The organism is Streptomyces doebereineriae (assembly GCF_031845645.1).
Taxonomy (GTDB): domain Bacteria; phylum Actinomycetota; class Actinomycetes; order Streptomycetales; family Streptomycetaceae; genus Streptomyces; species Streptomyces canus.
In genome coordinates this window covers 1-56,170 of sequence record NZ_JAVREZ010000002.1, presented here as the reverse complement: position 1 = coordinate 56,170, position 56,170 = coordinate 1, and the positions used below count along the sequence as shown (strand labels likewise).

Below are 56,170 nucleotides of genomic sequence, written 5' to 3'. Positions count from 1 at the left end.
GGACAGGAAGACCAGCAGACCCCGCCAGGCGCGCAGGACCGGGCCCGCGCCGATCTTCTCGCCGCGCGCGAGTGCCGCGCGGAACATCGCGAAGTTGAGCGACACGCGCGTGATGTCGAGCTTCGGGGCGGCCTGGAGGGCGGCCACGATCAGCAGTTCGTTCATGCCGGGGTCCGCCGAGCGGTCCCGCCGCATCAGGTCCAGGGAGACGCCGTCCGTGCCCCACGGTACGAAGTGCAGGATCGCCTTGAGATCGCCGTAGGGGCCGGGCTGGTCGTCGGCCTTGTGGGCGGTGGCGATGAGGCAGTCGCCGTCGGCCAGGTCGCCGATGCGGCCCAGGGCCATGGAGAAGCCGCGCTCGGTGTCGGTGCCGCGCCAGTCCTCGGCGGCCTGCCGGATCCGCTCCAGTTCGGTCTCCCCGACGTCACGGACGCGCCGCACCCGGGTCTCGTAACCGGCCCGCTCGATGCGCTTGACCATCTGTCGCACATTGCGCATCGCGCGGCCGGCGAGCGAGAAATCCGCGACGTCCACCACCGCCTCGTCGCCCAGTTCGAGGGCGTCCAGGCCGGTCTCGCGGGTCCACACCTCGCCGCCGGTCTCCGAACAGCCCATGACGGCGGGTGTCCAGGAGTGCGCCTGGGCCTCGTCCATGAAGCGCTCGATGGCGCCCGGCCAGGCCTCGACGTCGCCGATCGGGTCGCCGCTGGCGAGCATCACGCCCGAGACGACGCGGTAGGTCACGGCCGCCTTGCCGCTGGGGGAGAAGACGACGGCCTTGTCGCGGCGCAGCGCGAAGTGGCCGAGGGAGTCGCGGCCGCCGTGCTTGGCCAGCAGGGCCCGCAGCCGGCTCTCGTCCTCTTCAGTGAGGTGGGCGGCCGGGTGCTCGGGGCGGAAGGCGAGGTAGATCGTGGTGATCGCCGTGAGCAGGCCCAGGGCGCCCAGGGAGGCGCCGACGGTCCATGAGGTGTCGCCCTGGTAGTCGACGGGGCCCTCGAAGCCGAACAGCCCGTACAGGACGTGCGTGATGCGATCGGCCAGGCTCGGGTTTCCGACCATGCGGTTCGGGTGGGCGCTGACGATGATCAGCCCGAGCGCGAGGGAACCGGCGCCCATGAGGACGAAGTTGGCGAGTGCGCGCCAGCGGCTGCGCGGGTCGGGCAGCGCCCTGAACTGGTCGCGGTGGCGCAGCAGCGGCGCGAGCAGGGCGAGCGAGATGGCCGCCCCGACGAGTGAGTGACGGTACGTGAACTGCGCCAGTGCGCCCGCCGGCAGCAGTGCCACGGCCGCCCGCCAGGCCCGGCGCTTGCGGCGCCTGAGGCCGTGGGCGAGCAGCAGCAACAGCACGCCGGTGCTGAGCGAGAGCGCGGCCGCGAACGGGCCGAGCGCGCCGGGCAGTACCTCGGCCATGGTGTGCATACGACTGTGCCGGAAGCGCGGAAAGACGCCGGCGGCGATGTCCAGAAGACCTACGAGGGCGCAGGCTCTGGCGACGAGGACGGGGACGGCCTCGGGGCGCGGCCCGTGCAGTGCACGCCGCAGCCGTGTTGATCGGATCGGAACCCCGCCCGACATTTCCTCATCTGTCCTGACAGACATCGCATCCCATGGTTCTGCGAGTGACTCTGGATCCGGAGCCCCGATTCGGGCATCCGGCGACATTGCGCCCTCTAGGACGGTGTCTCGTGAGGAGAGGTTCACTCATCTCCTCAAAGCCGTTTCAAAGGCCGAGGAAAGCGAAAGCAAGCAATGGGTCTCACGAGCAACAACACGCTGGTGCTGGCGGTCCTGGCCGCCGTGGCGCTGTTCGCCGCCACGGTGTGGTTCTGGCCGCGTCTGGCGCGGCGCGGCTGGCGGCCCGTCGGCGGCCGGATCGGGCTGCTGCTCGCGACACAGCTCTCGCTCTTCGTGTCGGTGGGGCTCGCCGCCAACCACGCCTACGGGTTCTACGCCTCCTGGACCGACCTGTTCGGCCGGGAGACCGACCAGGGCGTGGTGGTCGACCACACCTCGGGCGACCGCTCGCGTGGGCCCCTGAGGGTGACCGAGATCGGGGACGTGCCCGGAAGGGGCGGCTTTCGGCCGTCGTCGGTCGGGCAGGTTCAGAAGGTCGACATCGTCGGCCCCACGTCACACATCGCCAGCCCCGCGTACGTCTATCTGCCGCCGGAGTATTTCCAGGAGCGCTATCGCGCGCGTACCTTCCCCGCGGCCGTCGTGCTGACCGGTTATCCGGGCACCGCGCGAGCTCTGGTGGACAAACTCCACTATCCGCGCACGGCGCTGGAACTGACCAAGGACGGCCGTATGCGGCCGATGATCCTGGTGATGATGCGGCCGACGGTGGCACCGCCGCGGGACACCGAGTGCGCGGACGTTCCGGATGGTCCGCAGACCGAGTCGTTCTTCGCGAAGGACCTGCCGGAAGCGGTGACCGCGCACTACCGGGTGGGCAGGGAACCGGGGAGTTGGGGGATCATCGGCGACTCCACAGGCGGCTACTGCGCGCTGAAGCTCGCCATGCACCATCCCAAGGTGTACGCCGCGGGGGCGGGGCTCTCCCCGTACTACAACGCTCCCGTCGACCCCACCACGGGCGATCTCTTCCAGGGCGACAAGGCGCTGCGCGACCGCGCGAACCTGTGGTGGTGCCTCAAACACCTGCCCGCGCCCGACACCTCACTGCTCGTCAGCAGCAGCAAGGTGGGCGAGACGAACTACAAGGACACGCTGAAGTTCATAGAGCGGGTGAAGGCCACGGAAACGACGCGGATCTCGTCGATCATCCTGGAAAGCGGCGGGCACAACTTCAACACCTGGCGACGGGAGATCCCGGCGACCTTGCAGTGGGTCAGCGAGCGGCTGAGTGATCGATGAGTGATCAATACGCCGAATTCGGCGGCCGTTCCGATTCTGATGTCGTGTGAAGGCAACGGGGTGGCTGTGTTTTTACGGGGCGGGGCACCACGATTCGCCTACGCGCGGTAAGTTTCTGGCCATGCCACGTGGACGTCACCGCCATTCCCCGCCCTTGCACAGGCTGCTGCCTCCGTCGGCGATCGCTGGCGTCTCCCTCGTCTGTGCCTTCGGCCCCTGGGTGTTCTCGCAAGAGGCCGTGCTGCGCGTGATAGCCGCGTTCGCCGCGGCGGTCGCGGTCGTGGGGGCGGCCGTCATGCGCCGTTGGGACGCGCAGGCGGGCAAGCAGGTCGCGGACCTCACGCGCGCGCGTGCCAGCGACGAGTGGCGGCACGAGGAGCGGGTCGCCGAACTCGAGACCGATCTCGAGGAGTCGCGCGAGCTGCGCGTCAAGCTGGAGCAGCGGCTGCGGGCGAAGCGCGCGGAGCTGGCGGGGCTGCGCAACGAACACGCGGCACTGCTGCGGCGGTACGCCACGGCGGAGACCGAGCGGGCGAGCGCCCTGGAGGGCCGCCGGCTGCTGGAGATAGAGGCCGCCCCGGCGCGGGCACTGCCGGCGGCGCAGGCCGACGCGGAGGCCGTGGCGGTGGCTGCCGAGGACGAGCCCGCGGTCGAGGCGGAGACAGAGGTCTCCGAGGCTTCGGAGACGGCGGAGACGGCCTCGGAGACTTCGGGGACTTCGGAGGCCTCGGAGGAGACTCCGGAGCGGCCCGCGATCTTCTCCCCGGAGGGGTCGCGGCTGTTCCTGCGGGCGAACGCGGCGCTGAAGCGGCTCGACGAGGATGCCGCCGGGGCCACCAGGACGAAGGCCGAGCCAGAGGACGAGCCGGAGCCCAAGGCCGGGGCCAAGGCCGGGATCAAGGCCAAGGCCGAGCCCAAGGTTGCCGCGAAGAGCGAGCCCCAGGCCGATCCCAAGGTCAAGGCCGACTCCAAGGGGCAGCCGGTGAACGCGGCTTCCGGCGCGGCGGACGCCGTCGGCACCGAGGCGGAGGCCGCGCAGGAGGACGAGGCGCGGGGGAAGCCCGAGGCGGTCGACGGGCATGAGCGCGCGGCCGCCACCACCACGGGCAGAGTCGCCCAGCCGCAGCAGCAGCCCGCCGGGCACTTCATCGCGCCGACCGCGGTCGCGGTCGTGCCCGCGGCTCCCGCGCGGCGCCCGCGGATCGAGGGCGGGTTCGACTTCTTCGGCACGAAGGCGGGTACCTCGCGGGACGCCCTGGAGGCCGTGCAGAACGAGGACCTCGCCGACGTCGTCGGCCAGGAGGCCCTCGCCCTGCACAAGGCCGAGTCGGAGGCGGAGTTCAAGCCGGCCGACGAGGAGTCGCGGGGCGTCGGCCAGGTCATCGACCTGACGGCCCACGACGAGACGGAACAGATCGACCTGAAGGGACTGCGCAGCGCGGTCTCCTGACGGACGCACAGGTGCTCACCAGGGGCACGGTCAGACCATCCAGCGGTCGGGCCGTGCCCCTTTCCGTCCCGTCCGCGACCTCTCCGCCTGCGCCTTGAGCAGCTCCGCGGCCTCCTGGGCGTCCCTCAGGCGGGCCGTGACGGTCTTGTTCGCTCCCGTGTCCACATGGACGTCGGCGACCCGCCACAGCCGCTCCCAGGGCCCTTGCGCGAGCCGTACGCTCTGGACCTTGGCGTGTGGGACGAGCGCCAGGCTCCGCCGCAGCAGCCCCTGCCGCGCCGCGAACACCGAGTCGGTGACGGTGAGTCCGTAGCCGCGCCACCACACGGGCACGCATCGGCCGGCCCGCCGCGGGGGCCGCGACAGTGCCGACAGCGGTGGCACGGTCACGCCGGGCAGCACGCGCGCGACGACCGCCTCGGCGACCTCGCGGGGAGCGACCGGCACCAGCACGGAGTTGGACGAACCGGCCACGTCCAGCTCGACCCGGACCCAGCCGCGCCGCCGCCACAGCAGCGGCTCCACGATCCGTACGGTCTGCACCCGCCCCGGCGGCACCGTCTCGTGGGTGCGGTCCAGGAGCCCGTGGTCGATGCGCAGCCCGTCCGGGGACTCGCCGACCGTCCAGTCGTACTCGGTGACGAACCGCCCCACGCTGCTCGCCCCCGCCGCGCCGAGCAGCGGCAGAGCGGTCGCGAGGACCGTCCAGACGCTGTCAGTGGCCATCCACAGCAGCGGCGGTACGACGAGGGCGGCGACCAGGCTGCCCCAGGTGGCGCCTGTCAGCATGAGGGAGAGCGCGAGATCGCGCGGGGGCGTGTGCAGCAGCTCGCGCGCCGGCGCCTCGCCCACCTCGTGCGCGGTCTCGGGAGCGAACCCGGCGGCACGCGCGAGGAGTTCCGCGCGCAGGGACCGCGCCTCGCGCTCCCCGAGGAAGGCCAGTTCGTCCTTCTTGTCGGTGCCCACGACATCGAGCCTGAGCTTCGCGACGCCCGCCACGCGCGCGAGGAGCGGCTGTGTCACGTCGATCGCCTGGATCCGCTCGAGCCGGATGTGCGCGGTACGCCGGAACAACAGACCGGTCCGGATGCGCAGTTCCGAGTCGGTCACCGCGAAGTGGGTGAACCACCAGGTGAGAAAGCCGTACAGGGCGGCGGCCGGGACGATGACGGCGAGCGCGATCAGCAACGTGGTGGTCGTCAGCCGGGTCAGCTGGCGCTGCGTCTGGTCGGGGTCGTGCACGGCCCACCCGATGACGACGGCGACCGGCGCCCACGCCCGCCTGAGGGGCGTTATGGGATGCAGCCGCCGCTCGGTGACGGGTTCCTTCTCCGGCTTCTCCTCCACGGCGTCGTCGACGCCCTGCGCGGTCACAGGCCCGCCGATCGGGCCTCGCCGAGTTCGGTGAGCCGGTCGCGCAGCCGTTCCGCCTCGGCCGGGTCGAGGCCGGGGATGGTCGCGTCGGTCGCCGCGGCCGCCGTGTGCAGCTGGACGCTGGCCAGCCCGAAGTGCCGTTCCACGGGCCCGGAGGTGACCTCGACCAGCTGCATGCGGCCGTACGGCACGACGGTCTCCTCGCGCCACAGCACACCCCGGCTGATCAGCAGGTCGTCGGCGCGCTCGGCGTAGCGCCAGGAGCGCCAGTTGCGGCCGATCATCACCCAGCCCCAGCCGATGAGGGCGAGCGGCAGCAGCGCGAAGGCCGCCCACTCCGGCCCGCACAGCAGCCCGAGCAGCAGCCCCAGGGCCACGGCGAGCAGTCCCAGCCACACCACCAGCAACAGCCGTCGCATCCGCAGCAGCCCCGGCGGCAGCCCGGTCCACACCGGTTCGTCGCCGGCGACCTCAGTGTTCTGCCCGCTCCCCGTCTCCATGGGGCCAGCGTACGTAGGAGAGACTGTGTCCATGACTCCTACGACGGAGACCACGGTCGGCATCGGCGGCGCCGCGGAGAGCACCGACATGGTGCTCAACATCGGACCGCAGCACCCGTCCACCCATGGTGTGCTGCGCCTGAGGCTCGTCCTGGACGGCGAGCGCATCATGAGCGCGGAGCCGGTGATCGGCTATATGCACCGCGGCGCGGAGAAGCTCTTCGAGGCGCGCGACTACCGCCAGATCATCATGCTCGCCAACCGCCACGACTGGCTGTCGGCCTTCTCCAACGAGCTGGGCGTGGTCCTCGCCGTGGAGCGGATGCTCGGCATGGAGGTCCCCACGCGCGCGGTGTGGACGCGCACGCTGCTCGCGGAGCTCAACCGGGTGCTGAACCACCTGATGTTCCTGGGCTCGTATCCGCTGGAGCTCGGCGGCATCACCCCGGTCTTCTACGCGTTCCGGGAGCGGGAGGTCCTCCAGAACGTCATGGAGGAGGTCTCCGGCGGCCGGATGCACTACATGTTCAACCGCGTCGGCGGCCTCAAGGAGGACCTGCCGGCCGGCTGGTCCACGCGCGCGCGTGCCGCCGTCTTTGCCGTGCGCTCGCGCATGGACCGCTTCGACGACCTGGTCCTCGGCAACGAGATCTTCCGGGGCCGTACCCGGGACGTGGGCGTCCTCGCGCCCCAGGCCGTCCACGCGTACGGCGTCAGCGGCCCCGTCGCGCGTGCGTCGGGCGTCGACTTCGACCTGCGCCGCGACGAGCCGTACCTCGGCTACGGAGAGCTCCAGGACACGCTGAAGGTGGTCACGCGCGAGGAGGGCGACTGCCTCGCCCGCTTCGAGGTCCTCCTGGAGCAGACCCACAACGCCCTCGACCTCGCCGACGCGTGCCTGGACCGGCTCGCCGAGCTGCCGCCCGGACCGATCAACCAGCGGCTCCCCAAGGTCCTGAAGGCGCCCGAGGGGCACACGTACGCGTGGACCGAGAACCCGCTCGGCATCAACGGCTACTACCTCGTCAGCAAGGGCGAGAAGACCCCGTACCGGCTGAAGCTGCGCTCGGCCTCGTACAACAACATCCAGGCCCTGGTCGAGCTGCTGCCGGGCACGCTGGTCGCGGACATGGTGGCGATCCTGGGGTCACTGTTCTTCGTGGTCGGGGACATCGACAAGTAGGTCGGCGAGCGGCCCGTCGAGGGGCTCGTCCGGAATTCCGACGGACAGGCCCACGGGCTGGAGCAGCCAGCCGAAGTCGCCGAGGCCGCCCGCCGCGGTGAGCTCGGCGGCCTCACCGGCACGCGCGAGGGCGCGTACGTACTCCGCGGGCCGCGTGGACGCAAGCGTGAGCGGGGGGCGTCCGCCCGCGATGCCCAGGGCGCGCAGCGCATCGCGTTGGGTCAGCACGCGCCCTCCGGGGAGCGCGCACGCGTCCAGCGCCACATGGGCCGTGAGGTCGCACGACCCGTCCGGCACGGGTGCCGTCCCGCGTCCCTCACGGAAACCGGTGAGCGTCCCGAACAGGGGGCGTGAGGATGTCGTGTGGGCGTAGTCGACGGCGACCGCGAGCCCCCGCTCCAGCGTGGCTACCACCGACGCCCACGCCTCGTCCCGGGGCAGACCGATCTCGGCCCGCAGCCCCTCCTCGGGCGGCAGCGGCCACCACCGGTCCAGCCACTCGGCCTCCGCCCCGGCGACCGGTTCCCCGAGACGCTCGCGACCGTCCCGTCGTACGAGCACCTGTCGTGGGACGCCCGAGGCGTCCGTCTCGGCGATCTCCACGGGTACGTTGTCCAGCCATTCGTTGGCGAACAGCAGGCCGGTGATGTTCTTCGGTGGCCCGGTCAGCCACTCGATCCGGTGATCGAGGGCCTCGGGGCGGTCGGCGACCTCGACGGCGTACGCGCGCGTGCGGGCGGCCACGTCGGCGGGCAGGGCGGTGAGGACGCCGGTGGCCAACTCGCCCCGCCCCGCGGCCATGTCGACGAAGTCGAGCCGTGCGGGCAGCCCCAGTGCCTCGTCGACGCGGCACAGCAGCCGGGCCACGGCCTCGGCGAACAACGGCGAGGCGTGCACGGACGTACGGAAGTGCCCGGCCGGGCCCTCCGGCCTGCGGTAGAAGCCGTCGGGGCCGTAGAGGGCGGCCTCGGCGGCGGCCCGCCAGCCGGTCCAGTCGCCCGCCGGCCCGGCCGTCGTGTCATCGGTCACGCCGTCAGGCTAGGCGCACAGGGGAAGGGGGCCTCCACCTTGGGGAGTACGCGCGGGCGGTACGGATCGGTCCTCCGGTTGACCCCTGCACACATCACGCTTCCCTACGCTGGGTTACGTGCAACGCCTCTATGACTTCCTCCGCAGGCACCCGACAGGGGTCGACGTCTTCTGGGCCGTCTTCCTGTTCGGGATCTCGCTCGCGAGCGAAACCGCCCGTGGGGAGTCCCAGGGGACCGAGTCCCCGTTGGCGATCGTTCCGATCGTCCTGCTGTTGTGCCTGGTGATAGCGCTGCGCAGGCGCATGCCGGAGCGCATGCTGCTGCTGGCCATCGGGCTCGGCGTGGTGCAGCTCGCACTGGACGTGGAGACCACGAGCGCCGACTTCGCCTTCCTGGTGATCGTCTACACGGTGGCCGCCACGGGCACTCGCTGGGCCTCCCGGCTGGCGCTGACGATCGGCCTGTGCGCGGCCCCCGTTGCGCAGCTGCGCTGGCCGAACGAGAATTCCGGCGTCCTCGGCAATGTCGCGATCATGATCTTCCAGACCGTGCCGTTCGCCCTGGCCTGGGTCCTCGGCGACTCGATCCGCACCCGCCGCGCCTACTTCGCGCAGCTCGAGGAGCGCAACGCCCGCCTGGAGAAGGAGCGCGAGGCGCAGGCGAAGGTCGCCGTCGCCGCCGAGCGCGCCCGGATCGCCCGCGAGCTGCACGATGTCGTCGCCCACAACGTGTCCGTCATGGTCGTCCAGGCCGACGGTGCCGCCTATGTCCTCGACGCCGCGCCCGACCAGGCCAAGAAGGCGCTGGAGACCATCTCCTCCACCGGCCGCCAGGCCCTCGCCGAGATGCGCCGCCTGCTGGGCGTGCTGCGCACCGGCGAGCACCAGGAGGGCGGCGAGTACGTCCCGCAGCCCGACGTCGAGCAGATCGAGGACCTCGTCGAGCAGTGCCGCGGCTCCGGCCTCCCCGTCGACTTCAAGATCGAGGGCACCCCGCGCCCGCTGCCCAGCGGCGTCGAGCTCACGGCGTACCGCATTGTGCAGGAGGCGCTCACCAACACGCGCAAGCACGGCGGCCCGAACGCGGGCGCGAGTGTGCGCCTGGTCTACTTCGACGACGGCCTCGGCCTGCTCGTCGAGGACGACGGCAAGGGCGCTCCGCACGAGCTGTACGAGGAGGGCGGCGCCGACGGCGCGGGCCACGGCCTGATCGGTATGCGCGAGCGCGTCGGCATGGTCGGCGGCACCCTGGACGCGGGTCCCCGCCCCGGCGGAGGATTCCGCATCAGTGCGCTGCTGCCGCTCAAACCAGCGCATTGACGCCGACGCACGCCCCCTGTTGACACCTGTCACGCCCCCTGGCGACCTGCCGTACGAACCCGAGGAAACGGAAGAGGCCCGATGACGATCCGCGTGATGCTCGTCGATGACCAGGTGCTGCTGCGCACCGGGTTCCGGATGGTGCTCGCAGCCCAGCCGGACATGGAGGTCGTCGCGGAGGCGGGGGACGGCGTGGAGGCACTCCAGGTGCTGCGCTCGACCGCCGTCGACGTCGTCCTGATGGACGTCCGCATGCCGAAGCTCGACGGTGTGGAGGCCACGCGCCGCATCTGCTCGGAGCCCGAACCGCCGAAGGTGCTGATCCTGACCACCTTCGACCTGGACGAATACGCCTTCTCCGGGCTGAAAGCGGGGGCCTCCGGCTTCATGCTCAAGGACGTGCCGCCCGGCGAACTGCTCACCGCGATCCGCTCCGTGCACAGCGGCGACGCCGTGGTCGCCCCCTCGACGACCCGGCGCCTGCTCGACCGGTTCGCGCCCATGCTGCCGGCCACCGGCAAGGAGCCCCAGCACAAGGAGCTGGAGCGGCTCACCGGCCGCGAGCGCGAGGTCATGGTGCTGGTCGCACAAGGACTCTCCAACGGCGAGATCGCGGCCCGGCTGGTGCTGTCCGAGGCGACGGTGAAGACCCATGTCGGCCGCATCCTGACCAAGCTGGGCCTCAGGGACCGGGTGCAGGTGGTGGTCCTCGCCTACGAGACGGGGCTGGTGCGCGCGGGCGGGCACGGCTGAGCCACGAACCGGCCGGGGGCTACCTCAATACCCCCTCCAGGAAGTCGCTGCCGAGCCGCGCCACCACGGTGACGTCCAGCTGGTGCAGCCGACGGGGTAGTGCAGACCGCCCTCCGTGGCGCTGTGTCCGGGCCCTGGCGGAGCGGCCGGCCCGGGGGCGGATACGGCACGCCTCGCACCCCCCGCCCCAGCTCGCGACCCGCTAGCCGCTGACCTCCCTCAGCCGGGCGACGAAGTCCGCGGCCGCCGTCTTCACGTCCGCCGCCGTCCACTCCAGGGCCGCGCCGCGGACGTAGACCTCGGTCATGGACAGGCCGGGGCCCTTCTCGTCCCAGGGATTGATGAACAGGGCCGTCCCCGTCTCCTCCGACTGCCGGATCGCCGCCTCGGAGAGCTCGTCGACGCCGTACGGCAGCCAGACCTGGAAGTCGAAGGTGTGCGGCACCTCGGGGTGGACCCGCGCCCATGGCACACCGGCCTCCGCGAGCCCCTCGCGCAGCGCGGCGGCCACCACGCGCGCGTGTGTGACGTACTCGGGCAGCCTGGGCAGTTCCCGCTCCAGTCCGTCCAGGGCCGACAGGACGGTCGGGAACTGCTGGAAGACCGCGCCGCCGTACCGGTGCCGCCAGGTCTTCGCCTCGTCGATCAGGGTTTTCGGGCCGGCGAGTGCGGCCCCGCCGAAGGCCTGGAAAGACTTGTAGAACGACACGTACACGCTGTCCGCGAGGTCCGCGATCTCGGCCAGGGGGCGGCCGAAGTGGACGGTGGTCTCCCACAGGCGCGCCCCGTCGAAGTGCACCACGGCGTCGCGCTCGCGAGCCGCCTCCACGACCTCGGTGAGCTCCTCCCAGGTGGGCAGCACGAAACCGGCGTCCCTGAGGGGCAGTTCCAGCATCAGCGCCCCGAAGGGCTCCTCGAAGCCGCGTATCTCGTCGGCCGTGGGCTGCCGCGGCTCGCTCGTCACATGGACCGGGCGCAGACCGGAGACCTCCCGGAAGGCGTCGCGCTCGTGCACCTCGGGATGGGCCAGGGCGTGCAGGGCGACGGTGGGATTGCCGGTGCGGCCCGCCCAGCAGCGCAGCCCCACCTGCTGGGCCATCGTGCCGGTCGGGAAGAAGGCGGCGGCCTCCTTGCCGAGGAGCCCGGCGACCTTCTCCTCCAGGGCCTCGACGATGCCGTTCCCGTAGAGGTCGGACGGCTCGTCCAGGTCGTACAGCGTGTCCGCCCCGTCGAGCAGCGACAGGCGCTCGCGGAGAGGTGCGAGCAACCCCAGACGCGCCAGGGTGCGCGTCGCGTTCCGGTACGCGCTGATGCGCCGTGCGCGGCGGCGCAGAAGCCGTTCCGCCTCCGTGAGTTGCTCCGGTCGTGCCTCGTCCGCCGCCTGGCCCGCGCTCTGCTCCGCTGTGTCACTCATGCCCGGATCATCTCGTGACGCCCCGGGCGCGGGCACACGGATTTCCGCACTCCCCGCCCACATGGAAACCCACAGCCTGTGGACAACCGGACGCCCCTCGAACCGATCGCGTTAACATGACGAGAAATCGTCCGGTACCCAGATGCGGACTGGAACGGGAAGGCCGCCGTCGCGTGAGTACAGTCCAACAGCCAGACAACAAGGACCGCCCCGCGCGGCTCACCGTCGGTGTCGTCGGCGCCGGCCGGGTCGGGCCGACGCTCGCCGCGTCCCTCCAACTCGCCGGGCACCGGCCGGTGGCCGTCTCCGGGGTCTCCGACGCCTCCCGGCGGCGGGCCGCGCTGATGCTCCCGGACGTCCCGCTCGTCACCCCCGAAGATGTCCTGCAACGTGCCGACCTGGTGCTGCTGACCGTCCCCGACGACACCCTGCCCGGTCTCGTCGAGGGACTCGCCGAGACCGGTGCCGTGCGGCCGGGGCAGCTGCTCGTGCACACCTCCGGGCGGTACGGCGCGAAGGTCCTGGACCCCGCCCTGCGCGCGGGCGCGCTGCCGCTGGCCCTGCACCCGGCGATGACCTTCACCGGCACCCCCGTGGACGTCCAGCGCCTGGCCGGCTGCTCCTTCGGCGTCACCGCCCCCGAGGAGCTGCGGCTGGCCGCCGAGGCCCTCGTCATCGAGATGGGCGGCGAACCCGAGTGGATCGAGGAGGAGAAGCGGCCGCTGTACCACGCGGCCCTCGCCCTGGGCGCCAACCACCTGGTCACGCTGGTCGCCCAGGCCATGGAGCTGCTGCGCTCGGCCGGTGTCGCGGCCCCGGACCGGATGCTCGGCCCGCTGCTCGGCGCTGCCCTCGACAACGCCCTGCGCTCCGGGGACGCGGCCCTCACCGGACCCGTCGCGCGCGGGGACGCCGGCACGGTCGCCGCACACGTCACGGAGCTGCGCAGGCACGCCCCGCAGACCGTCGCGGGCTATCTCGCGATGGCCCGCGCGACCGCCGACCGGGCTCTCGCCCACGGACTGCTGAAGCCGGAGCTCGCCGAGGACCTCCTCGGGGTACTCGCCACGGGCACCAACGGCTCCGAGGGAGACGCCCGATGACCACGACCCTGCTGCGCACCGCCGGTGAACTGCACGCACGCGCGCGCGTGGGCCGCCGGGCCGTCGTGATGACCATGGGCGCCCTGCACGAGGGCCACGCCACCCTCATCCGCACCGCGCGCGAGATCGCCGGACCCGACGGCGAGGTCGTCGTCACCGTTTTCGTGAACCCCCTCCAGTTCGGCGCGGGCGAGGACCTCGACCGCTACCCGCGCACCCTGGACGCCGATCTCAAGATCGCCGAGGACGCCGGCGCGGACGCCGTCTTCGCACCCTCCGTCGACGAGGTCTACCCGGGCGGCGAGCCCCAGGTGCGCATCAGCGCGGGCCCGATGGGAGAGCGCCTGGAGGGCGCCTCGCGTCCCGGTCACTTCGACGGCATGCTCACCGTCGTCGCCAAGCTGCTGCACCTCACCCGCCCCGACATCGCCCTCTACGGCCAGAAGGACGCCCAGCAGCTCGCTCTGATCCGCCGGATGGTGCGCGACCTGAACTTCGGCGTCGAGATCGTCGGCGTGCCCACCGTGCGCGAGGACGACGGCCTGGCCCTGTCCAGCCGCAACCGCTACCTCAAGCCGCAGGAGCGGCGCACTGCGCTCGCCCTCTCGCGAGCGCTGTTCGCGGGCCGCGACCGGCACGCGGCACAGGAGGCGCTGCGCGCGCGGGCCCGCGAAGTGCCCGCCACGCACGCGCGTGCCGAGGCACTGAGCGCCCTCGGCGAGTCCCGCGCCGCCGCCGACGCGCACGCCGTCGCCAAAGCCCTTCCCGGTGCGCCCTCGGCCGTCCGCGCGGCCTCCCGCCTGATCCTGGACGACGCCGCGCGCCAGGACCCGCCGCTCGCCCTGGACTACCTCGCGCTCGTCGACCCGTCCGACTTCAGCGAGATCGACGACGACTTCACCGGCGAGGCCGTCCTCGCCGTCGCAGCCCGGGTGGGGACGACCCGGCTGATCGACAACCTCCCCCTGACCTTCGGAGCCGCCTCGTGACCAGCACAGGCATACGACTGCACGCGCCCGCGCCCGGGTGGTCCATCGAAGCGGACGTCGTGGTCGTCGGCTCCGGGGTCGCGGGCCTGACCGCGGCCCTGCGCTGCGAGGCCGAGGGCCTGAGGACCGTCGTCGTCACCAAGGCCCGCCTCGACGACGGCTCCACCCGCTGGGCGCAGGGCGGCATCGCCGCGGCCCTCGGCGAGGGCGACACCCCCGAACAGCACCTGGACGACACGCTGGTGGCGGGCGCGGGCCTGTGCGACGAGGAGGCCGTACGGATCCTTGTCACCGAGGGACCCGAAGCCGTACGCCGCCTGATCGCGACCGGTGCGCACTTCGACGAGTCCGAAGAGGGCGACCTGGAGCTCACCCGGGAGGGCGGCCACCACCGCCGCCGGATCGCGCATGCGGGCGGTGACGCCACCGGCGCGGAGATCTCCCGGGCGCTCGTCGAGGCCGTACGTGCGCGTGGACTGCGCACGATCGAGAACGCGCTCGTGCTCGACCTGCTGACGGACGCACACGGCCGGACGGCGGGCGTCACCCTGCACGTCATGGGCGAGGGCCAGCACGACGGCGTGGGCGCGGTGCACGCCCCCGCGGTCGTCCTCGCGACCGGCGGCATGGGCCAGGTCTTCTCGGCGACCACCAACCCGTCCGTGTCCACGGGCGACGGCGTGGCGCTCGCCCTGCGGGCCGGTGCGGAGGTCTCGGACCTCGAATTCGTGCAGTTCCACCCGACGGTGCTGTTCCTGGGTGCGGACGCGGAGGGTCAGCAGCCCCTGGTCTCCGAGGCGGTACGCGGCGAGGGCGCCCACCTGGTCGACGCGGACGGCGTGCGCTTCATGGTCGGGCAGCACGAACTCGCCGAACTCGCGCCCCGCGACATCGTCGCCAAGGGCATCACGCGGCGCATGCAGGAGCAGGACGCCGAGCACATGTTCCTGGACGCCCGGCACTTCGGCGCCGACATGTGGGAGCACCGCTTCCCGACGATCCTCGCCGCCTGCCGCGCCCATGGCATCGACCCGATCACCGAGCCCATCCCGATCGCGCCGGCCGCCCACTACGCCTCCGGTGGCGTGCGCACCGACTCCCAGGGGCGTACGACCGTCCCGGGCCTGTACGCGTGCGGCGAGGTCGCCTGCACCGGAGTGCACGGAGCGAACCGGCTCGCCTCCAACTCCCTCCTGGAGGGACTGGTCTACGCCGAGCGCATCGCCGCCGACATCGTGGCGAGCCGTGCCGGGCTCCACGCGCGCGTGCCCGCACCCGTCGAGCGGACCGAGCGGCCCGCGCATCCCCTGCTCGCGCCCGAGGCGCGGTTCGCGATCCAGCGGATCATGACGCAGGGCGCGGGAGTGCTGCGCTCGGCCGGGTCCCTGTCCAAGGCCGCCGGCCTTCTGCAGCAGCTGCATTCCGACGCCCGCGACGCCCTCGCCGAGAACGGCAAGACGGCCGAGCCCGGCGTCGACACCTGGGAGGCCACCAACCTCCTGTGCGTGGCCCGTGTCCTGGTCGCCGCCGCCCTGCAGCGCGAGGAGACGCGAGGCTGCCACTGGCGCGAGGACGAGCCCGACCGGGACGACACGGCATGGCGCCGCCACATCGTCGTACGGCTCAATCCCGACCGGACCCTCGCCGTACACACCACCGATACCGCAGACTTCCCCCCGACCCGGCAGCCCCTTCAGGAGCAGTGACAGCAGTGAGCACCGACGACCTTCCCCTCGCCTCCTCCGGCGGCTGCGGCGACGGCTGCGCCTGTGGCGCCGCCTCCGACGGTCCCGACGAGGAATATCTGGAGTGCGGGCTCGACCCCGCGCTCGCGCAGCTCCTGGCCGACGCCGGACTCGACCCGGTGGAGGTCGAGGACATCGCCAACGTCGCCATCCAGGAGGACCTCGACCACGGCGTGGACGTGACGACCGTCGCGACCATCCCCGAGGACGCCGTCGCCACCGCCGACTTCGTCGCGCGGGAGGCGGGCGTCGTGGCCGGCCTGCGGGTCGCCGAGGCGGTCGTCTCGGTGGTCTGCGAGGACGAGTTCGAGGTCGAGCGGCACGTGGAGGACGGCGACCGGGTGGAGGCCGGACAGAAGCTCCTGTCGGTCACCACACGCACGCGTGACCTCCTCACCGCCGAGCGCAGCGCGCTCAACCTGCTGTGCCGGCTCTCGGGCATCGCGACCGCCACGCGCGCGTGGGCGGACGCACTGGAGGGCACCAAGGCACGCGTGCGTGACACCCGGAAGACGACTCCGGGGCTCAGGTCGCTGGAGAAGTTCGCCGTGCGGTGCGGGGGCGGGGTCAACCACCGGATGTCGCTGTCCGACGCGGCGCTGGTGAAGGACAACCACGTGGTCGCCGCCGGTGGCGTCGCACCGGCCTTCAAGGCCGTACGGGAGGCCTTCCCGGACGTGCCGATCGAGGTAGAGGTCGACACCCTGCACCAGCTGCGGGAGGTCGTGGACGCGGGCGCCGATCTGATCCTGCTGGACAACTTCACGCCCGGGGAGTGCGAGGAGGCGGTCGCGGCCGTGCACGGGCGGGCCGCGCTGGAGGCCTCCGGGCGGCTGACGCTGGACAACGCGCGCGCTTACGCCGAGACCGGGGTCGACTACCTCGCTGTCGGGGCGCTCACCCACTCCTCGCCGATCCTCGACATCGGCCTCGATCTGCGCGAGGCGGAGTAGTCGCGATGCTCCTCACGATCGACGTAGGCAACACGCACACCGTCCTCGGTCTGTTCGACGGCGAGGACATCGTCGAGCACTGGCGGATCTCCACGGACGCGCGCCGGACGGCGGACGAGCTGGCGGTACTGCTGCAGGGGCTGATGGGCATGCATCCGCTCCTCGGCGACGAACTGGGCGACGGGATCGACGGGATCGCGATCTGCGCGACCGTGCCGTCCGTGCTGCACGAGCTGCGTGAGGTGACGCGGCGGTACTACGGCGACGTGCCGGCCGTGCTGGTCGAGCCCGGGGTGAAGACGGGGGTGCCGATCCTCACCGACAACCCCAAAGAGGTCGGAGCGGACCGGATCATCAACGCGGTGGCCGCCGTCGAGCTGTTCGGCGGACCGGCGATCGTCGTGGACTTCGGTACGGCGACGACGTTCGACGCGGTGTCCGCGCGCGGGGAGTACGTCGGCGGAGTCATCGCGCCCGGTATCGAGATCTCCGTGGAGGCGCTCGGCGTGAAGGGCGCGCAGCTGCGGAAGATCGAGGTGGCCCGGCCCCGGAGCGTGATCGGCAAGAACACGGTCGAGGCGATGCAGTCCGGGATCGTGTACGGCTTCGCCGGACAGGTCGACGGGGTCGTGAGCCGGATGGCCCGGGAGCTCGCGGACGATCCGGAAGAGGTGACGGTGATCGCCACGGGTGGACTGGCGCCGATGGTGCTGGGGGAGTCGTCGGTGATCGACGAGCATGAGCCCTGGCTGACGCTGGTGGGGCTGCGGCTGGTGTACGAGCGGAACGTGTCACGGATGTGACGTCGCCGTCGGCGACCAGGCCACCCGGCCCACCCGGTATCCGGCCGCGCGTCCGCGTGGGTGGCCTGCTCACGCCACACCCGTCCCCTATGACGATATTTGTCTGATTAGCGCGTACTGTCGCCGCATGCCCACGCCATACGGATCCCGCGGCGGCATGGCGTTCGGCGTGGAGGAGCTGCGCGTGCTCCGCCGCGCTCTCGCCCTCGCCCTTCACCCCGCCCCCGCCTCGGCCGAGGACATCAAGGACTGCCATCGCCTCGCCGAGTCCCTCGACGAGGCGGTACGTGAGGGTGCCCGGCTGCGCGCCTTCCTGGTGGCCGACCTCGCCCGGTACCGCGCCGCGCTACCCGGCACCGCCGCCGGTTACCTCACCTTGCTGGAGGAGGCGCTGGGTGCCGGGTACCGGCCCGAGCCCGACGATCTCGCCGCGCTGAGGGCGCTGCGCGGCAACCCCGCCGCGGCAGCACTGCTGAGCCGCTGCCAGGTGCTGGCCGAACGGGACGTACGGGCCCGTCTGGCGGGCTCCACGGCCGGCCGGCGTGCCCGGGTCGCCCCTGTGGTCCCCGCCTCCCGTACCCGCCTCCTGGCGCTGCCCGGGGGTCTTTCCGGAGGTGTTTTCGGGCGTCCTTCCGAGTCCGCCCGGGGCGGTCCCGCGGACCAGGACGCCAAGGAGCCGGCGAAGCGTCCGGCCCAGCCGCCGGCGAAACCCGCGGAGAAACCCGCCCCCGCCCCCCAGCCCTCCCGGCGGCCCATCCCCACCCCGGGCGAGGTCTTCCCCCGTCGTAAACCGACCCCGCCCCCGGCGAACCCGCCGCAGCACCTGGCCGCGGGCTGACGCGGCAGACCGCACCCCGCCCGAGTTGTCCCCGTGCGCCTGGCTACTCTGGACGCATGGACTACGTCTCCGCCCTCGTACCCCCGGTCGTCATGGCCGTGTTCTTCATCGGCCTGATCCGGGTGATCGTGAAGACCCAGGGCGGGGCCAACAAGGCCAAGGAGGACGCGGCCGTCGACGCGGCGCTCGCGCGCGCGGAGGGGGCCAAGCAGGCCTCCGGGTCCGCGGGCGACGCCTGAGCGATCCACGGCGCCCTCGTCGGCGTACGACTCTCCGAGCCACCGCGCTTTCCGAGTCGTACGCCCTTTTTGTTGCTGTTTGGTGTTGAAAGGGCCGTCCGTCACGCCGATAGCCGGATCTCCCACTATTGTGCGAGCTGTGCCTCGCCCATTGGGAGAACTCGAAGACGCGGTCATGACGCGGGTGTGGAAGTGGAACCGCCCGGTCACCGTTCGGGAAGTCCTGGAAGACCTTCAGCAGGAACGGTCCATCGCCTACACCACGGTGATGACCGTTTTGGACAATCTCCATCAGAAGGGCTGGGTGCGGCGTGAGGCGGAAGGCCGGGCCTATCGATATGAGGCGGTCTCCACACGGGCCGCCTACGCCGCCGCACTGATGAACGACGCCTGGTCCCAGAGTGACAACCCCGCCGCCGCTCTCGTCGCCTTCTTCGGCATGATGAGCGAGGAACAGCGACTGGCACTCCAGGACGCCGTGCGGATGGTCCAGGGGCCGCCCGCGGAGAACCCCGACTCGGCATCGCGGGGCGGCGGGCGATAGCGTCCGCTCATGTCCGCGAAGAGCCCCTCCGCCGAGAACCCCGAAGTCACCGCAAAAGCCATCACCGTCCGGCGGGCCCGTACCAGCGATGTCGCCGGCATCCGTCGGCTCCTCGACTCCTACGTCCACGACCGCATCCTGCTCGACAAAGCGACCGTGACGCTTTACGAGGACATCCAGGAGTTCTGGGTCGCCGAGCGCGACGACAACGCCGAGCTGGTCGGCTTCGGCGCCCTGCATGTGATGTGGGAAGACCTCGCGGAAGTGCGCACTCTCGCCGTGAAGCCCGGACTGAAGGGTGCCGGGGTCGGCCATCAGTTGCTGGAGAAGTTGTTGCAGACGGCCCGCTGGCTCGGTGTTCGTCGCGTTTTCTGTCTCACCTTCGAAGTGGACTTCTTCGGCAAGCACGGCTTCGTCGAGATCGGTGAGACACCCGTTGACACCGATGTCTACGCAGAGCTACTGCGTTCCTATGACGAAGGCGTGGCGGAGTTCCTCGGTCTCGAACGAGTGAAACCGAACACCCTGGGCAACAGCCGGATGCTTCTGCATCTGTGATCGCCAGGATTCTGGCGCTCGGCCCTGCCCAGGTTCCCTATGTCCGAAACGCGCACGTTTCCGGACGAGGAGAGCCCTGTCGGTCTCTCCCTGGGGTTTGTGTTTTCCCAGCAAAAGCGGTTTGCTTTCCGACGTACTGCAGTACTGCATATAACAGGGGACGGCGAAACGGCGGACGCCGCAGGACCCCCGGCCCTCAAGTATTGGATGAAAGGAAATCCGGTGGCACAGAAGGTTCAGGTCCTTCTTGTCGATGACATCGACGGCGGCGAGGCGGACGAGACCGTCACGTTCGCGTTGGACGGCAAGACGTACGAGATCGATCTCACGACCGCCAATGCGGACAAGCTCCGTGGCCTTCTCGACCCTTACGTGAAGGGCGGTCGCCGTACCGGAGGCCGAGCCGCGGGCGGGCGCGGAAAGGCGCGGGCCGCTTCCGGTGGCAGCCAGGACACCGCTCAGATCCGCGCCTGGGCAAAGGAGAACGGTTACGAGGTCAATGACCGCGGCCGAGTTCCGGCGAGCATTCGCGAGGCTTACGAGAAGGCCAACGCCTGATCGAAAGGTCCACGGCGGCCGGGGCCTGCGAAAGCTTATTGCCGAGTGCGCCGCAGCCTCAGCCGGTGGCAGTGCGTTGCCACCGTGTTCACGACGCGTACGAGATCGGGGGCGCCCCCATCGCCCCCCAGTGCCGACAATGTCGGCAGCGAGGCCTCGACCTCGCACCCAGGCTCGGGGGGCCGCAGCCACACGGCGGCCCCCTGCAGGGCGCCCGGTTCCGGACGCCCCGGCAGGGCGAGGGATTCGTCCTCGCCGGGCCCCGAAGGCCGCCCCGACGGCACCTCCCCGAGTCCGCTCACCGCGGGCGCCGGCGGACGCGGTGCCTGCACCACGCCGCCCGTGCCGATCGCCCGTAGGTCGAGCGCCAGGGTGCCCCACTCCAGCCAGTCCAGCAGGCCCGGCAACTCCTCCGTACTGCCCGCGGCCACCAGGAACCCCATGCGGTCGTTCCGCATCGCCACCGGAGAGGGCCCCGCGAGATGGCGCAGGGCCGCGCGACCGGCCTCGGCCGGAACGTCCAGGACGTCGAAGCGCAGCCCCAGGCGCAGTCGTAGGGGAGATTCCGCGGTGCTCGCGGGCACCGTGGGCCAGCCCAGTTCGTTCTCGTACCAGCGGCGGACCGGATCGTCGCCGAAGGCGGCCGGGTCGAGCGGCCGGCGGGGGAGCGGGACCGCGGTGAGATCCGTGGTGAGAGAGGGGAGGCTGCCGGACATGCCAAGTGCAACCGCCGAAGGACGCAAGAGTTACGTTGGGTGCACCGGCGTGTGCGAAGAGTGGCCGCAGAGGGGGCGTGCGGGGGTGCGGGGTGGTGCAAGGTTGTTCGCCCATAGCGGAGGGACAGGGGGCGTGCGGCATGGAGTGTCGGTCCGCGCGGGTAAGACATCCCTAGTGGGAGGGGGCGACACGCAGGAAAGGCCGTCTCACGTTCGCCATCGGCGTACTGGCGACTGGGGTAACTGCCTGGCCTGCGGGAACATCGTCTCGCACCATCGGGTTGGAGCAGATGTCGGCGTTCGGGGTCAGGAGGCCAAGAACGGTGTCGGCAGTTGGAATGAGCGGTCCCCGCTTGCGGGACTAAGCTGCGGAAGGACAGGGAGGGGAAGTTCCCCCCACTGCCTGACCGCTCTGAGGAGCGATTAACGATGTTCGAGAGGTTCACCGACCGCGCGCGGCGGGTTGTCGTCCTGGCTCAGGAAGAAGCCCGGATGCTCAACCACAACTACATCGGCACCGAGCACATCCTCCTGGGCCTGATCCACGAGGGTGAGGGTGTCGCCGCCAAGGCCCTTGAGAGCCTCGGGATTTCGCTCGAGGCGGTCCGCCAGCAGGTGGAGGAGATCATCGGCCAGGGCCAGCAGGCCCCGTCCGGGCACATCCCCTTCACCCCCCGTGCCAAGAAGGTCCTGGAGCTGTCGCTCCGCGAGGCCCTTCAGCTGGGCCACAACTACATCGGCACGGAGCACATCCTGCTCGGCCTGATCCGTGAGGGCGAGGGCGTCGCCGCCCAGGTCCTGGTCAAGCTGGGCGCCGATCTCAACCGGGTGCGGCAGCAGGTCATCCAGCTGCTCTCCGGTTACCAGGGCAAGGAGACCGCCACCGCCGGCGGGCCTGCCGAGGGCACCCCCTCGACGTCCCTGGTCCTCGACCAGTTCGGCCGGAACCTCACCCAGGCCGCTCGTGAGTCCAAGCTCGACCCGGTCATCGGGCGCGAGAAGGAGATCGAGCGGGTCATGCAGGTGCTGTCCCGCCGTACCAAGAACAACCCAGTCCTGATCGGTGAGCCCGGCGTCGGCAAGACCGCCGTCGTCGAGGGCCTCGCCCAGGCCATCGTCAAGGGCGAGGTGCCCGAGACGCTGAAGGACAAGCACCTCTACACGCTTGACCTCGGCGCCCTGGTCGCCGGCTCCCGCTACCGCGGTGACTTCGAGGAGCGCCTGAAGAAGGTGCTCAAGGAGATCCGCACCCGCGGCGACATCATCCTGTTCATCGACGAGCTGCACACGCTGGTCGGTGCGGGTGCCGCCGAGGGCGCCATCGACGCCGCTTCGATCCTGAAGCCGATGCTGGCCCGCGGTGAGCTCCAGACCATCGGTGCGACCACGCTCGACGAGTACCGCAAGCACCTGGAGAAGGACGCGGCCCTCGAGCGCCGCTTCCAGCCCATCCAGGTCGCGGAGCCGTCCCTGCCGCACACGATCGAGATCCTCAAGGGTCTGCGCGACCGGTACGAGGCGCACCACCGTGTCTCCATCACGGACGAGGCGCTGGTCCAGGCCGCCACCCTGGCCGACCGGTACATCTCGGACCGCTTCCTGCCGGACAAGGCGATCGACCTGATCGACGAGGCCGGTTCCCGGATGCGTATCCGCCGGATGACCGCGCCGCCGGACCTGCGCGAGTTCGACGAGAAGATCGCCGGCGTGCGCCGCGACAAGGAGTCCGCGATCGACTCGCAGGACTTCGAGAAGGCCGCCTCCCTCCGCGACAAGGAGAAGCAGCTCCTGGCTGCCAAGGCCAAGCGGGAGAAGGAGTGGAAGGCCGGCGACATGGACGTCGTCGCCGAGGTCGACGGCGAGCTGATCGCCGAGGTCCTCGCCACCGCCACCGGCATCCCGGTCTTCAAGCTGACCGAGGAGGAGTCCTCGCGTCTGCTGCGCATGGAGGACGAGCTCCACAAGCGGGTCATCGGCCAGGTCGACGCCGTCAAGGCGCTGTCGAAGGCGATCCGTCGTACGCGTGCAGGTCTGAAGGACCCGAAGCGTCCCGGTGGTTCGTTCATCTTCGCCGGCCCGTCCGGTGTCGGTAAGACCGAGCTGTCCAAGGCCCTCGCGGAGTTCCTCTTCGGTGACGAGGACGCGCTGATCTCCCTCGACATGTCGGAGTTCAGTGAGAAGCACACGGTCTCGCGGCTCTTCGGTTCGCCCCCCGGCTACGTGGGCTACGAAGAGGGCGGCCAGCTGACGGAGAAGGTGCGGCGCAAGCCGTTCTCGGTGGTCCTCTTCGACGAGGTCGAGAAGGCCCACCCGGACATCTTCAACTCGCTGCTGCAGATCCTGGAGGACGGTCGCCTGACCGACTCCCAGGGCCGGGTCGTGGACTTCAAGAACACGGTCATCATCATGACGACCAACCTCGGCACCCGGGACATCTCCAAGGGCTTCAACCTGGGCTTCGCGGCCTCGGGTGACAAGAAGACCAACTACGAGCGCATGAAGAACAAGGTCTCGGACGAGCTCAAGCAGCACTTCCGGCCCGAGTTCCTCAACCGCGTCGACGACGTGGTCGTCTTCCCGCAGCTGACCCAGGCCGACATCCTCCAGATCGTCGACCTGATGATCGGCAAGGTGGACGAGCGCCTCAAGGACCGGGACATGGGCATCGAGCTCTCCCAGTCCGCCAAGGAGCTGCTGTCCACGAAGGGTTACGACCAGGTGCTGGGCGCGCGGCCGCTGCGTCGCACGATCCAGCGCGAGATCGAGGACACGCTGTCGGAGAAGATCCTCTTCGGCGAGCTGCGTCCCGGTCACATCGTGGTCGTCGACACGGAGGGCGAGGGCGAGACCCAGACCTTCACCTTCCGCGGCGAGGAGAAGGCGGCGCTGCCCGACGTCCCGCCGATCGAGCAGGCGGCCGGCGGTGCCGGGCCGAACCTGAGCAAGGAGGCGTAAGCCTCAGGGCGACGCCAGAAGGGGCCGGTGCTTTTCGAAGCACCGGCCCTTTCTCTGTGCTCGACTCCGGGGAGGTGCCTGGCCAAGCGGGCGAGCGAGACGGAGAACCCCCGCACGCCCAGCAGCGTCACCGAGCGCAGGCGCCGGGGCGATGACGCCCTGCGTCCTTCAAGGGCGCCTTCGCAGACCCGTGTGGTTCGTACTCAGCCCACCCAGGGAGAGCCGTTCCAGCGGGGCGAGCCTGTCGGGGCCGTACGCCGGGAAGGGCAGCTCGCCCCGCGAGGAGACGAGGGCGGAGAGCCGGACGGGTTTGTCCACCACGCCGGAGCCGGGACCGTCCGGCCGGGAGAGTTTCCTCACCGGTCGGCCGACCAGGCCGGCTCCATCCGCCGCCCCTGTGTGCGCTGCGGCGGATGGAGCCCAGCCGGACGTCAGGACAACTGGCCGTCGTAATCCGGGAGTTTGAAGGTCTTCTCGGCGTGGCCGCCCGACAGGTCGGTGGCGCTGTTGCCGATGTTCGCGATGATCGTGTAGCCCTTGCTCTCGATGGCGACGCGCTGGGCGGTCTTGTAGGCGGCGACGTCCTTGAAGAGGTCGATGAAGTTGCGGACGTAGAGGCCGCTGACCTGGTAGCCGACGTGCTTGAGGTTGTAGTCGGTCACCGAGGCGATGATGTCGGGGCGGGCGGTCACGAAGAACAGGGATACGCCGTGTTCCTGGGCATACTTCGCGACGTCCAGGACGGGCTTGTTGGCCGGCGCGGGATAGCTGAAGCCGAAGTCCGTCTCCAGGGTGGTGTTGTCGATGTCGAAGACGATCGCCTGCTTCTCGCCGGGCCTGGGGGCGGCGATACGTGTCTTCAGGTAGGGGAGGGCCTGGCCCATCACGGCCTGGCAGTCGGTCTGCCAGGTGGCGTAGTCGACGTCTTCGGCGGCGGCTGTCGCGGTCGGGGAAGCGCTGGTGGTCGTCGTCGCGGCCTCGGCGGGGACGGCCAGGGCGACGAGTGCGGCTGCGGAGACGGTGCTCACGGCTATGCGGTGCGCCCAGGGGCGTCGGCTTGTCACGGTGGTGGGGGTCCTCTCACGTCCGGAAACGCTGCAGTTGTCGCGTGCATGTTTGTTGGTGAGGGTGGCGCGAGGGGAACCGTAGGGTTACTGGTTGGTAGGAAGCCAGAGGCGTGCATCACATGGCATGGCTTTTGCATTCGGGTCACCGGTGACTTGCCGCACAGGCGATTTGTCCGTTACTAGACGGAATAGTGGATAGATTCGGGGAGGAACAGGACTTCTTGCACGACTCGGCGAGGCCGATTACTACAGTCCGTCGTAGATGTGCTGTTTGGGGGTTTTTGACCCCCGGGGGTACCAAGGGTTGTCCCATCCGGCCGCCGCTGTGCGCCGGATGGTTTTCCTGTCCCCCACCTTCATGAGGTTCTGATGTTCCAGCGCGCCTTCAACCGCTCTTCCCGTACGTCCCTGCTCCGCACCCGTGTGGCCGTCGTGGCCGCGTCCGTCGGGACGACGGTGGCGCTGGGGGCCGGAGTCGCCTCGGCCGCGTCCTCCTCGGCCTCCTGGGTCGACCCGGTGAAGAAGTACACGCTGAGCGCGAGCTACGCGCAGGCCGGGAGCATGTGGCACTCCACCCACAGCGGGCAGGACTTCGCCGTGCCGAGCGGTACGTCCGTCGTCGCCGCGCACGGCGGGACCGTCGTCAAGGCGGGCCCGAGGGGTGCCGGTGACGGTTCCGCCTACGGCAACGCCATCGTGATCAAGCACGGCAAGGGGAAGTACTCGCAGTACGCCCACCTCTCCCGGATCAAGGTCAAGGTCGGCCAGGTCGTCAAGACCGGCCAGCGCATCGCCCTGTCCGGCAACACCGGCAACTCCAGCGGCCCGCACCTGCACTTCGAGATCCGCACGACCGCCAACTACGGCTCTGCGATAGACCCGGTCGCCTTCCTGCGGGCCAAGGGCGTCAAGGTCTGAGCGGGCTGACCGCCTACGCGTTCGCGCTGCCCCGGTGGGCCTGGGTGACCAGGTCCGTCGCCACCTCCAGGACCGCCTTGCGCTTGGCCTCCGGGTCGGCGGTGATGTCCTGGAGGAAGAACATCCCGGCGTGCATGGTGAAGATCGCGCTGACGCAGCGGACCTGGTCGGTCAGGTCCGCATCCGGATCGATGATGATCTCGCGCAGCCCCTGCATGCGCTCCTTGAAGGTCTCGCCGACGCGCAGTTCGCGGACCGCCGCCTGGTTCTCCTGCATGAAGCGGAACAGCGGTGCCGCGCCGGCCAGGGTCTCGCTGTAGCGCCGTACGATCTCCTGCTTGGTCTCCAGCGTGTGCGGCTGCTTCCTGCCCCACTCGATCAGGTCGAGGATCGGCTGCGTCAGATCGTCGAAGATGCTGACGAGGATCTCTTCCTTGGTCTTGAAGTGGTAGTAGAGCGCCGCCTTGGTGACGTCCAGGTGCTCGGCGATCTCCCGCAGGGACGTCTTCTCATAGCCCTGCTCCGCGAAGAGTCCGAGGGCCACGTCCTGGATGCGCTGGCGCGTGTTGCCGCGCCTGTGCTGCTTCGTGACGTCCATGGTGCCGCCCATCCTGGTGCTCCTCGGCTTTCCATAAAACTTACTTGACGCCCGGCTAGTTAGGCCTCTACCTTCCCCAGTGTAGACAACTAGCCGGGCGGCAAGTAAGTGCCCCGGCGGGGGCAGTACCGCAGGACCTCAGGGGAGTGGGAACGATGGCGGACACACAGACGGTCGAGACGGAGCCGGAAAAGAAACAGCGCAGCGTGCGGGTCGTCCTGCTCGCGCTGATGATCACCATGATGCTCGCAATGCTCGACAACATGATCGTGGGCACCGCGATGCCGACGATCGTGGGCGAGCTCGGCGGGCTCGAACACCTCTCGTGGGTCGTGACGGCCTACACACTGGCCACCGCGGCCGCCACCCCGCTCTGGGGCAAGCTCGGCGACATGTACGGCCGCAAGGGCGTCTTCATGACGTCGATCGTCCTCTTCCTGATCGGCTCCGCGCTCAGCGGTATGGCCCAGGACATGGGACAGCTCATCGGTTTCCGGGCCGTGCAGGGCCTTGGCGCCGGCGGTCTGATGGTCGGCGTCATGGCGATCATCGGTGACCTGATCCCGCCCCGGGAACGCGGTAAGTACCAGGGCATGATGGCCGGCGTCATGGCGCTCGCGATGATCGGCGGTCCGCTGGTCGGCGGCACCATCACCGACAACTGGGGCTGGCGCTGGTCCTTCTACATCAACCTGCCGCTCGGCGTGGTGGCGCTCGGCCTCATCAGCGTCGTACTGCACCTGCCGGCGAAGCGCGCGCAGGCGCGGATCGACTATCTCGGCGCCGCGCTGCTGACCGTCGGCATCACCTCCATCGTGCTCGTCACCACCTGGGGCGGCACGGAGTACGCCTGGACGTCCGCGCGGATCATGGAGCTGATCGGGATCGGTGTCGCCGCGCTCGTCGGGTTCGTGTTCTGGCAGACCAAGGCGGCCGAGCCGGTTCTGCCGCTCCACATCTTCCGCAGCCGCAACTTCACGCTGATGTCGATCATCGGCTTCATCACCGGCTTCGTGATGTTCGGCGCCACCCTCTTCCTGCCGCTGTACCAGCAGTCCGTGCAGGGCGCCTCCGCCACCAACTCCGGGCTGCTGCTCCTGCCGATGCTCGGCGCGATGCTGGTGACCTCGATGGTCGCGGGACGGGTGACCACCAACAGCGGGCGGTACTACGTCTTCCCGGTCCTCGGCAGTGTCCTGATGGTCGTCGGGCTGTACCTGCTGTCGACGATGGACACGGGGACCTCGCGGTTCACCTCCGGTGTCTTCATGGCCGTCGTCGGTCTCGGCATGGGCTGCCTGATGCAGATCACCATGCTGGTCGCCCAGAACAGCGTGGAGATGAAGGACATGGGCGTCGCGTCCTCGTCCACCACCCTGTTCCGTACGCTCGGCTCCTCCTTCGGTGTCGCCATCATGGGCGCGCTGTTCAACCACCGGGTCCAGGACACCATGGCCGAGCGGGGCGGGGAGCTGGGTTCCAAGGTGACCGAGCAGTCCGCGCAGCTGGACGCGAAGAGCCTGGAGAAGCTGCCGGACGCGGTGCGCGAGGCCTACCAGTACGCGGTGTCGGCCGGCACGCACTCGGCGTTCCTGCTCGGATCGATCGTCGCCGTGGTCGCGCTGGTGGCGGCGGTGTTCGTCAAGGAGGTGCCGCTGAAGGGCGCGGGACCGCAGAAGTCGGCGGACGACGCGGCGCCGGCTCCGCTGGTCGAGGTCTGAGCCGACCCCGCTGAACCGAAGGCCCCCGGACGGTGTCCGCCCCGGGGGCCTTCTTCGTGCGCGCTCGCGGGGTCGATGTCAGTGCCGCGTGCCACCATCGGGCTCATGGACAAGGTGCGGCAGATCCGGCTCGCCAAGGACGCCATGGACCGCGACTGGGCCGATCCGGACCTGGACCTGGACGCCGTCGCCGCGCATGCCGGGTACTCGCGGTATCACTTCCTCCGGGCCTTCAAGGAGGCGTACGGCGAGACGCCCGGGCAGTACCTCACGCACCGGCGGATCGAGCGGGCCGAGGAGATGCTGAGGGGGGCCGATCTGAGCGTGACCGAGATCTGCCACCTGGTCGGCTTCAGCAGCCTCGGCACCTTCTCCGCCCGCTTCAAGGCGCGGACCGGGCTCACCCCGAGCGAGTACCGCACCAAGCACGTGGGCCGCGGCGCCTCCCTGATCCCCGGGTGCTACGCCATGCTCTGGGCCGGCGGATTCCCCACCGCGAGAACCGCGAAGAGGACCGCAACTTTGAAGAAGCGGCCCGGTCCCGGCCCTGCCTACGGTGACGGAGAAGGACCCCCGCACGACAGGAGAGAGCCATGATCCAGGGACTGGGCATCGCCACCGTATGGACCTTCGACCAGCAACGCACGAAGGCCTTCTTCACCGAGAAGCTCGACTTCGAGGTGCGCAGCGAGGTCTCGATGGGCGAGATGACATGGGTCACCGTCAGCGCCAAGGAGCAGCAGGGCGGCGTCGAGCTGACGCTGATGAGCCTCGACGGCCCCGGTCTGGACCCCGAGTCCGCCGAGGCGCTGAAGAAGCTGGTCGGCAAGGGCGTGATGGGCGCCGGAGCGTTCCGTACGGACGACTGCCGCGGTGACTACGAGACGTTCCGGGCGCGCGGGGTGGAGTTCATCCAGGAACCGCAGGAGCGGCCGTACGGCATCGAGGCGATCTTCCGCGACGACAACGGCAACTGGTACTCGCTGACCCAGCGCCGCGAGGAGCTCGACTTCTCGAAGGACTGGGCGTGACGGACACCGGGGAGGAACTGGCCGCCGCGGACCACACGGCCGTGCGGGTCGCCCTCTGGCGGGCCCTGCACGTCCGTGCGGATCCGCCGCCGCATGTCCTGGAGGACGAGATCGGGCTGCGGCTCGCGGACCCGGACGACGGCTGGCGCGAGCGCCCCGACATGGACGTGGACGCCACGCGCCGCACCCGTGCGTCGATCGTGGCCCGGGCCCGGTTCGTCGAGGACCTGGTCGTCGAGGCGGCCGGGCGAGGGGTGGACCAGTACGTCGTCCTCGGCGCCGGCCTCGACACGTTCGCCCAGCGCCGGCCCGAGGTCGCCGCGGCGAGCGGACTGCGGGTCTTCGAGGTCGACCGGCCCGGCCCGCAGGCCTGGAAGCGGCGGCGGCTCATGGACCTCGGGCTCGGCGTCCCCGAGTGGCTGCGGCTCGTGCCGGTCGACTTCGAGGGGGACTGGTGGGGGCGGCTCGTCGAGGCGGGGCTCGATCCCGCGCGGCCCGCGGTGGTGGCCTCCACGGGCGTCACCATGTACCTCACCCGGGAGGCGGTCGCGGCCACGTTCCGCCTGGTCGCCGGGCTCGCCCCGGGTTCCACGCTGGTCACGACCTTCCTGCGGCCGTTGGAGGACGTCGAGCCGGAGCAGCGGCCACAGCTCGAGGCCGCCGTCGCGGGCGCGCGGGCCGCGGGGACGCCGTTCCTGAGCTTCTTCGGGCCGTCCGAGATCCTGGCCCTGACCCGCGAGTCCGGCTTCCGCGAGGCCCGGCACCTGCCGGCGGAGGAGCTGGACCGGCGCTACTTCGAGGGGCGGACGGACGGGGTGCGACCGTCCAGGGGGGAGGAGCTGGTGCTGGCGGGGGTCACGGCAGCATCGGATGGCTTCCTGTGGCCGTAGGCGCGTGTTCGGGCAGCCACGGCACGGCCGCCGCGGCTTTCGCCGGGGTGCCCTTCGAGGGGCGGACGGACGGGGTGCGACCGTCCAGGGGGGAGGAGCTGGTGCCGGCGCGGGTCACGGCAGCATCGGATGGCTTCCTGTGGCCGTAGGCGCGTGCTCCGGCAGCCACAGCACTGCCACCGCGCCCTCCGCCGGGGTGCCCTCCGGGGTGCCGACCGGACGGATGTTGCGGAACGTCAGCCGTGCCCCCAGCACCCGTGCCTGCCCCGCCGCGATGGTCAGTCCGAGCCCGTGGCCGTGGCCCGCGCGGTCCGCGCTGCCCGTGCGGAAGCGGCTCGGGCCGTCCGCGAGGAGGTCCTCGGGGAAGCCGGGGCCGTGGTCGCGGACCCGGATGACCCGGCCCTCGACGGTGACCTGGACCGGCGGCTTGCCGTGCCGGGCGGCGTTGGCGAGGAGGTTGAACAGGACGCGCTCCAGGCGGCGGGGGTCGGTCATGACCTCCGACTCGTGCACCACGCGCACCTCGATCTGCGGGTCCTTGGCCGCCACCCGCCGGGCGACGAACTCGCCGAGCAGGATGTCCTGGAGCTCCGCCCGCTCGGAGGCACCGTCGAGACGGGCCACCTCCAGGACGTCCTCGACGAGGGTGCGCATGGCTTTCGCCCGGTCCAGGACCAGTTCCGTGGGCCGGCCCGGGGGCAGCAGTTCCGCCGCCGTCAGCAGGCCCGTCACCGGTGTACGCAGCTCGTGCGCGATGTCCGCGGTGACCCGGCGCTCGGCTTCCAGCCGCTGCTGGAGAGCGTCCGCCATGGCGTCCACCGCGCTGGCGAGGTCGTCGGTCTCGTCCCGTACGACCCCGCCGATCGCGTCCCGCACCCGCACGTCCGTCTCGCCCTTGGCCATCTGATTGGCCGCGGCCGCCGCCTTCCGCAGCCGCCGCGACAGCTGCCCGCCGATGAGCACGCCGAGCGCGCTGCCGCCGAGGACCACCGCGATGGAGCCGATCACCAGGGCCTGGTCGAGGTCGTTGAGGATGTCGGTGCTGCGGTCGGTGAACCCGGTGTGCAGGGACAGCACATGGCCGCCCTTGACCGGAACGGCCGCCCAGATGTCCGGGCCCCGGTCGGGCCGGTCGGAGACGTACGTCGCCCGGCGGCCCTGCTCGACCTTCTCGCGCAACGCGGGCGGCAGATGACGGTCGTCGACCGCGATGCTGGGGAAGTTCGGCTTGCCGGTCAGCTCGTAGTTGCGCTGGGCGATCTGGATCCGCTCGTCCGCGAGGTCGCGCGCGTTGTCCAGCATCGAGACGCGTGCCGCGTTGTGCACGACCAGACTGAGCGCGACCGCCACGAGCGCGCCGACCAGCGCGATGGCCGCGCTCAGCTTCCACCTCAGCCCGGTCCGCACGGCCAGCCGCTCCGCCACCGGGCCCCGAAGGATCCCCCGCATGCCCCAGGTCCCCCGCTCAGGCCTTCAACTTGTAGCCGAAGCCACGGACCGTCTCGATCCGGTCCTGGCCGATCTTCGTCCGCAGCCGCTGCACATGGACGTCGACGACCCGGGTGTCACCGCCCCAGCCGTAGTCCCACACCCGCTCCAGGAGCTTGTCGCGGGACAGGACCGTACCGGGCGCGGAGGAGAACTCCAGCAGCAGCCGCATCTCGGTCGGGGTGAGTGCGACCGGCTGTCCGGCTTTGCGCACCTCCATGCCCTCGGTGTCGATCTCCAGCTCGCCGAAGGACAGCACGCCCCCGGCGGCCGCGTCCGCGCTCTCCTCGCCCCGGTCGGCCCCGCCCGCGTGCCCGAAGCGGCGCAGCACCGCACGGATCCGGGCGACCAGGACGGCACCGTCGAACGGCTTGGTGACGTAGTCGTCGGCGCCGGCCTCCAGACCGAGCACCACGTCGATCGAGTCGGCGCGCGCCGACAGCATGATCACCGGCACGGTGGACTCGTCGCGGATACGGCGGCACAGGCTGACCCCGTCCAGGCCCGGGACCATGACGTCCAGCAGGGCGATGTCGGGGCGGTCCGCCCGGAACGCCTCCAGGCCCGACAGTCCGTCGGGCATGGCGGTGACCGCGAAGCCGTCCCGCTCCAGGGCGAGTTGGGTGGCCTCGCGGATGACGTCGTCGTCCTCGACGAACAGCACGTGGGTCTGGTCTGCCATCCGGGTGCTCTCACTCTTCGGTGTCGATGCGGTCACTGGGGGATCGTTCCGGGCGGCCCGATCGGTTCAGTTGTCGGGCGCCGGCGTCGGATCCGCGTCGACGGCATCGCTGTAGTCGCTGTGCGTCCGGTACACGGCGGCGAACTTTCCCGAGGCCCAGCGGTACGTGATCACGTTCTCGCCGGACGGGTCCGACACCGCGTCACCCTTTTCATACACCTGTTTGGTCACCACCAGGTCGCCGCGGTCGATCTCGGCGTAGACCGGAGGCTCCTCGGTCTGGAAGACATTCTGGTACGAACCGTCCTGCTCGCGGTACACGTACGAGCCGACGCCCACCAGATCCGCACAGGTCACGACGTTGACGACGACGTCGTCGGCCGAGCCGCCGGTGAGGTCGCCGTAGAACAGGTCGACCGGGTACTGGTGGGCGCCACAGGGCTCCAGATCGCGCTTGACCGCCTCGGAGACCTTCGGGTCCGACCTGAGGAGAGCGACCGCGCCCTTCCGGTCCAGACGCGGGGAGGTCAGGGCGGACGGCAGGGCGGAGGGGGAGACGCCGGCCTCCGCGGCAGCGTGTGCCGGACCCTCGTCACGGGTGCCGGTGCCGCCGGTGGCGCAGGCGGAGACGAAAAGGGCGAGGGCGGCCAGCACGACCACTGCCGTGCTTGCCGCCTGGAAGATCCCCCGGACCGGAGTGAGGTCCGGCCGGGTGGGCCCGGGCTCGGTCAGGCCGCCGCGCAACGCTCCCGCTCCTCACGCTCCAGCGCGCGTGCGTCCAGATCGCGGGCCTCCAGCTCCTCGCGGAGCCGGGCGAGCGCCCGGTGCAGCGTGCTCTTGACCGTTCCGGCCGACATGCCGAGGGCGGCGGCCGTCTCCTCCGTGGACATCTGCTCCCAGTGTCGCAGCACCACGACGCTGCGCTGCTTGGGGGCGAGCACCTTCATGACGTCCATCAGCAGGGCGCGGTCCGCGTGCTGCTCGGTGGAGTCGTCGACCGAGGCGTCCGGGAGCTGCTCGGTCGGCACCTCCTCCAGCTTGCGCGCCCGCCACCACTCCGTGCGGGTGTTGATCATCACCCGGCGCAGATAGGCGTCCGCGAGCCGCTTGTCCTCGATGGTCTCCCAGCGGCCGTACGTCCGCACGAGCGCCGTCTGGAGCAGGTCCTGCGCGTCGACCGGGTCCGGGACCAGACGGCGTGCGCTGCGCAGCAGCGCGTCCTGCCGGGTGCGCACGTACTCCTCGAACTCGAGCACCTCGCCCTGCGCCATGTAGACCGCCTCCTGATCCCCGTTCCGGCAGTCCCTGCCGGTTCTCATCGCGTGTGCGCCGCCTGGTGTGGCGGCATGGCAATCAAGCTACGGAGCTGTTGTCACGGGGCTGTGCGGAGCAGCGCGCGGCTGGCAATAGGCTGTCCGTCGGTTGTGTAACGGAAGCCGAAAAGGGGTAAACCGGCGCGGTGATTCGCGCCGGTTCAGGGGGATTTGCCGGGTGACTCCGTGTCGGGCTACGTCAACGGCAGCCGATACAAACCACCCTGCAGGGGCTCCACGAGCCCGTCCGCGACCAGACCGTCCAGGGCCCGCGCCCGCTGTACCGGTTCGTGCCACACCCGGTCGAGAACCGCCTGCGGCACCGGCGCATGAGCCTCCCTCAGCACGGCGAGCAGCTTGCCGCGGACCTGGCGGTCGGTACCGGCGTACGTCTGCCCGCGCCGCGGCGGCCCGTCGTGCTCGGGCTTGCCCGCGAGCCGCCAGGCGCACTGGGCGGCGATGGGACAGCGCACACAGGTCTCGTTCTTGGCCGTGCACACCAGCGCGCCCAACTCCATGGAGGCGGCGGCCCAGCGTGCGGCGGTGCTCTCGTCCTCCGGCAGCAGCGCGCGGGCGAGCTTGCGCTCGGCGGCTGTGGTGGCGTTCGGCGGGTACCGCACGCCGGTCACCGCCCGCGCGAACACCCGCCGCACATTGGTGTCCAGCACCGCGTGCCGCTGCCCGTACGCGAAGGAGGCGACGGCGGCGGCCGTGTACTCACCGATCCCGGGCAGCGCGAGCAGCTGTGCGTGTTCGGTCGGTACGTCACCGCCGTGCCGTCCCGTTATGGCGACCGCGGCGCCGTGCAGCCGCAGCGCCCGGCGCGGGTAGCCGAGCCGGCCCCAGGCGCGCACGGCCTCGCCGGGCGCCTCCGCGGCCAGATCGGCGGGCCGCGGCCACCGCGCGAGCCACTGCTCGTAGACCGGTAGCACCCGGTTCACGGGCGTCTGCTGGAGCATGAACTCACTGACCATCACCCCCCACGGCCCGGCCTCGGGCCGCCGCCACGGCAGATCCCGGGCGTGCTCGTCGAACCAGTCGATGACGGGGGAGTGCAGGCCCGCTCCGGGAGGAGCGTCGATGATGCCGTCGGCGGGGCTGCTGTGCGGGGGCTGGGGCTGGGGCTGGGGCTTCGTGGGCGCAGTCATGGCCTTCCGATCCTGCCATGCCGGAGGTGACGGACGGGTGTTCTGAGGGACGGGTCGCTCGGACCGGGGGGTGACCTTCGTGATCACGGACCGTGAGCAGTAGATCGGTTCGGTCACGATCCGCTGTCGGCACGTGTCAGGCCTGGCGGAAGTCCCGGGCGGGACAGCCGTTTCCGGAATGATGATCCTGAAAAGTTGTGACGCCCGGCGGCGGGTGAGGGCGGTGAACTCGTAGATCTCTCGTACAGTTTGCGCCGTGGGATCTCTGCGCAATCCGGTCGGGCCGCTTCCCTCCTCCATCTACTGGCGACGGAGGGCCGTCATGCTGTCCGTCCTCGCCGTGCTGGCGCTGCTGATCGCATGGATCGTCAGCTCCGGCGGCGGAGGCGGCAGGAACGGCGCGGACGGGTCCAACGGCAAGCACCCCACCCCCTCGACGATCACCCCCGGACCGTCCGGTTCCGGTCCTGCGATCAGCCAAGCGCCGGGCGGACGCGACGAGTCGACGACCGGTGGGGACACCGGCGGCGGGTCGGGGTCGGCGTCGGGGTCGAGCTCGGGTTCCGGGGCCGGAACGGGCGACAGCTCGGGTGCCGGTGGTGAGACCGGTACGGGCGGCTCCGCCGGGGCCGGCGGAGCCGGTGGTGCGGGGAGTGGCGGTACGGGTTCCGGAGTGGGGCAGAGCGACACTCTTCCGGCCGGCTCCACGCTGCCCAACTGCACCGCCGGTGCGGTGAAGTTGAAGGTTCGGAGCCTGCGCAACGCCTACGACCCCGACCAGGCGCCCACGTTGCTGCTGACCGCGACCAACTCCTCCGGCAGCGACTGCAAGGTCGATCTCGGGCCGAAGAACGCGGTGTTGACGATCACTCAGGCCGGCGAGGACGACACGTACTGGTCGTCCGCCGACTGTCCTGTGACCGCGGGCAACCTCGTCTACCGCGCCCCGGCAGGCAGCAGCATCACGTACACCGTGAAGTGGGACCGCAAGCCGAGCGCGCCGCAGTGTGCGACGCCCGCGGCGGGGGCGGCCGGGGCGGGGACGTACCTGGTGGAGCTCAAGGCGCCCGGGTATGCGACCGCGCAGGCTTCGTTCGTGTTGGAGAACGACTAGTTGGAGACCGGCTGGTCGGAAAGTGGCTGGTCGGAGAATGGCTGAGAGGGTGCCGGCCCGCTATACGTACCGTTCCAGGATCGAGCTCTCCGCCAGGCGGGACAGGCCCTCTCGGACGCTCCTTGCCCTTGCCTCGCCCACTCCGTCCACCGTCTGCAGGTCGTCCACGCTTGCCGCGAGGAGCTTCTGGAGGCTGCCGAAGTGCTCCACGAGGCGGTCGATGATCGCGCCCGGCAGGCGGGGGACCTTGGCCAGCAGGCGGAAGCCCCGGGGGGAGACGCCCGAGTCGATCGCCTCGGGGGAGCCGGTGTAGCCCAGGGCGCGGGCGACCGTGGGGAGTTCGAGGAGCTCCGCGTGGGTCAGGGCGTCCAGTTCGTACAGCGCCTCGTCGACCGTGCGGGAGCGCTTCGCGGTGGGTTCGGGGACGTAGTCCCGGACCACCAGTTCGCGTTCCGGTTCCACGCCCGCGATCAACTCGTCCAGCTGGAGGGCGAGGAGGCGGCCGTCCGTGCCGAGTTCGACCACGTACTCGGCGATCTCCGTGGCGATACGGCGGACCATCTCCAGGCGCTGGGCCACGGCCGAGACGTCCCGGACCGTCACGAGGTCCTCGATCTCCAGCGCGGAGAGCGTGCCCGCGACCTCGTCCAGGCGGAGCTTGTAGCGCTCCAGGGTCGCCAGGGCCTGGTTCGCGCGGGACAGGATCGCCGCCGAGTCCTCCAGGACACGGCGCTGGCCGTCGACGTACAGGGCGATGAGGCGCATCGACTGGGAGACGGAGACGACCGGGAAGCCGACCTGCTTGCTCACGCGGTCCGCGGTGCGGTGCCGGGTGCCCGTCTCCTCCGTCGGGATCGTCGCGTCGGGCACGAACTGCACGCCCGCCCGCAGGATCTTCGACAGATCGGACGAGAGCACGATGCCGCCGTCCAGCTTGCACAGCTCACGCAGACGCGTGGCCGCGAACTCGACGTCCAGGACGAAACCGCCCGTGCACATCGTCTCCACCGTCTTGTCGAAGCCGAGCACGATGAGTCCGCCGGTGTTGCCGCGCAACACCCGCTCGAGGCCGTCGCGCAGGGCGGTGCCGGGGGCCACGGCGCTCAGGGAGGCGCGCATCAGGCCGTCGGAACCGGCACTCCCACCGGACTTTCCGGGAGCTGCCGCCCGGTCGTTGGCTGCCACTGCTCTCCTCCGGTCGCGGGGTCTTGGACGCTCCCGTGTCGTCATTCGGTTCGTACGGACGGGCGAGACCAGGGCAAAGTCTACCGGCGGTCCTCGTCGTCCCGTGGGGCCTCTCGCCGACGCGAGCGCGGAAGGACCCTCAGGGCGTCCCCTATGTCCGCGACTTCCAGGACCTTCATGCCGGACGGGATCTTGCCGGGATCGCCCGGTACGAGTGCATGTGTGAAGCCCAGACGGTGTGCCTCGGAGAGCCGGCGCTGGACGCCCGTGACCCGTCTGACCTCGCCCGCGAGGCCCACTTCGCCGATCGCGACGAGGTTCTTGGGCAGCGGGGTGTCGCTGGCGGCCGACGCCAGGGCGAGGGCGATCGCCAGGTCCGCGGCAGGTTCCGAAAGCTTTACACCACCGACCGTCGCGGAGTAGATGTCCCGCTTGCCGAGCGCGCTGATCCGGCCTCGCTGTTCCAGGACGGCGAGCATCATCGAGACGCGGGAGGTCTCCAGACCGGAGGTGGTGCGCCGGGGCGAGGGGATCTGTGAGTCGACGGTGAGCGCCTGGACCTCGGCCACCAGAGGGCGGCGGCCCTCCAGGGTGACGGTGAGACAGGTGCCGGGGACCGGTTCGGCACGACGTGTCAGGAAAAGTCCGCTTGGGTCCGCGAGGCCCGTGATGCCCTCGTCGTGCAGTTCGAAGCAGCCGACCTCGTCGGTGGCGCCGTAGCGGTTCTTGACGCCTCGTACGAGCCTGAGGCGCGCGTGCCGGTCGCCCTCGAAGCTGAGGACCACGTCCACGAGGTGCTCGAGCAGGCGCGGGCCCGCGATCGCGCCGTCCTTGGTGACATGGCCCACCAGGAGGGTGGACATCCCGCGTTCCTTGGACGCCCGGATCAGTGCCCCGGCCACCTCGCGCACCTGGGCCATGCCGCCGGGGGCGCCGTCGATCTCGGGGGAGGCCACCGTCTGCACCGAGTCGAGGATCAGCAGGGACGGCTTCACCGCGTCCAGATGTCCGAGGACCGCGGACAGGTCGGTCTCGGCGGCCAGATACAGGTGGTCGTCGATCGCGCGGATGCGGTCGGCGCGCATCCGGACCTGGCTCGCCGACTCCTCGCCGGTCACATAGAGCGTGCGGTGCTCGTCGCTCGCCGACTTGGCCGCCACGTCCAGCAGCAGCGTGGACTTGCCGACGCCGGGTTCGCCCGCGAGGAGCACCACGGCGCCGGGCACGAGGCCGCCGCCGAGCACCCGGTCCAGCTCGGGCACGCCGGTGGAGCGGGCGGTGGCCTGACGGCCGTCGACCTGGCCGATGGGCACGGCGGAGGTGGTGACGCGGCCGGGTGTCGTCGTACGCACCGCGGGCGCGCCGTACTCCTCGATCGTCCCCCAGGCCTGGCACTCGGGGCAGCGGCCGAGCCACTTGGCCGTCTGCCAGCCGCACTCGGTGCAGCGATAGGACGGGCGCTCCTTGGCGGACTTCGTACGGGCAGCCATGCACGAACCGTAACCGCCGCCACTGACAACCCTGCCGCCGCCCGCCGGACGGCCTGCGCTCCGGCATCCGGACCAACCCGGCCCCGGCATCCGGACCAACCCGGCCCCGGCATCCGAATCACCCCGCGCCCCGCGTGCGAACCGGCCACGTCACGACGGGAACGAGCCACGGAATCACGGGTTCCTGTCCCCTATTGAGGGATCGTTTCACCCGTACGGAGTAAATGTGCTCGAGGCGCCGGAAGGGGCCATCTTCCGCCCCCTACGGTCCACGGATGATGAGCAGCAGTCCGGAGACCTCGACCCGCACCACCGGCGCGCACCGGGCGCAACGGGAGGAGCGCGACCGCGGTGCCGCGCGCACACCGGCGCAGGGGCCGCCGACGCGCTACGAGCCGTACCTGGACGGCCTGTTCACCTACTGCCTGTCCGTGTTGTGCGACCACGACGCGGCCATCGCGGCCCTCGGCGACGTCCTCGCGCTCGCCGAGAGACGGGGCGGCCCGGAGGCGGCCGGCGACCGCAGGGCGTGGCTGTACGCGCTGGCCCGCTGGGCCTGTCTGCGCAAGCTGGCCGAGGCCAAGCAGAAACGTCAGGCCACCCATGCGGCGGGACGTCAGGGAGCGTCCCAGAAGTCCGCCGAGCCCCCGGTCGCCGCGGACCTGCAGGAGGTGCGCCGCCGCGAACTCGCCCTGCTGGCCTGGCCGGAGGCGGCTGGGACCACCCCCGAGCAGCGCGAGGCGCTCGAACTCGCCGTACGTCACCACCTCGCCGCCCACGAGGTCGCCGCCGTCCTCGGCATGGACCTCGCCGGTGCCCGCGAACTGCTCGCCTCCGCCGCCTGTGAGGTCGAGCGCACCCGCGCGGCCCTCGCCGTCGTCGAGACCGGTGACTGTCCGAGCGTGGCCCGGCTCACCGGCGACAGCCAGTTCGTGCTCAGCTCCGCCCTGCGCCGAGAACTCGTGCGCCACGTCGACGACTGCCCACGCTGCCGCCGCAGTGCCGAGCGCGCGATTCCCGGACGCTGGCCCGGAGCCATGACCACGCCCGCCGAGCTGCCCGTGCTCGAAGCGCCGCGCGGGGCGCTGCACATGGCGCCGGCGCACCCGTCACGCGCGCGTGGCGGCGTCGTGCCCCGCTTCGACCGGCGCGGCTTCCCGATGGATCCCAAGGACCGGGCCGCCCGCCGCGACCGCCTGCGCGCGCGTGCCGTCACCACGACCGTCGTCGCCACCGTCGTCGCCGCCCCCGTGCTCGCCCTGTGGGCCGCCTACCGGGGCGGACCCGGCGAGGGGGTGGACGGCCACTCCGCGAGCGCCAGCGAGGCGCACGAGCCCGGCAGCCTGGACGGTGAGACGGCGAGCGGCGGCTACGAGAACGCCGGCAACGCCCGCACCCAACCCGGCAGCCGCTTCGCCAAGGACGGCCGCCCCGATGTCTCCGTGGAGGTCGTCAGCGTCGCCGGGGCGGGCAGGAAGGGTGCCGGGCGCCTGGAGGTCGGCGCCGACAACAGCGGCGACACCACGCTGATCACCCTCACCGCGACCGGCGACGCCCCGGTCCGCTGGTCGGCCACCACGGGAGCCCCCTGGCTCTACCTCAGCCAGTCCTCGGGAACCCTGAGACACGGCGAGTCGTTGACGATCAAGGTGTACGTCGACCATCTGCGCGAGCCATCCGGACCCTGGAGCGCGCGCGTGGCGATCGCACCGGCCGGCGCGGTCGTCACCATCCAGGGCTACGGCACGGCGCCCGCACCCTCCGACCCCGGCGAGCCGACGACACCCCCGCTCAGTCCCAGCCCCACGTCCTCGGCCCCCTCGGATCCCACACCGAGCGACCCTCCGTCCTCGTCCCCCTCCCCGACTCCACCCGACTCCACCCCGTCCGACCCGGCAAGCCCGACGCCCCCACCCACGGACAGCGGCGACCCGAGCCCGTCCGCGTCGTAGCGGATGCGGCAGAGCCGGGGTCCGTCGGCGGGCAGGGGGACTTGTGTCGGGAGTCGGGGCCGGAGGGCGGTGTGTCGGGCGCTCAGTCGGTCGGGTCCGCCGGATGCGGTGCCAGCAGGGGCAGCTGGGAGGCCAGGCGCTCCTCGCAGAGCTCGACGAGGCGGTCGTAGCCCGCCTTGCCCATCAGCTCGATCAGTTCGGGGCGGTAGGAGACGTACACCGGGTCACCGGCGCCGTGTGCCGAGGTCGCCGACGTGCACCACCAGTGCAGGTCGTGACCGCCCGGACCCCAGCCGCGCCGGTCGTACTCGCCGATCGACACCTGGAGCACGCGGGTGTCGTCGGGCCGGTCGATCCAGTCGTACGTCCGCCGCACCGGAAGCTGCCAGCAGACGTCCGGCTTGGTCTCCAGCGGCTCACGGCCCTCCTTCAGGGCCAGGATGTGCAGCGAGCAGCCCGCGCCGCCCGCGAAGCCGGGCCGGTTCTGGAAGATGCAGGAGCCCTGGAAGGGCCGGGTCTGCCGGTCGCCGTCCTCGTCCTCCGAGACCCAGCCGTTCGCCGTGCCCTCGTCGTGGTGCTGCCAGATGTCCGGAGTGAGTCGCGCCACATTCTCGGCGACCCGCTTCTCGTCGTCCTCGTCGGAGAAGTGGGCACCCAGCGTGCAGCACCCGTCGTCCGCGCGGCCCGCCTGGATGCCCTGGCAGCCACTGCCGAAGATGCAGTTCCACCGAGAGGTCAGCCATGTCAGATCGCAGCGGAAGACCTGCTCGTCGTCCGCCGGATCCGGGAACTCCACCCACGCGCGTGCGAAGTCGAGCCCCTTCTCGTCGGCCTTCAGAGCCTTCATGGCCTTCCGTGACTGCTTGGGTGGCTTCACCCGCGAAGGACCGCCGGCAGATTCGGCCGTTTTGTCGTCCTTCACCTTTTTCGTCTTTGGCACGCGTCCAGGGTAAGTCGCCCGAGCCCACTCCGGAGACAGTCGAACGACCAGCTGGCAGTAGCGTTCCCTACATGAGACTCGGTGTCCTCGACGTGGGATCGAACACGGTGCATCTGCTGGTGGTGGACGCACACCCCGGCGCCCGCCCCCTGCCCGCGCACTCGCACAAGGCGGAGCTGCGCCTTGCCCAACTCCTCGACGAGGCCGGGGCGATCGGTCCCGAGGGCGTCGAGAAGCTGGTCGCGGTCGTCAAGGACGCGCTCCAGGCCGCCGAGGACAAGGGCGTCGAGGACCTGCTCCCGTTCGCCACCTCCGCCGTCCGCGAGGCCAGCAACGCCGACGACGTCCTCGCGCGCGTGCGGGCCGAGACCGGTGTCGAGCTCCAGGTCGTCACCGGCGCCGAAGAGGCCCGTCTCACCTTCCTCGCCGCCCGCCGCTGGTTCGGCTGGTCGGCGGGCAAGCTCCTGGTCCTCGACATCGGCGGCGGCTCCCTGGAGGTCGCCTACGGCATCGACGAGGAACCGGACGCGGTGGCCTCCCTCCCGCTGGGCGCGGGCCGCCTCACGGCAGGCTGGCTCCCCGGCGACCCCCCGGATCCGGACGCCATCCGGACCCTGCGGCGCCATGTGCGCGCCCAGATCGCCCGCACGGTCGGCGAGTTCGCCCGCTTCGGCGCCCCCGACCACGTGGTCGCCACCTCCAAGACCTTCAAGCAGCTGGCCCGCCTGGCAGGCGCGGCCCGCTCGACGGAGGGCCTCTACGTCCAGCGCGAACTGAAGCGCGAGTCCCTGGAGGCCTGGGTCCCGAGGCTGGCCGGCATGACGACGGACCAGCGGGCGGAACTCCCGGGCGTGTCGGAGGGCCGGGCGAACCAGCTCCTGGCGGGCGCCTTGGTGGCCGAGGGCGCGATGGATCTGTTCGGTGTGGAAAAGGTGGAAATCTGCCCCTGGGCGCTGAGAGAGGGCGTCATCCTGCGCAGACTTGACCATATGGGATCAGTTCAGGGCATATAGGGGCGCGCGGAACGGCGCGAGCAACCCCGACGCACCCGCACCCGCCCAGTGGCAATCACCACAACGGCGAATAGGCACCCCGCACCCCACCCACGGCAACCCGTAATCTGTCCCCCATGGCAGAGCCAGTCGTACGGATCCCGGATGCGAAGGTCGCCCTGTCGACGGCCTCCGTCTACCCGGAGTCGACGGCGACGGCCTTCGAGATCGCCGCACGCCTCGGATACGACGGCGTCGAGGTCATGGTGTGGACCGACCCGGTCAGCCAGGACATCGAGGCCCTGCGCCGCCTCTCCGACTACCACGGCATCCCCATACTCGCCGTGCACGCCCCCTGCCTGCTCATCACGCAGCGCGTGTGGTCGACGGACCCCTGGGTCAAGCTCCAGCGCGCCCGGGCGGCAGCCGAGAAGCTGGGCGCGAGCACGGTCGTCGTCCACCCGCCGTTCCGCTGGCAGCGCCAGTACGCCCGGGACTTCGTCAGCGGGATCTGGCGGATGGCGAACGAGACGGACGTACGGTTCGCCGTCGAGAACATGTACCCCTGGCGCTATCGCGACCGCGAGATGCTCGCCTACGCCCCCGACTGGGACGTCACCAAGGACGACTACCGGCACTTCACGATCGACCTCAGCCACGCGGCGACCTCCAGGACCGACGCGATGCAGATGGTCGACCGGATGGGAGACCGTCTCGGCCATGTGCACCTCGCCGACGGCAAGGGCTCCGCGAAGGACGAGCACCTCGTGCCCGGCCGCGGCGCCCAGCCCTGCGCCGAGCTCCTGGAGCGCCTCGCCCTGAGCGGCTTCGACGGCCATGTCGTCATCGAGGTCAACACCCGCCGCGCGATGTCCGGCGCCGAACGTGAGGCCGACCTCGCCGAGGCCCTGGCCTTCACCCGCCTCCATCTGGCCTCGGCGGTGCAGGTGCCCCGGCGATGAGGAACCGAGCGACCGTGCAGGTGCCCCGGCCGTGAGCGACCTCGAAAGCGCCCCGGCGACCGGCGACGTCACCGCCCGCAAGCGCGGCCGGCCCCGCCGTACGGAATCGGACGCGGCCGGCACCCGCGACCGGATCCTCCTCGCGGCCCGTGAGGAGTTCTCCGAGCGGGGCTACGAGAAGACGTCCGTGCGGGGGATCGCCAAGGCCGCCGGGGTCGACTCGGCCCTGGTCCACCACTACTTCGGCACCAAGGAGCAGGTCTTCGAGGCTGCCGTGGAAGTCGCCGCCGCGCCCGCGCTGAGCGCGCCCGACGCGCTCGCCGAGGGTCCGCTGGAGGACGTCGGAGAGCGCCTCACCCGTTTCATCTTCGGCGTCTGGGAGAACCCGGCGACGCGCATGCCGATCCTGGCGATCGTCCGCTCGGCCGTGACCAACGAGACAGCGGCCGCCGTCTTCCGCCGGCTCGTCGCCGCCCAGCTGCTGCGCCGCATCGCCGACCAGCTGGACCTGCCGGACGCCGAACTGAGGGCCGAGCTGGCGGCCGCGCAGCTCGTGGGGACGGCCATGCTGCGGTATGTGATCAAGGTGGAGCCGCTGGCGTCGACGGACATCGAGCAGATCATCGCGCGGGTGGCCCCGGTGGTGCAGAGCCATCTGACCGGGCCCTGACCCGAGACGGCCGTCCCGCATTCCGGACGCCTTGTCCCGACCCCTGGATGACGGGCGTACGCTCGTTAGCAGTCAGAAGTCTCATACGACCGTCTCTGAAGTCTCTGACGACCGTCTCTGAAGGAGCGAGCGACGATGCCCGAGCTGAGGTCCCGCACAGTCACCCACGGCCGCAACATGGCGGGCGCCCGCGCCCTTATGCGCGCCTCCGGTGTACCCGGTGCGGACATCGGCCGCAAGCCGATCATCGCGGTCGCCAACTCCTTCACGGAGTTCGTGCCGGGCCACACCCACCTGCAGCCGGTCGGCCGGATCGTCTCCGAGGCGATCGTCGAGGCCGGCGGCATCCCGCGCGAGTTCAACACCATCGCCGTCGACGACGGCATCGCGATGGGGCACGGGGGAATGCTCTACAGCCTCCCCTCCCGCGACCTGATCGCGGACTCGGTGGAGTACATGGTCGAGGCCCACTGCGCCGACGCCCTGATCTGCATCTCCAACTGCGACAAGATCACTCCGGGCATGCTGAACGCCGCGCTGCGGCTCAACATCCCCACGGTCTTCGTCTCCGGCGGCCCGATGGAGTCCGGCCGCGCGACCCTCGTGGACGGCACGGTCCGTACCCTCGACCTGGTCGACGCGATGTCCGACGCGGTGAACGAGAAGATCTCCGACGAGGACATGCTCCGTATCGAGGAGAACGCCTGCCCGACCTGCGGCAGCTGTTCCGGCATGTTCACGGCCAACTCGATGAACTGCCTCACGGAGGCCATCGGCCTCTCGCTCCCCGGCAACGGCTCGGTCCTGGCGACGCACACGGCCCGTAAGCAGCTGTACGTCGACGCCGCCAACACGGTCATGGACATCACCCGCCGCTACTACGAGCAGGACGACGAGACGGTTCTGCCGCGCAACGTCGCCACTTTCGCGGCCTTCGAGAACGCCATGGCCCTCGACATCGCCATGGGCGGCTCGACCAACACGATCCTGCACCTGCTGGCGGCGGCCCAGGAGGCGGAGATCCCCTTCGGCCTCGCCGAGATCGACGCGGTCTCCCGCCGCGTCCCCTGCCTCGCGAAGGTCGCCCCGAACGTCGCGAAGAACCGCACGTACTACATGGAGGACGTGCACCGCGCGGGCGGCATCCCGGCGCTGCTGGGCGAACTGCACCGCGCGGGCCTGCTGAACGAGGACGTGCACTCGGTCCACAGCCCGTCGCTGGCGGACTGGCTGAAGACGTGGGACGTGCGGGGAGGCTCGCCTTCCGCGAAGGCGCTCGAGCTGTGGCACGCGGCCCCCGGCTGTGTCCGCTCCGCCGAGGCCTTCTCCCAGTCGGAGCGCTGGGAGGCGCTGGACGAGGACGCCGCCGAGGGCTGCATCCGCAGCGCCGAGCACGCGTACTCCAAGGACGGCGGCCTGGCGGTCCTCAAGGGCAACCTGGCGGTCGACGGCTGCGTCGTGAAGACGGCCGGCGTGGACGAGTCGATCTGGCGGTTCGAGGGCCCGGCGGTGGTCTGCGAGTCGCAGGAGGACGCCGTCCAGAAGATCCTCACCCAGCAGGTCAAGGAGGGCGACGTCGTCGTCATCCGCTACGAGGGCCCCAAGGGCGGGCCCGGTATGCAGGAGATGCTCTACCCGACCTCGTACCTGAAGGGCCGCGGCCTCGGCAAGGCCTGCGCCCTGATCACCGACGGCCGCTTCTCCGGCGGCACGTCCGGCCTGTCCATCGGCCATGCCTCCCCGGAGGCCGCGGCCGGCGGCACCATCGCCCTCGTCGAGGACGGCGACCGCATCCGCATCGACATCCCCGGGCGGTCGATCGAGCTCCTGGTCGACGAGGAGGAGCTGGCCCGTCGCGAGGCCGCGCTGGGCGGGGCCTACGCCCCGAAGAACCGTGAGCGCAAGGTCTCCGCGGCGCTGCGGGCCTACGCGGCGATGGCCACGAGCGCCGACAAGGGCGCGGTGCGGGACGTGTCGAAGCTGGGCTGAGGTCCGCTCCTTCGCTCCGCGAGAACTTGGGGCCGTCCCTTCGGGGGCGGCCCCCTTTGTTACCTGCGCTTGGTCGGTGCGCTACCAGTCCGAGGGCTTGCGGGCGTCCACGGCGAAGATGGTGCCGTCGGGGGCGGTGGCGTAGACGTGGTGATCGGCGACAGCGGGCCGGGGCAGCGTGGCGATCACATCGCCCGCGTCGGCGCCGAGCCGTGCCGGTGTCTGGCCGGCGAGCGTTCCCTTGCGCGCGTCCACCGCGAGCAGCCGCCCGTCGGAAGCGGTGACGAAGACGTGACTGCCGTTTGAGACCGGGACGGATCCCCGGCTCACGGACGTCTCCAGGTGCCACAGTTGCCGGCCCGTGTCGACGTCGATGGCCTCCAGAGCTCCGGCGGTGGCCAGCACATAGACGACACCGGCGTGCACCGCGGCCTCGGCGCCCTGCCGAGGCACGGGCAAGGCCACCTTCCGGGTCGCTCCGGATGCGGGGGTGTAGCGGACCACGGCCTTGGCGTAGTCGTAGACCTGGTCGACGGAGAGGAAGAAGACGGATCCGTCCTCGGAGCCGATCGGCGTCAGAGCGCCGTCGAGGTGTTCGTCCCACCGCACGTCACCCGTGGCCGCGTCCACAGCGGTGACCCGAGTGCTCGACTCGTCGACGGACGTGCTTGTCACGTACAGCAGTGGGTCTCCGGGAAACGTCGAGAACGACGGTGTGGCGTGGCCGGGTATCTCCTTGCTCCACCGGGTGTCGCCGGACGCGCTGTCCACGCCGGTCACCTTCCCGTCCGCATGGGTGACCAGAAGCATGCCGTCGGCCGACCACATGCCGTCGTACGTCGGCACGTTCCGCTGCCAGCGCGTCCGGCCTGTGGCGAGATCGAGCGCCTGCAGACGGTTGCCGTAATCGGCCATCGGCAGCAGGAGGCCACCGGACAGGGCGGGCGGAACGCTCCACCGGTTCGTGTCGGCCGAATGCCGCCACAGCAGTCTGCCGTCGGTCGGATCGAGGGCGAAGACCAGACCCGCCCGCACACAGAAGAGCTTTCCCGCCCCGTACGAGCACCGGGGCGTGCCCTTGCCCCCGGCCATGGGCTTCGCCTCCCAGGCGCGGAACGCGGACGCCCCCGCCGGAGGCGTACTGCTCTCCGTCGGCGTGGGCTGCCCGTCGCCGAGCAACTCGACCGAGGCGAACACTCCGCTCGCGACAAGGACAAGCGCGCCGGCGGCGAGCAACACGTTCCTGCGCAGGCGCCGCTCGGGTCGCCGTACCGGCTCCTCGGCCTCTTGCTCAGGCATCAGCACATCACCCGTGCGCTGCGCCGGTATGAATGCCTGAGTGTCGTACGAGGCCGCGACCGACCGCAGCTCCCGCATCAACTCGTCCGGAGTGGGCCGGTCCTCGGGCTCCTTGGCGAGGCACCGCACGATGAGCGGTGCGAGGTTCTGCGGTACGCCGGTCAGGTCCGGCTCGTCGTGCACGACCTGGTAGGCGACGACATAAGGACTGTCGGAGTCGAACGGCCCGCGCCCGGTGGCCGCATGCACCATCACGGAACCGAGGGCGAAGATGTCGGCGGCGGGTCCCACCTCCCTGGGCCGCCGGAACTGCTCCGGCGCCATGAACGGCGGCGTCCCGATCAACTTCCCGGTCTCGGTGCGCAGTTCACTGTCCTTTGGCCGAGAAATACCGAAGTCGATGACCTTCGGCCCGTCCTCGGCGAGCAGCACATTGCTCGGCTTGAGGTCCCGGTGGACCACCCCGACCCGATGGATGTCGCGCAGTGCCTCGGCGAGCCCGGCCATCAGCCGACGCAACTCGGCCGGCGCCATGGGCCCGTTCCGCTTCACCTCGTCCGAGAGAGTCGGGCCGGGAATGAACAGCGTGGCCATCCAGGGCCGTTCGGCATCGGGATCGGCATCGACGACGGACGCGGTGAACGCCCCGCTCACCTTCCGGGCCGCGGCCACCTCCTGCCGAAAACGCCCCCTGAACTCGGGGTCCTTGGCGAACTCGGTATGGACGACCTTCACCGCGAGCTTCATCCCCGAGGCGCTGCGCGCGACGTGCACGACACCCATCCCACCGGAGCCGAGGCACGACTCCAGCCGGTAGTGACCGGCGTACTCGGGAAGTTCCGCTTCCGCGCCCGCTCCGGTGTTGCCCTGTGGCGCCATGGAACCACCCCCGTGCTGATCGTCCGCGCGCGCGACGCACGGAGCCTAGTCGATGACTCGTACGGGACAGAGGCGGCTTGCTAGTCTCCACGTGCGAGTTGCGTACATGTGTTTCATGGCGTGATTTAGGGGAATCAACGGGACCCCATGGCAGTCATGGGGACCAACGGGGGAGGATTTTCATGTCTGTTGACCGCGTGGAAGAAGTCGAGAGCGGCGAGAGCAAGTCCGTGACAACAGCCGCTGCCGCGACCGCGGCCGTGCACTACTACTCGGTGGCACCGGGTTACCGCCTCAACGTCCGCCGCGGCCCGGGCACGCAGTACGGCATCGTCCGTGTCCTCCCCGAGGGCGCGCAGGTCGCGATCTACTGCCAGACGCCGGGGACTTCGGTTGTCGGCCCGTACGGCACCTCGAACATCTGGGACAACATCGCCAACGGCGAGTTCGTCTCGGACGCCTATGTACGCACCGGCAGCGACGGCTACGTCGCCTCGCGCTGCGGCTGAAACCGGCGCCCTCCTCGTGGTGGGCGCCGCCACTCAACATCAGCAATAGTCAGTACGTCTCCGACGCGTACGTGAACACCGGCAGCGACGGGTACGTGGCCGACCGCTGCTCCTGATCCCCGAAGGGAGCCCGCCCCCACCCCGGAGCCATAATCGTCCCGTGAGCGACGAATCCGGCACCCAGGACATCCCCGCGGGCTCCCCAGAGGGCGGCGGCCCCCGCCCCGAAGCGATCCGTTTCTTCGGCACGACCTGGGTGAACCACGACAACGGCTACGCCCTCCGCCGCGTCGGCGCGGCCACCGGCTCCCTCGCCGCCGCCGTCGCCTCCTGTTTGATCCTCCGCTTCGCCTACGAGGGTCTCCAGATCGCCGACACCGGCAGCTTCGTGACCGTCCTCGTCATCGCGATGTTCGCGATCTGCAGCGCGCTGGCCTTCCGCAATACGTGGGACGGCTTCGGAAGTCGCCCCGACCCGGACCGCCAGGCCTCCCTCCGCGGTCTGTTGGCCATCGGGTTCGTCGGGTCGCTCCTGGCCTTCTTCTGCCGCTCCCTCATCGAGGCGCCGGGCGAGAAGCTGCACCGCGAGGAGTACGAGGCGGCGCGGAGGGAGCACGAGAAGCGGGGCGCTCGCCGCACCGGGAACCCCTCGAAGAAGAAGCGCCGACGCTGACGGCCCTCGGGCAGTTGCGGCGGCGCCGCGACGGAGCCGCAGATCGGCACAGCCCCGCGCCTCTTCAAGCGCCCACGCCTCCGGCTCTCACCGAAAACTCACCGCGCCCCACCCGCACCCCGGCCACCATGTCCCTATGACGGCTTCCTCCCACACCACCCGAGCCCACTCCTTCAACGCCGCCGCAGCCCAGTACGCCGCCAACCGACCCTCCTACCCACCCGCCCTCTTCGACGCCGTCGAAGAACTCGCCGGCCGGCCTCTCGCGGGTGCGCGGGTCGCTGACATCGGGGCCGGTACCGGTATCGCGACCGCTCTGCTGCAGGCCCGGGGCGCCGAGGTCGTCGCGGTCGAACCCGGGGACGGCATGGCGGCGCAGTTCCGCCGCACGCACCCCGGTATCCCGATTCTCAGGGGCGACGGCAACGACCTCCCCCTTCTCACCGACACCGTCGACTTCCTGACCTACGCCCAGTCCTGGCACTGGACCGACCCCGCCCGCGCGGTCCCCGAAGCCCTCCGCGTCCTGCGCCCCGGCGGCGCGCTCGCCCTGTGGTGGAACACCCACGCCCTCGACGTGCCGTGGATCACCGGTCAACTGGACCGCATCGGGGAGCACTTCAAGGCCTACGGCGCCCACCCGGCCGTCGAGGTGAACGGCAACGGAGCCCGGTCGGCCCTGGCCGACCCCACCGGCCGCCTGGACTTTGCCCACCGCGTGGTCCGCTGGAGCCGCAGCGTCCCCGTCGACACCCACCTCGCCAACATCGGCAGCCACTCACTGTTCCTGGTCGCGGGCGAGGAGCATGCGGGCGCCTTCCTCACCGAGGAGCGGCGGATCCTGCTGGAACTCTTCCCGGACGAGACCGTCGAGGAGACCTACGACGTCGAATTGCTGGTCGCCGTCAACGCCTGACCCCGACGAGCTCCAGGGGGTGACTCGCTTGACGGGTAGAGACCGCGAGAGCATTATTCATCGCATGGTGAATAAAGAGTCCGGGTCACCCGACGACAGCGACGACCGCACGGACCAAGGACCCGCCATCCCCGCCGTCCACGCCGACGGCCTCACCGTCGTCCGAGGCCCCCGCACCGTCCTGCGCGGCCTCGCCTTCGACGTCCCACGCGGCCAGATCACCGGCCTCCTCGGCCCCTCGGGCTGCGGCAAGTCCACGCTGATGCGCTCGATCGTCGGCACCCAGGCCAAGGTCACCGGCACCCTCGACGTCCTCGGCCGGCCGGCGGGCCACCCCACTCTCCGCACCCGCATCGGCTACGTCACCCAGGCCCCCTCCGTCTACGACGACCTGACCGTCCGCCAGAACCTCGACTACTTCGCCGCGATCCTCGCCCCCGGCCGCGCCGCCGCCGACCGCCGCCACTCCGACGTCACCCAGGCCATCACCGACGTCGACCTCACCACCCACGCCGACTCCCTCGCCGGCAACCTCTCCGGCGGCCAGCGCAGCCGCGTCTCCCTCGCCGTGGCCCTCCTCGGCACCCCCGAACTCCTCGTCCTCGACGAACCCACCGTCGGCCTCGACCCCGTCCTGCGCCGCGACCTCTGGAACCTCTTCCACGACATCGCCGCCCGCCGCGGCGCCACCCTCCTCATCTCCTCCCACGTCATGGACGAGGCCGAGCGCTGCCACCGTCTCCTCCTGATGCGCGAGGGCGAGATCCTCGCCGACGACACCCCCGATGCCCTCCGCACCCGCACACACTCCGACACCGTCGAGGAGGCCTTCCTCCACCTGGTCGACCAGGCCGTCGAGGCAAGCCGGACCAAGGAACCCACGCGATGACCACGACCACCACGCCGAACCTCGCGCCCCCTCCCACCAGCGCCCTCAGCCTCTCCCGCACCACCGCCACCGCGGCCAGGGTCCTGCGCCAGCTCCGCCACGACCCGCGCACCATCGCGATGATGATCCTGATCCCCTGCGTGATGCTCTTCCTGCTGCGCTACGTCTTCGACGGCAGCCCGCGCACCTTCGACAGCATCGGCGCCTCCCTCCTCGGGATCTTCCCGCTGATCACGATGTTCCTGGTCACCTCCACCGCCACCCTGCGCGAACGCACCTCCGGCACCCTCGAACGCCTCCTCGCCATGCCGCTGGGCAAAGGCGACCTCATCGCCGGCTACGCCCTCGCCTTCGGCCTCCTCGCGATCATCCAGTCCGCCCTCGCGACCGGCCTCGCCGTCTGGTTCCTCGGCCTCGACGTCATCGGCAGCCCCTGGCTCCTGCTGTTGGTCGCCCTGCTCGACGCCCTGCTTGGGACCGCCCTCGGCCTGTTCGTCTCGGCCTTCGCGGCCTCCGAGTTCCAGGCCGTCCAGTTCATGCCGGCCGTGATCTTTCCCCAACTCCTCCTCTGCGGGCTCTTCACCCCCCGCGACAACATGCACCCCGTCCTGGAGACCATCTCCGACGTCCTCCCCATGTCCTACGCCGTCGACGGCATGAACGAAATCCTCAGGCACACGGACATGACAGCGACCTTCGTACGCGACGCGTTGATCGTGGCGGGCTGCGCACTGCTGGTCCTGGGCCTGGGAGCGGCAACCCTCAGGCGCAGGACTCCATAGCGCTGCGAGCGCCCGGCCAACCCCACTCGTGTTCCGCCCACCGGACATCCACCCTGCATGCCCCGACCCGGTGCCAGACTGAACCGCATGAGTCAGAAAGTCGCAGTCCTCGGCACCGGCAAGATCGGCGAAGCCCTGCTCAGCGGAATGATCCGCGCCGGCTGGGCCCCGGCCGACCTCCTGGTCACCGCCCGCCGCCCCGAGCGAGCCGAAGAACTCCGCACCCGCTACGGAGTCACCCCGGTCACCAACCCGGAAGCCGCGAAGACCGCCGACACCCTGATCCTCACGGTCAAACCGCAGGACATGGGCACCCTCCTCGATGAACTCGCCCCGCACGTCCCGGCCGATCGCCTGGTCATCAGCGGCGCCGCCGGCATCCCCACCTCCTTCTTCGAGGAGCGCCTCGCCACCGGCACCCCCGTCGTCCGCGTCATGACCAACACGCCCGCACTGGTCGACGAGGCCATGTCGGTCATCTCCGCCGGCACCCATGCCACCGCCGACCACCTCGCCCACACCGAGGAGATCTTCAACGCCGTCGGCAAGACGCTCCGCGTCCCCGAGTCCCAGCAGGACGCCTGCACCGCCCTCTCCGGCTCCGGACCGGCGTACTTCTTCTACCTGGTCGAAGCCATGACGGACGCCGGCATCCTGCTCGGCCTGCCCCGCGACAAGGCCCACGACCTGATCGTCCAGTCCGCGATCGGCGCCGCGACGATGCTCCGCGACAGCGGCGAGCACCCGGTGAAGCTCCGCGAGAACGTCACCTCCCCCGCGGGCACCACCATCAACGCCATCCGCGAACTCGAGAACCACGGCGTACGCGCCGCCCTCATCGCCGCCCTCGAAGCCGCCCGCGACCGCAGCCGCGCCCTGGCCTCCGGCAAGAAGGACTGACGCCCACCGGGGGCGGTCACCCCGCCGCGTCCACCACTTCCTTCGTGGCCACCACACGAGCGAAGCCGCCCCCATGCAGCGAGACCGCCGACGCCTGTGCCACCTCGTCCGCACTCCGCCGCCAGCCGAACGGGCCCTCCAGATCGAACGTGTGCGTCGCGTCATAGGCGACCACCACGTCGTACCCCAGGTTCCCGCCCATCCGAGCCGTCGTCTCCACGCACATGTTGGTCTGGATCCCGGCCACCACGAACTGCGAGATCCCCTCGCCCTTCAACCAGGCATCCAGATCCGGCGTCCCGTAAAAGGCCGAGTTCACGGTCTTCGTGACCAACAGCTCAGCCCCGCCCACCCCCTTCCCGCGCCGCCGCTCCACGTACTCCTTGAAGCCGTTCCCCTCATACCCCGTCCGAAGTGGCGACTCGGGCTTCCGCGAGTCATGCCGTACGAACACGACCGGCCGCCCCGTCGCCTGCCACACGTCGATGAGCGAAGCGATGTTGTCATCGGCCTCCGGGTTGTTCCGCGGTCCCCAGAAGTCGGCCTCGTCGAAGCCCTTCTGGACGTCCACGACCACCAGCGCTGCGTTCTCTGCGATCTCCATGCCGACGATCCTGCCGCCGGGAGCACGACCCACCCAGCGGGTGAAAAGACAGCGATCGATGATTTACTGCCAGCCATGGAGAACCCTGGAGAGAAGGAGCACGCGTACCGCGTCGCGCTGGTCGCCTTCCCGGGGATCCGCGCCTTCGACGTCTCCGTCATCACCGAGGTCTGGGGCACCGATCGCACCGATCGTGGAGCCCCCGCCTTCGACCTGCGCCGAGTCGCCCCCGACACCACACCGGTCCCCATGCGCGGCGGCCTCACCCTCCTTCCCGACCGCACCCTCGACTGGCTGGCCCGCGCCGATCTCATCGTGATCCCCGGCCTCGACGACCACCTCACCTCCGCACCCACCCCCCTCCTCGACGCCCTTCGCCGCGCGCATACCCGCGGCACCACCATCGCGGCCCTGTGCGGCGGCGCCTTCACCCTCGCCCAGGCCGGCCTCCTCGACGGCCGCCGCGCCATCACCCACTGGAACCTGATCGACCTCCTGCGCGCCCACCACCCCCAGGTCACCGTCGTCCCCGACGCCCTCTTCATCGAGGACGGCAACATCTGGACCGCGGCCGGCACCGCGGCAGGCATCGACCTCTGTCTCCACCTCGTCCGCCAGGCCCACGGCGCCGAAGCCGCAGCCACCATCGCCCGCTCGATGGTCACCGCGCCCTTCCGCACCGGAACCCAGGCGCAGTTCATCGAGCACCCCACCCCGCGCGCCGACCGCGACTCCGACGCCCTCGCCGCCGTACGCGAGCACGCCCTGCGCCACCTCCACGAACCGCTCACCATCGCCGACCTGGCCGCCCGCGCAGGTATGTCCGCTCGTAGCTTCGCCCGTCACTTCACCGCGGAGACCGGCACGACCCCGCTCCGCTGGCTCCTCGGCCAGCGCATCGCCGCAGCCCAGAAACTCCTCGAACGCACCGACCTGCCGATGCCCGAGGTCGCCCGCCGCGTCGGCTTCGGCAGCGAGGTCACGATGCGCCAGCACTTCGCATCGCGCCTCGCCACCAGCCCACGCGCTTACCGGGCAGCGTTCAGCACGACCCCGTCGACCGCGCCGGTATCCACCGCGACCGGATCGGCAGTGGCCGGAAGCAGCCCGATCGCGCGATAAGCCGCATCCACGGTCGGCCGCGCCATCGCCCGCGCTCTCTCCGCGCCATCCCGCAGCACCCCCTCCACATAGCCAGGATCCGCGCACAACTCCTTGTGCCTCTCCTGCACGGGCCTCAAGACCTCGACCACGGCCTCGGCGGTGTCCTTCTTCAAGGCGCCGTACGACTCATATACACCGCTCAGCTCCGATGGGTTCCCACCCGTGCAGGACGCGAGGATCTCCAGCAGATTCGCCAGGCCGGGCCGCGCCTCCCGGTCGTAGACGACCTCCCGCCCGCTGTCGGTCACGGCCCGCATCACCTTCTTCCGCACGACATCCGGCTCGTCGAGCAGATAGACGATCCCCGGCCCGGAGTCGTCGGACTTCCCCATCTTCGACAGCGGGTCCTGGAGGTTCATGACCCGCGCTCCCACCGTGGGCAGGGTGGCCCGGGGCACCACGAAGGTGTAGCCGTACCGCTGGTTGAACCGCGTCGCGAGATCCCGCGTCAGCTCCACGTGTTGAGCCTGGTCGTCCCCGACCGGCACCTCGTCGGCCCCGTACGCCAGGATGTCCGCCGCCATCAGCACCGGATATGTCAGCAACGACAGCCGCACACTCCCGCCCCGCGCCCGCTCCCGAGCGGCCTTCTCCTTGTACTGGATCATCCGCCGCATCTCGCCGTCCGTGGCCACGCACTCCAGCACGTACGACAGCCGCGCGTGCTCGTCCACATGGCTCTGTACGAACACGGTGCACAACTCGGGATCCAGCCCCGCCGCTAGCAACAGCGTCGCCGCCTGCCGACTCAGCCGGCGCACCCGCGCCGGATCATGGTCGACGGTCAGGGCGTGCAGGTCGACGATGCAGAACAGCGACTCGGCCCGGTGCTGGTCCACCGTGGCCCACTGCCGCATAGCTCCCAGGTAGTTCCCCAGCGTCAGATGCCCCGTCGGCTTGACCCCGCTGAAGACCCGCGTCATCTCTCCACCTCCTGGTCGAGGCCGCCGTCCCCGGCCGGCCGACCCTCAGGAGTCCTGGAGGGAGATACGCAAACGGCCGCCGAGGCGGCGGCCGTTGAGTGCATACGTGAGCACGGCCGCCGTCAGGCGGCCCACCACTGCTGGGTGCACGTACGCGTTGTCATGCCTGTCAGCGTACGCCTCCAGGGGCCCGTCCGGAGTTGAGTTGACACTCCCCAGCCCGGTACGTAGTGTTCTCCGAGTTGTCCGACGTGAGCGCCGACCCCGGTCGGTCCCCGGACAGCCATTCCGCAAGTACCAGTCAACAAACGACGACAGTCGCTCTGTCTGCCGTCGCTGCATTGGCGTGCGTATTCGCGAAATGAGGAATCCGTGTTCGAAAGGACGGCGGGCCCCCGATTAGCTCGGGAGCCGGGAATCCGCTAAAGTCTCACTCGTCAGAACGGCCCAAGGGCCGGGAAGACAAGCCCCGCTGACTGGGAATCAGGCCCGAAAGGATCTGATAGAGTCGGAACCGCCGGAAAGGGAAACGCGAGAGCGGGAACCTGGAAAGCACCGAGGAAATCGGAACCGGAAACGG

Annotated in this window: 54 protein-coding genes (1 of these 54 cut by a window edge); 34 read left to right on the top strand and 20 right to left on the bottom strand. The window is 70.7% G+C overall.

The window, feature by feature from the left end; genetic code table 11:
* Positions 1–1,575: the 5' portion of a phosphatidylglycerol lysyltransferase domain-containing protein gene (locus tag RNB18_RS05780; RefSeq protein ID WP_311713666.1), read on the bottom strand. The gene continues 237 nt to the left of window position 1, outside the view; 1,575 of the gene's 1,812 nt are visible here — the first part of the coding sequence; its start codon is at positions 1,573–1,575; its stop codon lies beyond the left edge, outside the window.
* 174 nt (positions 1,576–1,749) lie between these two features.
* On the opposite strand from RNB18_RS05780, the gene RNB18_RS05775 reads away from it, so the two are divergent.
* Positions 1,750–2,877, top strand: coding sequence for an alpha/beta hydrolase (locus RNB18_RS05775; RefSeq protein ID WP_311713076.1), 1,128 nt, complete (start codon positions 1,750–1,752; stop codon positions 2,875–2,877).
* A 121-nt stretch (positions 2,878–2,998) separates the two neighbouring features.
* Positions 2,999–4,327 (top strand): hypothetical protein, encoded by a 1,329-nt coding sequence (locus RNB18_RS05770; protein WP_311713075.1) that lies wholly within the window; start codon positions 2,999–3,001, stop codon positions 4,325–4,327.
* Between the two features lie 30 nt (positions 4,328–4,357).
* Here the strand turns inward: RNB18_RS05770 and RNB18_RS05765 are convergent, their stop codons facing one another.
* Both RNB18_RS05765 and RNB18_RS05760 read right to left on the bottom strand, forming a co-directional pair.
* Positions 4,358–5,701 carry a PH domain-containing protein gene (locus tag RNB18_RS05765; protein WP_311713074.1) on the bottom strand — a complete coding sequence of 448 codons (1,344 nt, stop codon included), beginning with the start codon at positions 5,699–5,701 and terminating at the stop codon, positions 4,358–4,360.
* Positions 5,698–6,201, bottom strand: a complete 504-nt coding sequence (locus RNB18_RS05760) for a PH domain-containing protein (RefSeq protein ID WP_266561202.1) — start codon at positions 6,199–6,201, stop codon at positions 5,698–5,700. The genes RNB18_RS05765 and RNB18_RS05760 overlap by 4 nt, the downstream gene beginning before the upstream one ends.
* 31 nt (positions 6,202–6,232) lie before the next feature.
* On the opposite strand from RNB18_RS05760, the gene RNB18_RS05755 reads away from it, so the two are divergent.
* Positions 6,233–7,384 (top strand): NADH-quinone oxidoreductase subunit D, encoded by a 1,152-nt coding sequence (locus RNB18_RS05755; protein ID WP_311713073.1) that lies wholly within the window; start codon positions 6,233–6,235, stop codon positions 7,382–7,384.
* Here the strand turns inward: RNB18_RS05755 and RNB18_RS05750 are convergent.
* Positions 7,349–8,413: an SAM-dependent methyltransferase gene (locus tag RNB18_RS05750; protein WP_311713072.1), complete on the bottom strand. Its 1,065-nt coding sequence runs from the start codon at positions 8,411–8,413 to the stop codon at positions 7,349–7,351. The genes RNB18_RS05755 and RNB18_RS05750 overlap by 36 nt on opposite strands.
* Positions 8,414–8,531: 118 nt before the next feature.
* Between RNB18_RS05750 and RNB18_RS05745 the strand changes: the two genes are divergently transcribed.
* Both RNB18_RS05745 and RNB18_RS05740 read left to right on the top strand, forming a co-directional pair.
* A complete protein-coding gene (locus RNB18_RS05745) occupies positions 8,532–9,734 on the top strand; it encodes a sensor histidine kinase (protein ID WP_311713070.1) in 1,203 nt (400 codons plus the stop codon).
* 81 nt (positions 9,735–9,815) lie between these two features.
* A complete protein-coding gene (locus tag RNB18_RS05740; protein ID WP_057612434.1) occupies positions 9,816–10,487 on the top strand; it encodes a response regulator transcription factor in 672 nt (223 codons plus the stop codon).
* A gap of 202 nt (positions 10,488–10,689) precedes the next feature.
* On the opposite strand, the gene RNB18_RS05735 is transcribed toward RNB18_RS05740, so the two are convergent.
* Positions 10,690–11,901: a threonine aldolase family protein gene (locus RNB18_RS05735; protein WP_311713069.1), complete on the bottom strand. Its 1,212-nt coding sequence runs from the start codon at positions 11,899–11,901 to the stop codon at positions 10,690–10,692.
* A 173-nt stretch (positions 11,902–12,074) separates the two neighbouring features.
* Here RNB18_RS05735 and RNB18_RS05730 point away from each other — a divergent pair, with 173 nt between their 5' ends.
* The 10 genes from RNB18_RS05730 (at position 12,075) to RNB18_RS05685 (ending at position 20,231) form a co-directional block, all read left to right on the top strand.
* Positions 12,075–13,004 carry a Rossmann-like and DUF2520 domain-containing protein gene (locus RNB18_RS05730; RefSeq protein WP_311713068.1) on the top strand — a complete coding sequence of 310 codons (930 nt, stop codon included), beginning with the start codon at positions 12,075–12,077 and terminating at the stop codon, positions 13,002–13,004.
* Entirely contained in the window at positions 13,001–13,993 is a 993-nt protein-coding gene (gene panC / locus RNB18_RS05725; RefSeq protein WP_311713067.1) for a pantoate--beta-alanine ligase, read from the top strand. Before RNB18_RS05730 ends, panC begins: the two co-directional genes overlap by 4 nt.
* Positions 13,990–15,699, top strand: coding sequence for an L-aspartate oxidase (locus tag RNB18_RS05720; protein WP_311713066.1), 1,710 nt, complete (start codon positions 13,990–13,992; stop codon positions 15,697–15,699). The genes panC and RNB18_RS05720 overlap by 4 nt, the downstream gene beginning before the upstream one ends.
* A gap of 5 nt (positions 15,700–15,704) precedes the next feature.
* Positions 15,705–16,691, top strand: a complete 987-nt coding sequence (nadC, locus tag RNB18_RS05715; RefSeq protein ID WP_311713065.1) for a carboxylating nicotinate-nucleotide diphosphorylase — start codon at positions 15,705–15,707, stop codon at positions 16,689–16,691.
* 5 nt (positions 16,692–16,696) lie between these two features.
* On the top strand, positions 16,697–17,494 hold the full coding sequence (locus tag RNB18_RS05710; RefSeq protein WP_123990864.1) for a type III pantothenate kinase: 798 nt from the start codon (positions 16,697–16,699) through the stop codon (positions 17,492–17,494).
* Positions 17,495–17,651: 157 nt separating this feature from the next.
* Positions 17,652–18,332: a hypothetical protein gene (locus RNB18_RS05705; RefSeq protein ID WP_311713665.1), complete on the top strand. Its 681-nt coding sequence runs from the start codon at positions 17,652–17,654 to the stop codon at positions 18,330–18,332.
* Between the two features lie 56 nt (positions 18,333–18,388).
* Positions 18,389–18,571, top strand: coding sequence for a hypothetical protein (locus RNB18_RS05700; protein WP_266515543.1), 183 nt, complete (start codon positions 18,389–18,391; stop codon positions 18,569–18,571).
* Positions 18,572–18,710: 139 nt separating this feature from the next.
* Positions 18,711–19,115: a BlaI/MecI/CopY family transcriptional regulator gene (locus RNB18_RS05695; RefSeq protein ID WP_266515540.1), complete on the top strand. Its 405-nt coding sequence runs from the start codon at positions 18,711–18,713 to the stop codon at positions 19,113–19,115.
* Positions 19,116–19,124: 9 nt separating this feature from the next.
* Positions 19,125–19,673 (top strand): amino-acid N-acetyltransferase, encoded by a 549-nt coding sequence (locus RNB18_RS05690; protein ID WP_057612446.1) that lies wholly within the window; start codon positions 19,125–19,127, stop codon positions 19,671–19,673.
* A 222-nt stretch (positions 19,674–19,895) separates the two neighbouring features.
* A complete protein-coding gene (locus RNB18_RS05685; RefSeq protein WP_057612447.1) occupies positions 19,896–20,231 on the top strand; it encodes a histone-like nucleoid-structuring protein Lsr2 in 336 nt (111 codons plus the stop codon).
* 35 nt (positions 20,232–20,266) lie between these two features.
* Here RNB18_RS05685 and RNB18_RS05680 read toward each other — a convergent pair whose 3' ends face one another.
* Entirely contained in the window at positions 20,267–20,947 is a 681-nt protein-coding gene (locus tag RNB18_RS05680; protein WP_311713064.1) for an SCO3374 family protein, read from the bottom strand.
* Between the two features lie 429 nt (positions 20,948–21,376).
* On the opposite strand from RNB18_RS05680, the gene RNB18_RS05675 reads away from it, so the two are divergent.
* Positions 21,377–23,902 (top strand): ATP-dependent Clp protease ATP-binding subunit, encoded by a 2,526-nt coding sequence (locus RNB18_RS05675; RefSeq protein WP_057612449.1) that lies wholly within the window; start codon positions 21,377–21,379, stop codon positions 23,900–23,902.
* 168 nt (positions 23,903–24,070) lie between these two features.
* On the opposite strand, the gene RNB18_RS05670 is transcribed toward RNB18_RS05675, so the two are convergent.
* A complete protein-coding gene (locus tag RNB18_RS05670; protein WP_311713063.1) occupies positions 24,071–24,223 on the bottom strand; it encodes a hypothetical protein in 153 nt (50 codons plus the stop codon).
* A 110-nt stretch (positions 24,224–24,333) separates the two neighbouring features.
* Positions 24,334–24,966 carry an HAD family acid phosphatase gene (locus RNB18_RS05665; RefSeq protein WP_311713062.1) on the bottom strand — a complete coding sequence of 211 codons (633 nt, stop codon included), beginning with the start codon at positions 24,964–24,966 and terminating at the stop codon, positions 24,334–24,336.
* Between the two features lie 372 nt (positions 24,967–25,338).
* Between RNB18_RS05665 and RNB18_RS05660 the strand changes: the two genes are divergently transcribed.
* Positions 25,339–25,887: a M23 family metallopeptidase gene (locus RNB18_RS05660; RefSeq protein WP_311713061.1), complete on the top strand. Its 549-nt coding sequence runs from the start codon at positions 25,339–25,341 to the stop codon at positions 25,885–25,887.
* A 13-nt stretch (positions 25,888–25,900) separates the two neighbouring features.
* Here RNB18_RS05660 and RNB18_RS05655 read toward each other — a convergent pair whose 3' ends face one another.
* The gene (locus RNB18_RS05655; protein ID WP_311713060.1) at positions 25,901–26,497 is read right to left on the bottom strand and encodes a TetR/AcrR family transcriptional regulator; all 597 of its coding nucleotides are present in this window, start codon (positions 26,495–26,497) and stop codon (positions 25,901–25,903) included.
* Between the two features lie 143 nt (positions 26,498–26,640).
* On the opposite strand from RNB18_RS05655, the gene RNB18_RS05650 reads away from it, so the two are divergent.
* The 4 genes from RNB18_RS05650 to RNB18_RS05635 all read left to right on the top strand — a co-directional run bounded on the left by RNB18_RS05650 (position 26,641) and on the right by RNB18_RS05635 (position 30,127).
* Positions 26,641–28,206, top strand: a complete 1,566-nt coding sequence (locus RNB18_RS05650) for an MDR family MFS transporter (protein WP_311713059.1) — start codon at positions 26,641–26,643, stop codon at positions 28,204–28,206.
* 105 nt (positions 28,207–28,311) lie between these two features.
* The gene (locus tag RNB18_RS05645) at positions 28,312–28,803 is read left to right on the top strand and encodes a helix-turn-helix transcriptional regulator (protein ID WP_311713058.1); all 492 of its coding nucleotides are present in this window, start codon (positions 28,312–28,314) and stop codon (positions 28,801–28,803) included.
* Positions 28,800–29,237, top strand: a complete 438-nt coding sequence (locus RNB18_RS05640; RefSeq protein WP_311713057.1) for a VOC family protein — start codon at positions 28,800–28,802, stop codon at positions 29,235–29,237. The genes RNB18_RS05645 and RNB18_RS05640 overlap by 4 nt, the downstream gene beginning before the upstream one ends.
* A complete protein-coding gene (locus RNB18_RS05635) occupies positions 29,234–30,127 on the top strand; it encodes a class I SAM-dependent methyltransferase (RefSeq protein WP_394817592.1) in 894 nt (297 codons plus the stop codon). Before RNB18_RS05640 ends, RNB18_RS05635 begins: the two co-directional genes overlap by 4 nt.
* 114 nt (positions 30,128–30,241) lie before the next feature.
* Here RNB18_RS05635 and cseC read toward each other — a convergent pair whose 3' ends face one another.
* From cseC to RNB18_RS05610, 5 genes are all read right to left on the bottom strand, one after another.
* Complete coding sequence (gene cseC, locus RNB18_RS05630) at positions 30,242–31,576, bottom strand: two-component system sensor histidine kinase CseC (protein ID WP_311713056.1); 1,335 nt, start codon at positions 31,574–31,576, stop codon at positions 30,242–30,244.
* 16 nt (positions 31,577–31,592) lie between these two features.
* On the bottom strand, positions 31,593–32,297 hold the full coding sequence (gene cseB, locus RNB18_RS05625) for a two-component system response regulator CseB (protein WP_059209193.1): 705 nt from the start codon (positions 32,295–32,297) through the stop codon (positions 31,593–31,595).
* Positions 32,298–32,363: 66 nt separating this feature from the next.
* On the bottom strand, positions 32,364–33,041 hold the full coding sequence (locus tag RNB18_RS05620) for a hypothetical protein (protein WP_311713055.1): 678 nt from the start codon (positions 33,039–33,041) through the stop codon (positions 32,364–32,366).
* Entirely contained in the window at positions 33,026–33,568 is a 543-nt protein-coding gene (locus tag RNB18_RS05615) for a SigE family RNA polymerase sigma factor (protein WP_020122536.1), read from the bottom strand. Before RNB18_RS05615 ends, RNB18_RS05620 begins: the two co-directional genes overlap by 16 nt.
* Before the next feature lie 236 nt (positions 33,569–33,804).
* Entirely contained in the window at positions 33,805–34,758 is a 954-nt protein-coding gene (locus RNB18_RS05610; protein WP_311713054.1) for an HhH-GPD family protein, read from the bottom strand.
* Positions 34,759–35,014: 256 nt separating this feature from the next.
* Here RNB18_RS05610 and RNB18_RS05605 point away from each other — a divergent pair, with 256 nt between their 5' ends.
* Entirely contained in the window at positions 35,015–35,872 is an 858-nt protein-coding gene (locus RNB18_RS05605; RefSeq protein WP_311713053.1) for a hypothetical protein, read from the top strand.
* Between the two features lie 60 nt (positions 35,873–35,932).
* Here RNB18_RS05605 and disA read toward each other — a convergent pair whose 3' ends face one another.
* A complete protein-coding gene (gene disA / locus RNB18_RS05600; protein WP_057612461.1) occupies positions 35,933–37,057 on the bottom strand; it encodes a DNA integrity scanning diadenylate cyclase DisA in 1,125 nt (374 codons plus the stop codon).
* Between the two features lie 80 nt (positions 37,058–37,137).
* A complete protein-coding gene (radA, locus tag RNB18_RS05595; protein ID WP_266515495.1) occupies positions 37,138–38,547 on the bottom strand; it encodes a DNA repair protein RadA in 1,410 nt (469 codons plus the stop codon).
* Between the two features lie 275 nt (positions 38,548–38,822).
* Here radA and RNB18_RS05590 point away from each other — a divergent pair, with 275 nt between their 5' ends.
* Positions 38,823–40,499, top strand: a complete 1,677-nt coding sequence (locus RNB18_RS05590; RefSeq protein WP_311713052.1) for a BACON domain-containing protein — start codon at positions 38,823–38,825, stop codon at positions 40,497–40,499.
* An 82-nt stretch (positions 40,500–40,581) separates the two neighbouring features.
* Here RNB18_RS05590 and RNB18_RS05585 read toward each other — a convergent pair whose 3' ends face one another.
* Entirely contained in the window at positions 40,582–41,439 is an 858-nt protein-coding gene (locus RNB18_RS05585; RefSeq protein WP_311713051.1) for a hypothetical protein, read from the bottom strand.
* Between the two features lie 71 nt (positions 41,440–41,510).
* Here RNB18_RS05585 and RNB18_RS05580 point away from each other — a divergent pair, with 71 nt between their 5' ends.
* From RNB18_RS05580 to ilvD, 4 genes are all read left to right on the top strand, one after another.
* Positions 41,511–42,452, top strand: coding sequence for a Ppx/GppA phosphatase family protein (locus RNB18_RS05580; protein WP_311713050.1), 942 nt, complete (start codon positions 41,511–41,513; stop codon positions 42,450–42,452).
* Between the two features lie 116 nt (positions 42,453–42,568).
* Positions 42,569–43,393, top strand: coding sequence for a sugar phosphate isomerase/epimerase family protein (locus RNB18_RS05575; RefSeq protein WP_057612466.1), 825 nt, complete (start codon positions 42,569–42,571; stop codon positions 43,391–43,393).
* Positions 43,394–43,424: 31 nt separating this feature from the next.
* Positions 43,425–44,063 (top strand): TetR/AcrR family transcriptional regulator, encoded by a 639-nt coding sequence (locus RNB18_RS05570; protein WP_311713049.1) that lies wholly within the window; start codon positions 43,425–43,427, stop codon positions 44,061–44,063.
* Positions 44,064–44,198: 135 nt separating this feature from the next.
* On the top strand, positions 44,199–46,052 hold the full coding sequence (gene ilvD / locus RNB18_RS05565; RefSeq protein ID WP_311713048.1) for a dihydroxy-acid dehydratase: 1,854 nt from the start codon (positions 44,199–44,201) through the stop codon (positions 46,050–46,052).
* Positions 46,053–46,133: 81 nt separating this feature from the next.
* Here ilvD and RNB18_RS05560 read toward each other — a convergent pair whose 3' ends face one another.
* Positions 46,134–48,230, bottom strand: a complete 2,097-nt coding sequence (locus tag RNB18_RS05560) for a protein kinase domain-containing protein (RefSeq protein ID WP_311713047.1) — start codon at positions 48,228–48,230, stop codon at positions 46,134–46,136.
* A 182-nt stretch (positions 48,231–48,412) separates the two neighbouring features.
* Between RNB18_RS05560 and RNB18_RS05555 the strand changes: the two genes are divergently transcribed.
* From RNB18_RS05555 to proC, 6 genes are all read left to right on the top strand, one after another.
* A complete protein-coding gene (locus RNB18_RS05555) occupies positions 48,413–48,739 on the top strand; it encodes an SH3 domain-containing protein (protein WP_311713046.1) in 327 nt (108 codons plus the stop codon).
* A gap of 160 nt (positions 48,740–48,899) precedes the next feature.
* Complete coding sequence (locus RNB18_RS05545) at positions 48,900–49,412, top strand: EamA/RhaT family transporter (protein ID WP_311713045.1); 513 nt, start codon at positions 48,900–48,902, stop codon at positions 49,410–49,412.
* 136 nt (positions 49,413–49,548) lie between these two features.
* Positions 49,549–50,328 carry a class I SAM-dependent methyltransferase gene (locus RNB18_RS05540; RefSeq protein ID WP_311713044.1) on the top strand — a complete coding sequence of 260 codons (780 nt, stop codon included), beginning with the start codon at positions 49,549–49,551 and terminating at the stop codon, positions 50,326–50,328.
* Between the two features lie 64 nt (positions 50,329–50,392).
* Positions 50,393–51,217, top strand: a complete 825-nt coding sequence (locus tag RNB18_RS05535) for an ABC transporter ATP-binding protein (RefSeq protein ID WP_311713043.1) — start codon at positions 50,393–50,395, stop codon at positions 51,215–51,217.
* Positions 51,214–51,999 (top strand): ABC transporter permease, encoded by a 786-nt coding sequence (locus RNB18_RS05530; RefSeq protein WP_311713042.1) that lies wholly within the window; start codon positions 51,214–51,216, stop codon positions 51,997–51,999. The genes RNB18_RS05535 and RNB18_RS05530 overlap by 4 nt, the downstream gene beginning before the upstream one ends.
* A gap of 87 nt (positions 52,000–52,086) precedes the next feature.
* Entirely contained in the window at positions 52,087–52,899 is an 813-nt protein-coding gene (gene proC, locus RNB18_RS05525) for a pyrroline-5-carboxylate reductase (protein ID WP_311713041.1), read from the top strand.
* 16 nt (positions 52,900–52,915) lie between these two features.
* Here the strand turns inward: proC and RNB18_RS05520 are convergent, their stop codons facing one another.
* Positions 52,916–53,503: a cysteine hydrolase family protein gene (locus tag RNB18_RS05520; protein ID WP_311713040.1), complete on the bottom strand. Its 588-nt coding sequence runs from the start codon at positions 53,501–53,503 to the stop codon at positions 52,916–52,918.
* Between the two features lie 75 nt (positions 53,504–53,578).
* Between RNB18_RS05520 and RNB18_RS05515 the strand changes: the two genes are divergently transcribed.
* The gene (locus tag RNB18_RS05515) at positions 53,579–54,625 is read left to right on the top strand and encodes a GlxA family transcriptional regulator (RefSeq protein WP_311713039.1); all 1,047 of its coding nucleotides are present in this window, start codon (positions 53,579–53,581) and stop codon (positions 54,623–54,625) included.
* Here the strand turns inward: RNB18_RS05515 and trpS are convergent.
* Positions 54,532–55,590, bottom strand: a complete 1,059-nt coding sequence (gene trpS, locus RNB18_RS05510; RefSeq protein ID WP_311713038.1) for a tryptophan--tRNA ligase — start codon at positions 55,588–55,590, stop codon at positions 54,532–54,534. The genes RNB18_RS05515 and trpS overlap by 94 nt on opposite strands.
* Positions 55,591–56,170: the final 580 nt, after the last annotated feature.

Excerpts from the sequence above, each read along its gene's own strand:
- RNB18_RS05690 (WP_057612446.1), top strand. The coding sequence starts at position 19,125 with ATGTCCGCGAAGAGCCCCTCCGCCGAGAACCCCGAAGTCACCGCAAAA.
- RNB18_RS05760 (WP_266561202.1), bottom strand. The coding sequence starts at position 6,201 with ATGGAGACGGGGAGCGGGCAGAACACTGAGGTCGCCGGCGACGAACCG.
- RNB18_RS05660 (WP_311713061.1), top strand. The coding sequence starts at position 25,339 with ATGTTCCAGCGCGCCTTCAACCGCTCTTCCCGTACGTCCCTGCTCCGC.
- RNB18_RS05680 (WP_311713064.1), bottom strand. The coding sequence starts at position 20,947 with ATGTCCGGCAGCCTCCCCTCTCTCACCACGGATCTCACCGCGGTCCCG.
- RNB18_RS05675 (WP_057612449.1), top strand. The coding sequence starts at position 21,377 with ATGTTCGAGAGGTTCACCGACCGCGCGCGGCGGGTTGTCGTCCTGGCT.
- RNB18_RS05770 (WP_311713075.1), top strand. The coding sequence starts at position 2,999 with ATGCCACGTGGACGTCACCGCCATTCCCCGCCCTTGCACAGGCTGCTG.
- RNB18_RS05640 (WP_311713057.1), top strand. The coding sequence starts at position 28,800 with ATGATCCAGGGACTGGGCATCGCCACCGTATGGACCTTCGACCAGCAA.
- trpS (WP_311713038.1), bottom strand. The coding sequence starts at position 55,590 with ATGACGCGGGTCTTCAGCGGGGTCAAGCCGACGGGGCATCTGACGCTG.
- RNB18_RS05710 (WP_123990864.1), top strand. The coding sequence starts at position 16,697 with ATGCTCCTCACGATCGACGTAGGCAACACGCACACCGTCCTCGGTCTG.
- RNB18_RS05520 (WP_311713040.1), bottom strand. The coding sequence starts at position 53,503 with ATGGAGATCGCAGAGAACGCAGCGCTGGTGGTCGTGGACGTCCAGAAG.
- RNB18_RS05740 (WP_057612434.1), top strand. The coding sequence starts at position 9,816 with ATGACGATCCGCGTGATGCTCGTCGATGACCAGGTGCTGCTGCGCACC.
- RNB18_RS05555 (WP_311713046.1), top strand. The coding sequence starts at position 48,413 with ATGTCTGTTGACCGCGTGGAAGAAGTCGAGAGCGGCGAGAGCAAGTCC.
- RNB18_RS05580 (WP_311713050.1), top strand. The coding sequence starts at position 41,511 with ATGAGACTCGGTGTCCTCGACGTGGGATCGAACACGGTGCATCTGCTG.
- RNB18_RS05645 (WP_311713058.1), top strand. The coding sequence starts at position 28,312 with ATGGACAAGGTGCGGCAGATCCGGCTCGCCAAGGACGCCATGGACCGC.
- cseC (WP_311713056.1), bottom strand. The coding sequence starts at position 31,576 with ATGCGGGGGATCCTTCGGGGCCCGGTGGCGGAGCGGCTGGCCGTGCGG.
- panC (WP_311713067.1), top strand. The coding sequence starts at position 13,001 with ATGACCACGACCCTGCTGCGCACCGCCGGTGAACTGCACGCACGCGCG.
- RNB18_RS05755 (WP_311713073.1), top strand. The coding sequence starts at position 6,233 with ATGACTCCTACGACGGAGACCACGGTCGGCATCGGCGGCGCCGCGGAG.
- RNB18_RS05705 (WP_311713665.1), top strand. The coding sequence starts at position 17,652 with ATGGCGTTCGGCGTGGAGGAGCTGCGCGTGCTCCGCCGCGCTCTCGCC.
- RNB18_RS05540 (WP_311713044.1), top strand. The coding sequence starts at position 49,549 with ATGACGGCTTCCTCCCACACCACCCGAGCCCACTCCTTCAACGCCGCC.
- RNB18_RS05650 (WP_311713059.1), top strand. The coding sequence starts at position 26,641 with ATGGCGGACACACAGACGGTCGAGACGGAGCCGGAAAAGAAACAGCGC.
- RNB18_RS05515 (WP_311713039.1), top strand. The coding sequence starts at position 53,579 with ATGGAGAACCCTGGAGAGAAGGAGCACGCGTACCGCGTCGCGCTGGTC.
- RNB18_RS05590 (WP_311713052.1), top strand. The coding sequence starts at position 38,823 with ATGATGAGCAGCAGTCCGGAGACCTCGACCCGCACCACCGGCGCGCAC.
- RNB18_RS05560 (WP_311713047.1), bottom strand. The coding sequence starts at position 48,230 with ATGGCGCCACAGGGCAACACCGGAGCGGGCGCGGAAGCGGAACTTCCC.
- proC (WP_311713041.1), top strand. The coding sequence starts at position 52,087 with ATGAGTCAGAAAGTCGCAGTCCTCGGCACCGGCAAGATCGGCGAAGCC.
- RNB18_RS05735 (WP_311713069.1), bottom strand. The coding sequence starts at position 11,901 with ATGAGTGACACAGCGGAGCAGAGCGCGGGCCAGGCGGCGGACGAGGCA.
- RNB18_RS05655 (WP_311713060.1), bottom strand. The coding sequence starts at position 26,497 with ATGGGCGGCACCATGGACGTCACGAAGCAGCACAGGCGCGGCAACACG.
- RNB18_RS05775 (WP_311713076.1), top strand. The coding sequence starts at position 1,750 with ATGGGTCTCACGAGCAACAACACGCTGGTGCTGGCGGTCCTGGCCGCC.
- RNB18_RS05615 (WP_020122536.1), bottom strand. The coding sequence starts at position 33,568 with ATGGCGCAGGGCGAGGTGCTCGAGTTCGAGGAGTACGTGCGCACCCGG.
- RNB18_RS05535 (WP_311713043.1), top strand. The coding sequence starts at position 50,393 with ATGGTGAATAAAGAGTCCGGGTCACCCGACGACAGCGACGACCGCACG.
- cseB (WP_059209193.1), bottom strand. The coding sequence starts at position 32,297 with ATGGCAGACCAGACCCACGTGCTGTTCGTCGAGGACGACGACGTCATC.
- RNB18_RS05530 (WP_311713042.1), top strand. The coding sequence starts at position 51,214 with ATGACCACGACCACCACGCCGAACCTCGCGCCCCCTCCCACCAGCGCC.
- RNB18_RS05610 (WP_311713054.1), bottom strand. The coding sequence starts at position 34,758 with ATGACTGCGCCCACGAAGCCCCAGCCCCAGCCCCAGCCCCCGCACAGC.
- radA (WP_266515495.1), bottom strand. The coding sequence starts at position 38,547 with ATGGCTGCCCGTACGAAGTCCGCCAAGGAGCGCCCGTCCTATCGCTGC.
- RNB18_RS05575 (WP_057612466.1), top strand. The coding sequence starts at position 42,569 with ATGGCAGAGCCAGTCGTACGGATCCCGGATGCGAAGGTCGCCCTGTCG.
- ilvD (WP_311713048.1), top strand. The coding sequence starts at position 44,199 with ATGCCCGAGCTGAGGTCCCGCACAGTCACCCACGGCCGCAACATGGCG.
- RNB18_RS05700 (WP_266515543.1), top strand. The coding sequence starts at position 18,389 with ATGGACTACGTCTCCGCCCTCGTACCCCCGGTCGTCATGGCCGTGTTC.